The organism is Nonomuraea solani, assembly GCF_900108335.1.
In the GTDB taxonomy this organism is placed as follows: domain Bacteria; phylum Actinomycetota; class Actinomycetes; order Streptosporangiales; family Streptosporangiaceae; genus Nonomuraea; species Nonomuraea solani.
In genome coordinates this window covers 1-57,671 of record NZ_FNVT01000038.1, presented here as the reverse complement: position 1 = coordinate 57,671, position 57,671 = coordinate 1, and the positions used below count along the sequence as shown (strand labels likewise).

Here is a 57,671-nt window from a genome sequence, read left to right as displayed (position 1 = left end):
AAGGCGTACACCTCGAAACCGCACCGTTCGACCAGGAACCTCAGGATGCGGTGGCGTACCTGATAGAACTCCCGGATGTGGTGGGAGCTCTCACCAAGCGCCACGACCCGCGCGCCGCCGACGATATCGCGCAGCGGTTCGAGATCGTCTATAGGGAACCGGAAGTCCAGGGTTTCCAGAGCCAGAGCACGATCGCCGACCCAGCCGGCGAAACTCGTTTTCACGTCCATGCCCGACAGCGTTTCGTGGCGGGCCTGCCATGGTCGTCATGCCTGAGGAGGGACCTGGACTACGGCAGGCGGAGCAGTCGCGTTCCTGGCTACCACAGGGGAAGTTGGTGGGGCCGTAAGGCGCTGGCTGCCGACGGGAGCGCGATGGCGTCGACGACGTCCACCGCCATGTCTTCCGGCAGGGGCTCAGTACCCGCTGCGGCGGGGGGCGGCGGTGGGGCGGCGGGAGAGGTTGGTCCGGCCCGTGGGCTTGAGGTCGCGCGCCGGCTGATCGTGCCGGAGCGGCGATCGGGCCTGGTGCTCGGTCCTGGCCTGGGTGATCGTGGCGGGGAGTTTGATATGCATGCTTCCTCCTTGGGTGTTAGGCCCTGGTGAGCCAGGTGACCTGGGTGCCGTTGTCGAAGGACCTGCGCTGGGTGGGGGTGAACAGGGTGGGGCGAAATTGTCCGGAGAACACGGGGATGCCCGCGCCCGCCACCACGGGGTAGCTCTTGAGGATGATCTCGTCGATCTCCGGGAGCAGGGCGGCGGCGAGCCTGCCGCCGCCGCAGAGGTAGATGTCCATGCCGGTGTCCTCGGCCTTCAGCCGCCGGATGAGCTCGATCGGGTCGCCGGCCTCCACCCGCACCGTGGGGTCGTCGATCGTCAGCGTGCTGGAGACGACGTACTGGCGCAGGTGGGCGTAAGGGCTGGTGGTGGGGACGTCCAGGGCCGGCTCGTAGGTGCCGCGGCCCATCACCAGGGTGTCGAAGACCTTGTTGGGCGCGTCCTGGAGGCCGACGAGCTTGCGGATGTGGGTGGGGAGCGTCTCGGGGTAACGCTCATTGATCCAGGCGGCCATCTGGTCCGACACGGGGTAGAAGTCGAACTCGGCGTTGGGGCCCGCGATGTAGCCGTCGAGGGAGGCGGCGATGTAGTAGACGAGCCTTCGCATGTCGATCAACTCCCGATGTAGTACTCTGTTTGGAGTGGTCAAAACGTAGTACTACAAACGGAGTGGTGTCAAGTGCGGACTAATCCCGAGCGGCGGCAGGCCCTGATCGACGCGGCCATCGAGGTGCTGGCCAGGGAGGGAGCGCGAGGGCTGACCTTCCGGGCCGTCGATACCGAGGCGGCTGTGCCCCCGGGCACGGCCTCCAACTACTTCGCCAACCGCGATGACCTGTTCACCCAGGTAGGCGGACGCATCTACGAGCGGTTGCTGCCCGACGAGGCCACGATCGCCCGCGGCCGGGAGGGCGTGCAGGACGCGACCCGCTACGCCGAGCTCATGCACGAACTGGTGGATCGGGTCTCCGCCTTCAACTCCGGATACCTGGCCCTGCTCGAGCTCCGGCTGGAGTCCACCCGGCGCCCTGAGCTGCGCGCGGTGCTGACCAAGCGCATCCGCGAGGACATCGACGCCAACATCGGCTACCACGCCACGTCGGGCCTGCCCGGCGACTCGACCTCGGTGGTGCTCCTCTATCTCACTCTGAACTGGCTCATCGTGGAGCGGCTGACGCTGCCTGACATCTTCACCGAGCAGGAGATTCACGAGCTGGTGGACGCCGCCGTGCAAAGATCGCTGAAGGCCTGACCTGTGAGGCGACCCAAGGGCTCGGGGAGCGGGTGGTGGCCGCGTCTGCCACCAACTCCAGTAGATCACGCTTGATCCAGATTTGCCGCGAGCCCGAGCATTCCAGGAGGTGGGAGGGCAGGGGGAGGAGAGTACCGACCAGCAGGCCGGGCACACCTCGGCCTCAATTCGCCGAGGGGGGATCGGTGTGGAGCACGTAGCACCGCAGAAAGCTGATCTGGCGAATGCCGGGAGACGGCGCAAAGTCCTTGCCATCGTCATGGGCCTCGGCCTGCTGGTGAACGTGGGCCTGTTCGGCTGGATCGGGGCGGCGGACCTCAGCGGCGCGATGTCCTTCACGGGGCGGGTGACCGGAGTGGCGCTCGTCGTGGTCGCCTTGGTCATGTTTATCGCAGCGTTGGCCGCGTACAACTACCAAGGCACGCGGCGGCTCGAATACTCAGGCGCCCTGGCGATGTTCGGCTATGCTCTCGTGTTCATCGCGAACGCCTTGATGCTCATCCTGCAGTATCAGGGCCGCGACATCACCCTTTCCCTAGGGGCATGGTTTGCCCTTCTCGTGTGGAGTGGCTGGGCGCTCTGGAAACTCTATCGTCAGGGCGCCTGGCACGGCCTGCTGCACCCACGGAGATTCGCGGCCGGCGTCACCGCGACCGCGGTGCTGGCGGCCGGCAACTTCGCATACACTCAAATGTACCTGCCTCACATGAGCCCGACGAAAATAAATTTCAGCACACGCCTCGACAAGCCGGTGGCACATCCAAATGGCGATTCGGTCTATCTGCCCCTGACCATCAGCATCAGAAACGACGGCACCAGCGAAATTTACGCTGTGGGCGTGGTGTATTGGATATGGGGAGCCATCCAAGAATACACTCCGCAAGCGCGCACCGTCATGCACTGGGCCAAGGACCTGAGAAGACTCGGCGATCAACACCTTTACAGATTCGCCGACTTGCGGAAATTGGAACTTCTCGCCACAGGCATAAATCACGTGCCCCCAGGAAGTCCGCTGAGTCCGGGCGCCGTCACGGCCATAGAGAAAATAGTAATGCTGCCCAAAGACCGACAATACGACATAGTGGAGGCCAAGGCGCAACTCATCGTCGCCCGCAAAGACAGACTGGGAGTCGACGCGCCCTCAAAACCCTCATATGTCACGTCCAGTGCCGACAGCGGACGAGAGAGGCCTCCTTCCTGGGTGCTCAAAGGCTGGCAGAAGAACACCCAGTTCATCAAATACAACATGCGCATCAAGCAGCCCAGCAAGTTGCTCGAACTGACGCGTGCCGAAAAACGGATCACGGTATGGGTGTTGATCGGATCCATAAAAGCGGATCCCGCCTCCCCTTATGTCGTGTTCAACTGGATGATCGTGACAAATGGCGAGGAATCACACAAGCCAACCGACAAAGACAAGTCCCTGGAAGTCGCTCAATACGGCCTTACAGACATCGGCGCCACATCATCCGCGACGTCCCTCGTGACGGAGACCACCCAGCACGATTGAAGCCGCTCCCACTTGACCTTGACGCTGCGGTAGTGGTCGGTGGCGGCGGCGAGGTTGGTCCAGCCGATCGCAGATGAGCTGATCGCCGGGCGTGGAGCCCGAGTCGTCCGCGTATCGGGCGGAGAACTCGGGGTAGGGCACGCGACGTGGACAACGCGAGCAACGACACAGGCGACGCCCTCCGAAACCGCCTCCTGACCACTGGCCGGCGCGGAGAAACGATGGTGGCCTCCAGTGAGCTCATCAACGATCTTCCCTACCTCCGAGTGGTCGACGACGACGATGACGACCCGATTCTGGTGGACCGTCATGGCCGCCCAGTTGAAACCTGGCGGGAGCACTACCCGTACACGAGCAAGATGGATCGGCAGGAGTACGACCGTACCAAGCGATTGCTCCAGATCGAGTTGGTGAAGCTGCAGTATTGGATCAAGGAAACCGGAGCCAGGTTAGTGATCCTCTTCGAGGGGCGCGATGCGGCGGGCAAGGGCGGCACGATCAAGCGCTTCCGCGAGCATCTCAATCCTCGCGGTGCTGCTGTCGTGGCCCTGGGCAAGCCCGGTGAGCGGGAGAGCGCCCAGTGGTACTTCCAGCGCTACATCGCCCATCTACCCGCGGCCGGCGAGATGGTCTTCTTCGACCGCTCCTGGTACAACCGGGCCGGCGTCGAGCGGGTGATGGAGTTCTGCACCGCACCGGAATACCTGCAGTTCCTGCGGCAGGCGCCGATGCTCGAACAGATGCTGGTCGAGGACGGCATCCATCTGATCAAGTTCTGGTTCTCGGTGTCCCGCAGCGAGCAGCTCACCCGCTTCATCATCCGCACCGTCGATCCGGTACGGCGCTGGAAGCTGTCTCCGATGGATCTGGCCTCCCGCCAGAGGTGGGACGAGTACACCGACGCCAAAGAGGACATGTTCGAGCATACCGACACCGACCGCGCACCCTGGACGGTCGTCAAGAGCAATGACAAGAAGCGCGCCCGCATCGAAGCCATTCGCCACGTACTAATCCAATTCGACTACGACAACAAGAACCGCGAGGTGGTCGGTGTGCCCGATCCGCTCATCATTCGCACGGCCGCCGACGTCCTGGACGAAGACCGCGACCCCTACCCCAACCCGCGGCCGGCAGAGGCCGAGGCTGCCTTGGAAGTTCCCCACGCCCGGCCTTCTTGATTCGGTGCGGCGCCACGTCGCCGGCCTCGCCATTCGGTCGTCCGGCGTACAAACCAAAAGAGCCCGCACCATGACGCGAGAATCTTCTCGCACGCCACAGCACAGGCTGAGTTTTCTCGCCGCAGAGCTAGGGGATTAGCTCTTGTCGCGGATCACGTCGTAGTCGGAGAACTCGATCGGGCCGTCACACAGCTTGGCCATATGCGCGTTGAACTGGTCGGTTTCCGGCAGTTTGCTGCTGCGCTGTGCTTCCTCGAACGAGGCGAACTCGACGATCGCCACGTAGTGGTCGGGGCGAGTGTGGTGCTTCGCCACGACCTCGCGCTTCACGGTGCGGGTGCTCTTCGTCTGTGTACGCCACTCGTTCATGAGCGTCTCGACGTCGCCGGCCCGCTTGGTGTTGAATTCCAGAATCTGTACGAAGCTCATATGAGCCTCCCTTTTTTCTTTCTCGGGTTATATTGCCTATTAAACTCCCTGTAAAAAGAAATAGCAAGAAAATCTCGAACAAATCATCGAATTCCGCTCTCGGCATAAAAGCGGAGAGGGTTGCATCCAGTGGAAATTAGAAATCAGGGCGCTGAAAAGAGGCTCGAATGGCCAGGTCAAAGGGATTTGGCGACTTCGTGTGAGGGACCCGGGAGCAGCCGGGAGCGGAAGCGCACCTACAGCAGGGCGGGCTCGGACGAAGCATCGCTGGATCCGCCGGTGGCGCACCCCGTCAGGTGGTCGAGGATCAGCTTGTCGCAGTCGTACAGGGATGAGGAACATCAGACTCACGCGGACCGTGCCTGGCCCGGGCTGCGGGACGTACATGACCGCACTGCCGGTCCACGGCGCCAGGCCGACGCGGACGGTGATTCGCCCTGGCCGATCACAACGCACACCGGGCGGACCTTGGTGGGAGACTTTCTGGAATGAGCTCCCCGCAGGTGACCTATGACGCTGTCGTCGCCGCGCGAGAACTTCTCGCCGATGTGGCGGTCCACACACCGGTGCTGGCCTCGCGGGTGCTTTCCGAAGCGATCGGCGGACCGGTGCACCTCAAGTGCGAGAACCTGCAACGGGCCGGGTCGTTCAAGGTGCGCGGGGCCTACGTCAGGATCGCCCGGCTCAGCGACGGGCAACGGGCCAGGGGTGTGGTGGCGGCCAGCGCCGGCAACCACGCCCAAGGGGTGGCGCTGAGTGCACGACTCCTCGGGACCAAGGCGACGGTCTTCATGCCCGAGGGGGCGGCATTGCCGAAGGTGGAGGCGACCCTGGGCTATGACGCGGAGGTCATCTTCGCCGGCCGTACCCTAGATGAGGCCCTGACCCGGGCAAGGGAGCATGCGGAGCAGACCGGAGCGGTGATCATCCATCCGTTCGACCATCCGGACGTGGTCGCCGGGCAGGGCACGATCGGGCTGGAGATCCTCGAACAGCTCCCGGACACTGCGACGATCGTTGTTCCCATCGGCGGGGGAGGCCTGGCGGCCGGGCTCGCCCTGGCAGCCAAATCCTTGCGGCCCGGCGTCAAGATCGTCGGTGTGCAGGCCGACCGGGCTGCGGCCTACCCAGACTCGCTGTCGGCAGGACATCCGGTGCTGGTCGAGCCGGCCTCGACGATGGCCGACGGCATCGCGGTCGGATGTCCGGGCGAGCTGCCTTTCGAGTTGATCCGCCATCTCGTCGACAAGGTGATCACGGTGACCGAGGAGGAGATCTCCCAGGCACTCGTCTTGTGCCTTGAACGCGCCAAACAGGTCGTCGAACCGGCCGGAGCCGTGGGCGTGGCCGCGCTCCTGGCCCATCCGCAGGCCTTTGAACCCCCGGTGGTCACGGTGCTGTCCGGCGGCAACATCGATCCCATGCTGCTGGCGCGGGTGCTCCGTCACGGCCTGGCCGCCGCGGGACGCTACCTGGCCGTCCGGGTACTGCTCCCGGACCGTCCCGGAGTGCTGGCGAAGTTGCTTGCCGATCTCGCCGCCCTTCGGGTAAACGTGCTGGACATCGTGCACGAACGGTTCGGATCAAGCCTGCGCGTGGACGAGGTGGAGGTCCTGCTCCAGTTGGAGACGAGGGGCCCTGAGCACTGCGACGAAGCACTGAGCGCACTGCGCAGAGACGGCCACCAGCTCATGCTCGACTGAGCACCGACCCGTTCCCCCGGCCGTGGGGTAGCGAACGCTGGAGCGCCGTCCCACGGCCGCAATCCTTCCGCCCACGAGGCAGCCCCAAACGAAGGGCACCCCGTGGATTCGTCGGCGTGTATCTTCCTGGGCGATGAGGTTCGCCTCGACCATCTCGACAGCCACTCCCGCTTGCACGTGCACATGCGCTATGACCGTGTTAATGGGTGTGGTCGGTTCTGGTCTGGAGGCCGAGATGACGTAGCGCCCGCAGGAAGAGCGTTACCGAGCAGGTGAAGGCGAGCACGCTGATGAGCGCGACGGTGATGGGGCGGATGAGCAGGTAGGTTCCGAGGGTCGCGGACAGCAGCAGCCAGATGCTCAAGGTGGCGTTCGCCAGGAGGACCAACGCCCACAGCAGGGTGAGCTGGACGAAGCAGCGGCGGATGTGCTCATGTGCCATGACCGCCTGAGGTAGCCGGACGTACTCGCCGATCAGCTTGCCAACCAGTGGGCGGTGTAGCCGTACCGAGGCCAGGAACACCATGCTGAAGCAGATGGTGCCCAGTTCGGGTTGCAGGAAGTAGATGATGGTGTTGCCGCTCCAGGCTGTCAGGGCGACGCGGATGGTGATCGCGATCGTGGCCAGGATCATGCTCGCGGACAGGGGCCGACCGAGGAGCCGCCGCCAGGCCAGGCTGCCGTAGGCCCACGCGAGCACTGTGGCCAGTGCGCCGTTCAGGCCGAAGGCGGCCAGCGCGGTGTAGAACAGGGCGAGCGGGATGACGACCGCCTCCAGCAGGCGGGGTATGGCTTGCCTGGCCAGTGATTTCAGGCTGGGAAGGGCCACTGGCATTGGGCCAGCGCGCGGGTCGTCGGCAGTGGCTGCGGGCGAGGACGAGTTGGTGCCGGTGCCGGCCTGGACGGTGGCCACGACATCCCCCAAAGACCCGAAGGCGCCTTGGCCGAGTGTGCTGCGAGCAGCCAGGCGCCCGAGCATCCATCGCGACTCACCGCCTCGGGCCGGCGGCCGGACACTTCTCAGTCAACGCCCGTCGCTGCCGTGCGGATACGGGCGAAGTCAGTAAGGCTCATCGCCACTGCCGATCACCAACACCCATCTGGCTGCGGCCAAGGAATTGAGCGTCGGTCATCGCAACGGAGGGCGTGCCGGGTACGAAGCTGCCTGGCGCACATTGCTTTGGCTCGATCGGTGACGTGCTCTTCCCGCATCGGGGCGCCGATCTGGGCCATGCTCGCCGTAGACGATGGCGACCCCGCTCTTCACCGTCATCACAGCCTCCAGATGCGGTCAGTCGGTCAGGGCTTTTCGTAGTTGGCTGAGGACGTTGCGCAGGATCCGGGAGATGTGCATCTGGGAGAGTCCGAGCTCGGCGGCGATTTCTGCCTGGGTGTGGTTGCCGTGGAAGCGCAGCAGCAGGATGTGCCTCTCGCGCGTGGGCAGGGCGTCGATGAGAGGCTTGACGGACTGCGTACCGATGATGGTGTCCAGTGCTTCGTCGGTGCAGGGCAGGACGTCGGCCAGGCTGACGGAGGCGCTGTCGGTGTTGTCGATGGGGGCGTCCAGCGACAGGGTGCTGTAGGCGGTCGAGGCGTCCATCGTCAGCAGGATGTCCTCCTGCGACAGGCCCATGTGGGCCGCCAGCTCGGCGACGGCCGGTGAGCGGCCCAGGGCCTGGCTGAGGTCGTCGGACAGTTTGGTCAGCTGTGAGCGGCGTTCCTGGTGGACGCGGGGAACCCGGATAGCCCACGCGCGGTCCCGGAAATGCCGTTTGACCTCGCCCGCCATGGTGACGGCCGCATAGCGGCGAAAGTCGTGTCCGAGGCCGGCGTCGAACCTGTTGATGGCCTTGACCATACCGACGTAGGCGGCCTGCAGGAGATCTTCCATGGGTTCGCCCCGGTTGCGGTACCGGCGCGCGAGGGAGTTGGCCATCCAGGCGTGGGTCTCCACCAGCCGCTCGCGGAGCACGGCCCTGTGCGCTTGCGAGGTCTGCGACCGGGCCATTTCGATGAGAAGCTCTTCGGCGGTCATCTGTTCCAGGGGAATGTCCAGGACGGCCATCTGTTCTCTCCTTTGCTTCCGGTGCCATGCAGCCGCCCACCGGTCGGCCGGCGGACGAGGGCGGCCAAGCCGGCGGGACGTGAAGGACCCGCCGGCCTCAGCGGCCCCCCGTACCGGCTAGTGGGTCGTCTGCTCGTCAGCGAGCGGCAGCAGCCGGTGCATGACGTCCCGGTAGGAGCGCAGGGCCAGTCTCAGCTGCTCGGTGTCGTGCTGGCTGGTGTTCTTCCAGAGGTCCTGCAGCTCACGGATGCGGCTTTCCAGCGACTGGTGGATCGAGGCCGTCATCTCCTCCATCAGAGAGTCGGCGCGTTGCACCGCATCGCGAGGGTCGTCGACGAAGCACGACTGAAGATCGCGCCATCGGTCCCGGACATCGGCCGGGTCGCTGCCGAGCAGAGAGACCGCCGGTGCGGCCGATGCGGGTGCGGGTGCGGGTGGCGGTGGGGTCTTCTGGTCGAAGACGACCTGGTCAGACGGTGCCGTCGGCCGGCCGTCATCATTGCTCTGGTCGTCATTGGCGTGTTCGACGATGGGTACGGGCCGGAGCGGCGTCTCGGCGAATTCGTCGAGGCGCTCATCAAAGCGTTCGGGATCGTTGCGGACTTCCATGTCGCGTCACCTCTGCTGAGAGTCGTCCTGGAGCGTTGGTTCCTTCTCACGAGCTTCGACCGGTTGAGGGTGATGCTCGTCGCCGTCGTCGAGGAGTTCCTCGAACAGGGCGCGGTAGTGCACCATGGCCTGCCGCAGGTCCTCGGTGGAGGCCTCGCCGGAGGTGGCGCGCATGCTGATCTCGTGTGCCTGGCGGTAGTGGTGCAGGGTACGGCCATGTACCACCGACAGATCCGCCAGCTGCTGCTGGAAGTCTTCGGTGGGATATCCGCGCTCGGCCATCGCGGCCGTGACCAGTTCGTCGGCCTCGGTCACGGCAGGACCCGGCGCGTCCACGAACCGCTCCTGCAGCTTGGCCCACCGCTGGGCGTAGGTCTGCCGGGAGGCGGGGGTGAGCGGCCTGATGTCGAGGGTGGCGAAGCGTTTCTCCCGGGCGCGCAGGTCCTGCTCGGCCTGGCCGCGACTGTCCTGTTCGTTCAGGGCGTGTTCGTATTCGGGGCCGAAGCGCTGGCGAAGGCCTTGCCGGCGCTGGCGCAGCATGACGTAGCCGACGGCCAGGGCCAGGATCAGCGCCACAGCGACGGCTATCCACACGATTGTGGACATGTCTGCCTCCTTCAGATGTCGATGCCTTCGCGCGGGACTGATGAGGACGGGGGCGAAGGCAGCGGGTCGGGACGTAGGTCGACGGTCGGCCGCCGCACGCCGATACCGGCGCGCCGACCGATCCTGACCGCCCATCCAGGGCGGCCACGGGCGGACCGGGCACCCGCCAGAACGGTCGGGCCGTACCGCACGGCTTCAGATCGGATGCGCTCTGCGGTACGGCCTTGGCGCCTTCCCTCTTTCAGAGACGACGATCGTTCGGGGCCCGGCGGATATCACCGTGCCTGCCGTCGCCGCCGGCTGGATCGACCAGGGTGGGCGGCGGCTGGGGTGTGTTGCCGGGCATGCTGCGAGGGCTCATCGGCGGCCGGCCCAGCGCCCGGTTCGGCGGCCAGTGCGCCGGCCTGTGCGCCGGCCGGTGACCAGGTTGTAGGCGAGCAGCAGGACTGCCGCGCCGACGATGGCACAGACCCAGGTGGACAGGTTGAAGAAGCCCTGGATGCCCGAGACATGGAACACCTCGGTGGCCACGAAGCCGCCGAGCAGCGCGCCGGCGACGCCGAGCAGGAGGGTGATGATCAAGCCTTGCTGGTCTTTGCCGGGGACCAGCATTCTGGCCACCAGTCCGGCGACCAGTCCGAGGATGATCCAAGCGATGATGCCCATGGCCGCACTCCTTTGGCGGTGCATCGAGGTCTGCGCGGGATCGGTCTTCCGGACCGGTCGAAGCAGGATGCCGGGCCACCGACCTATTGCCGGCGCCGACGGTCACACTCGTTCACCTCGAACCAACACCCTCGCGTGCCGAAGCGGAAACAGGCGATCCGGGAAGCATTAATCTCCAGAACCGATCACCGGAGCGAAAGGAGTTGTGTAGCGCGACCAGCGTTGGGCTGGGCGCGTCACAAGGGGTCATCGCCGCGGCGGCTGTTGGTTGCTGGTGCACCTTCGTCGGCTGGTGGTGGAGTGGGCAGGATGGGTTCCAGCCAGCGGTGCCCGAGGACGAGGTCGGCGGCGGCCCGGCTGCTCTCCACGGTCCCCTTGTAGACCGTCGGCGCGAATCCGGCAGCGCGGCACAGCTCGATGACGAACCGGTTGAGCTCCGGCGTCTGCTCCTCCTCGCTGAGCAGCAGGAGTTCGTCGGCGAGGGCGGCGACGGGTACGCCTGTCAGGGTGGCGAAGCGGTGGTCGTCGGGGACGAGTACGCCGAGGGGATCGAGCCTGATCCGCTTGGAGGTCACCTCGTGCGGAGCCTGGGAGGCATGCCCGATGCCGATGTCCAGGCGCCCGTCGCCCAGTTGTCGGCACTGCTCGGGAGCGCTCGCCTCGACCTGATGGATGGTGATGTCCGGATGGGCGCGCTGGAGTTCGCGCAGGATTTGCGGCATCGAGTCGTAGCCGGCGTCGACGATGCCGACACGTAGCGTCGGCGCTGAGGTGACGGCGTTGCGCGCGACCTGCCCCGCCCGGCTCACGTGGTCGAGGATCTGGCGCGCCTCGATGAGGAAGGCGGCGCCCGCCGGGGTCAGATCGACGTGGTGGGCGCTGCGATCCAGCAGGCGCACTCCCAGCTCGCGTTCCAGCCCCTGGATCTGCTGGCTCAGGGCGGACTGCACGATGTGCTCGCGGGCGGCTGCCCGGCCGAAACGCAGTTCTTCGGCCAGCGTCACAAAATAGCGCTCCATTGCCCGCCACCCCTCCCTGAAACCCGGGCGGCGCTGTAGCCCTTTGCGCGGTTTCGGCAGGCCTGCCGCTACTTGCTGTCTGGCAGGTGATCTTCGGGTTCATGCCGAGGTAGTTGAGCGGGCCCGCCAGGACTGTCCCCGCGATGGTGGCGACCTGATTGCTCGGGGCGGGGTCCTGTCACCCTCACTCACGCCGGCTGTGGCCGGTGATCGCCGGTGATGATAAGCCTGGCGGAAATCGGTGATTTCCGTTCCGGCTGGTCTGCTGGATGATCAGAGCACTGCACGTACGACACCGTTCACGCTGGCACCCTCGCAACGTGTTCATGCCGCGTCAAGCCCGCGGCCCTCTTGTCTTCCGTACTCCCCCGAGGAGCCCGGCATGAACACCACCCCAGCCCCAGCACCCGTGATCGCAGCTGCGGTCGAACCACCAGAGATCGCGCCCAGCCCGATCACGGCCGCCGACCGGCTCCTGCGTATCACCCCGCTCGCCGACCGCGCGGGCCTGCGGATCGAGGGCGAGCTCGACTGCTCCACCCTGCCCACCCTCCGGCGGGCGCTGGCCTCGATGACGGGTGGTGCAGCCGCCGGCCGCTATTGCGTCGATCTAAGCGGCCTGGCCTTCATCGACACCGGCTGCCTGCGCGTCCTGGTCAGCGCCGCTGCCGCTGTCCACGAGGGCGGTGGCGATCAGGTCCTGACCCTGCGGTCGGCAATCCCACAGGTGCGACGCCTACTCGAGCTCACCGGCTGGCACCGGACACCTGGTCTCCACCTGCAGGCGTCGGCGCGCCCCGGCTGACCCACGCCGGGCCCAGCTCACTCATGAGCCTGCCGCGCCCGGCCGCGGCCGCCGATGTCGTCAAGGTGCCGGCGGTGATCTGCTCGCGGCGGCCGCGCAAGGATCTGCCGCTGGACCGGCTGCACCGCCGGGGCGCTGTTCCGCGCCACCATCAACGGCCGCGGCGGTCCGCTGTCCTAGGACGCCGCCCACCACCGCTGGCAGAGCTCCTGCGCGCAGGCCGGCGTCGAGATCGGCATCCACCAGCTGCGCCACGCCCACGCCACCGGACTCATCAATGCCAGCGTCTCCATCGAGGCCGCCCGTCGCCGCCTCCACCGGAACCACGCAGCCATTGTTGTTCGACGACAAGGTCGCCGACGCCGAGATCCGCGCCGCACGCCGACGCCGGGACCAGGCAATACGCTAGGGAAGCTTCGCAACCAAGAACAGCCTCAGCTCCCTGCAGTCAAGATCGCTCTCAGCGCCAACGGCTGTCCGCCGGTCTGGCAGGCCAACGAGAGATCAACTTCTTTGGGTGCAGGCGTCACCGGTCCACAAGATCGAGTACATATGCCTCGCCGGCGATGACCACGCACAGCCCCGTACCGTCGGGCGACCAGACACACGAACCCGGCCAGGCCTGCGTCGGAAACTTCGAGCCGGTCCACAACTGCGCGACGACTGTGGCGTCGTGCGGATCCCAGACGGTCACAGCACCCCGCCGTTCAAGGCTGGCCAGCCATCGGCCGTTGGGTGCGATCGCGAGCCTCTGGACGTAGAAATCGTTGGTCAGCTTCGCCCGGACCCGGCCGGTCGCGGCATCCCAGATGATGATCTCGGCATCGGCCGCGGAGGCCAGCCATGAGCCGTCCGGCGCGACCGCGAGCGAGGTGGGGCTGTTCTTGTGGCCGCGCAGGACCCGCCGGTTCTGGCCGGTCGCGAGGTCCCTGATGCGCACCCGGGAGTCCCAGTTGGCGGTGGCGAGCCACGTGCCGTCGGGTGCGACCGCCGTGTCGTGGACGGCGTAGCCGGCCTTGCTCACGGGCATGGTGGCCAGGCGTGCGCCGGTGCCGGCGTCCCACACGATGATCTGACGGTCATAGCCCCAGCTCACCAGACGGGTGCTGTCGGGTGCCGCGGTGATGCCCCGCACCTGCTGGCGGTGACCGGTCAGCAGGTGGCGCCCGGTGCCATCCGGTTCCAGCAGGTGGATGCGCTCGGCGGTGGCAACGGCCAGCCAGCTGCCGTCGGGCGCCATGACGCACGCGTCGAGACCGCCCAGGTCCCGCACGGCGCCCACCGGTTGCATGGTGCTCCCGGCCTCACCGGTCTCGGCGTCACGCAGCCGAATCGGTTGTCGCCCACCACCGGTCCACAGCCAGACCCGGCCGCCACCAGCGGTTGCCGCGAGCACCCGCTCCTTATCCACCGGCGCGAAGGCAGGTGCTGAAGGTAGCGGTCGCGTCGAGGTCCGCCAGATCCGTACCCGTTCCCCGGCGCAGTCGGCGAACCACTGGCCACCCGGCGCGAGCGCCGTTGGCCCATGCGCGGCGCCGGCCGTACCGGGCAGGTCGACGCTCTCATCGTCGCCGCTGTCGCCGCTGTCGCGGCCGTGCAACGCCCGTAGCCGGAGCCCGCCTTCCGGCAACCTGGTCAACAGGCACGATCCGTCCGCCGCGACCGAAACGAACCGCTCCGGGATTTCCCGCAGCAGGTCGAGCGTTTCGGCGTCCCAGATCGAGACGGTGTCCCGGCCCGTCACCAACCATGAGCCGTCGCCGTTGAACGCGGCCTGGTGCCAACTTCTGTCAGCGGGCAGCACCGCGTGGACCTTTCCGCTCGGCAGGTCCCGCACCTCGTTGGACTGATCACTCAACACGATCAGCCGATCACCGCCCGGCGCGATCGCCAACCTCCGCACCTGGTTCTCGACACCGATGTCGAACCTGTCAAGCAACGCGAACGTGCCGGCGTCGCGAAGCTGCACACTGCCCTGGAGGCCGAGCACGAGCCGCTCGCTGTCCGGAGCGATCGCGACCTGTGGCCCACTGACGACGTCGTCGATTCGATGGGCACGACTCTCGCCGGTCGTCACGTCGCCGACCCAGACGATGCCGTCCGCCCAGTGGCCGGCCACCCGGCGCCCGTCCCGGCCGGCAACAAGGCTGCCGTAGCCACCGAAGTCGACGGTGGGGGCGCTCAGCGTCTGGCGGTGCGTGCCGCTGCCCATGTCCCAGAGTCGCACCGTCCGGTCCCGACAGGCGATCGCCAGCCAACCGCCGTCGGGCGCGGCGACGACGTCCACAGCTCCGAAATCGTGGTCGATGACTTGCCGTGGTGCCTGGTATCCGGTCCAGAGGCGTCGATCGATCAGCACCCGGGAAATGATCGCAGGTGTGTGCTCGCAAGAGTAGGTCGTACCCACCGAGCTTGCCGTTTGATCTGCCGGGTCTGTCGATGTGACCGCGGGACGGCGAGTGAGGTTTTCTCGCTGAATTTCGGCTGATCCGTCGGTGCTTGAAATGGATGAGAACGAGGGCGGCATCCGGCGATCGCACAACGTGATCCATGTCTGCGACGGGCGGAGGATACAGGTCACTCGATCAACGGTTCCTGCCGGTATGGCAGGCCATAATGCGCCTCGACCTTCTTGTACGGGGCCGCGACCTGCAGGTTCAGGATGGTCAGGACGGTGATCAGGGCGCGGACGAAGGCGGCGATGACCACCGCGGGCCGGCCCAGGTGCCGCTCGCGCGGGGCGGCCAGTGAGTGCTCACCTGTCAGCAGCCACCATCCACCCAGGAGTCTGCCGGATGGCTTACTCCCAGAACTCATTAGGACCCGCCCGGCTGGTACGGGTCCGCCGTGCGGGAACCGTCCGGGAAGTCCTGCCGTGAGCACGTCACGACAGGGCTCCCGGCCTCTCACATGATCTTCAGAGGGAGCGCCCGCACCGCACCGCTGATGGGCGCGGTGCGGGCGAGGGGTTCAGCCGGTGCAGTTGGGCACTGCGGGGGCGCTGCCCACGCAGTTGTTCGGGGTGTTGGCGCTGATCGGTGAGTTGGTGGTCGTCATGGTGCCGCCCACTCGGTAGACGCCGCCGGCGGTCAGTAGCGCGTGGTTGGAGGTGACGGCGGTCTGGGTGAGGGTGGTGGCGGTGGAGTCGATCGCCGCGATGCCGGCGCCCTGCGATCCGGTGTTTCCCTGGACGAACATCGGGCTGCCGGAGACACCTGTGGTGGTAAGTGTTCCCCTGAGGCCGTTGTAGATGCCGCCGCCGCGCAGCAGCGAGGTGTTGCCGGACACCGGACTGTTGGTGAACGTGGCGGCGGGCGCGGTGCCGGACGGGGTGTCGACGTTGGCCAGGCCGCCACCGTGACGGGTGGCGAAGTTGCCGCTGAGACTGCTCGTGGTGAGGGTCACCGCGCCGCGGTTGAGGATGGCGCCGCCGTCTCCCACGGCGCTGCCATTGGTGAGCGCGACGCCGGTGGTAAGGGTGAGGCTGCCGGCGGAGGCTACCTCGATGAGGCGGAACAGGGCCGGCGAGGAGCGGGTGATGATGGCCGGGCCGAGCATTTCGATGGGGGTGGTGATGACCGGAAGCCCGTTGCGGGGGCCGCCGTGGGGGGAGGTGATGCGGTAGGTGCAGCCTGAGGCCAGTACGAGGGTGTCGGCGGCCGCGGTGGAGTTGGCCAGGTTGACGGCTGTGACGAGTGCGTTCTCGCTGCACGCGACGGGAATGCTGATCGCGTGTGCGGTGGGGCCGAGAGCGACCACGGCTGCGGTCATCGTGGTGGCGGCGATGAGCGTTTGGACGAGGGTTCGGGCAGGGGACATGACGGCTTCTTTCCTGAAGCGGGAAGGCGGGACCGGGCGGCGGCGCGTCCGCAGGGGAATACGGGGCAGCCGGGCGAGTGCGTCGCACCGGGCGGGACCGCCATGTCTGATCCCTGGAAGGTCAGAGTCCCGGCTGGTCCGCGACCATGGACACCATGGTCGTCTTACACCTCCATAACTGACTGTAGTTCAATGAATGCGATATGTATTCATCTGCGGTCCGACCAATCGCTCACTTATAGTGACAGTTTGATTACTTTCGAACGCGACGGCGCTGCGCCGGAAGATCCGCCTCACTGCCGCGCCGGCAAGGCAGGCGCCCCGCCGTGGACAAGACGGCGCCGTCACGATGGCGCCGTCTTGTCCACCACGCGACCAGGCGACGCGATCACCCGCCCAGGGCAGCAGGCTGCCAACCGTCACGGGATGGTTGGTGGTCTGGTTTCGGCTGTGATGGGGACAGCCGTCCGATGCCGCGGTGAGGTCGGCCCGTGTTGTAGGGCGCCAGGTAGCGGGTGAGGGTCCGGTGGAGAGGGTGCTCGTTGAGGATGAGCATGCTGTCCAGGAGTTCGCGGCGCAGGGTGCCGATGATTCTTTCGCAGTGTGCGTTCGCTTTCGGGGCAGACCGTGTCCACGTGCAGGAAGTCGATGGCAGCGATGTGCTCGGCCTGGCCGGTCAGGAACTGCTTCCACGTCGGCCCGCTGCGGGGTACTAGGTGCGAGAGCGCCATCAACCACAGGCGGTCAGCTGGTTCGTAGCGCACCCGTGGGACGCGTTCTGGATCTGGCCGACCAACGAGTCCACCGCAAAGCCATCCTCGGCGGCCTCATCAACGAGTACCAGATCGCCAGCTGATCAAATGGCTAGCTGACAACCGAGAACCGGCAGGTCAGAACCCACATCCTATTTTTGAGCCCCACAGGAGCCGAGTGCGAACGCATCTCTCCTCCTGTGACATTTCACGATAGCCGACCGTCCAGACGGTTTTTAACCGACCGTCTAGACGGTATCTTGGATGCGCAGGCGAGGAAAGGAGCCGACATGGGCGCTGTTCTCCAGCGTGATGCGGACCGCACCCGTCGGGCGCTGCTCGACGCGGCGGCGGCGGCGATCAGGGCACACGGGCCCGGAGTGAGCCTGGATGCCGTCGCACGCGAGGCGGGCGTGTCGAAGGGGGGCCTTCTCCATCATTTCCGCACCAAGGACGCGCTGCTGGTCGGCATCGTCGAGGAGTGGACGGCCCGGTTCGACGCGGCTGTGCAACGTCACATCGACCCCGATGACGACAGACCCGGCCGGCTGTGCCGGGCACACATCCGCGCCGCGTTCGACGACCTCGGGGTGGACCACCAACTGTGGGGCCACCCCTCGGTACTCGCCGCGCTGCTGGCCCTCCCGGAGGTGCTCCACCGCGCCCGGGCCTCCGAAGATCGCTGGCGAAGCGACCTTGGCGCAGATGGGCTGCACCCGCAGCGGTCCCTGCTGATCGCCCGCACACTCGACGGGATGTGGATGAGCGAATTGCTCGAAGGCCGCGTCGATCACATCGAGCGACAGCAGACCCGCGACCTGCTGCTCGAACTGACCGAGCAGAGCGGACCGCTCATCCCCGGCGCCACCGATGCGAGAAGGGACAGCTCGTGAGGCCCGAGGCATACCGCGCCATACCGGCGATGCCGGGCGCCCTGCCCGTGCTCGGTCACCTGCACCATTTCGCTCGCGACCCACTGGGATTCTTCACCCAGATGCGCGAGCAGGGTGATGTCGTGCGCTGGCGGCTCGGCCCGCAGCGCAATGTCTTCATCAGCAACCCAGCCGACATCGCCGCCACCCTTCTCAACGTGGAGAAGACGTTCTCCAGGGGCGACGACCACGGCTACGCCTTCGAGCTGTTCGCGGGCAACGGAATCATCGTCACCCACGGCGATTTCTGGCGCCGGCAACGCAAGATGATGCAACCCGCCATGAGACCTCAGCGGGTCGCCGGCTACGCCGACACCATGGTCGAGTTGACCGACCATATGCTGGACGGCTGGCGAGACGGCCAGCGGCGCGACATCCGCGCCGACATGCTGGGCCTGACCCAGAAGATCGCCGCCAGAACGCTGTTCGGGGCCGACGTCACCGGTGACGCCGCGGCGGTCGGCCAAGCCCTCGACATCGCCTCCCGCGAAATCGGAGCAGAGTTCCGCGGCATCACGATGTTCCTGCCGCCCTGGCTCGCCACCCCCGGCCGCCGTCGTCTCAAGGCGGCGATCGCCGAGGTCGAGTCGGTCCTGTACCGCATCATCGACGAGCGTCGCACCACGCACCCCGACGGACGACCCGACGACCTACTCGCGCTGCTCATGGACGCCCGCGACGACGAGGGCCGCCCGATGTCCGACACTCAGTTGCGCGACGAGACCATGAGTCTCTACATCGCCGGACATGAGACCACGGGAAACACGCTCGTCTGGGCCTATCTCCTGCTCTCCCGCCATCCCGAGGCCCGCGAACGCATGGCGGCCGAGATCACCGATGTCGTCGGCGACCGACTGCCGGTAATGGACGACCATCGATCACTGCCCTACACCGAGGCCGTGGTGAAGGAGACCCTGCGCCTCTACCCGCCGGCCTGGCTGCTGCCAGTCCGCGCCACCATCGACGTCGAGATCGCCGGTCACCAGATCCACACAGGCACCGACGTGTGGATGAGCCAATGGGCCACCCACCGCGACCCACGCTGGTTCACGCACCCCGAGGAGTTCCGCCCCGAACGGTTCCTGGGGGAGGCCGCCCGTACCATCCCGAAGTTCGCGTGGTTCCCGTTCGGCGGCGGCCCCCACGTCTGCCTCGGCAGCCGCTTCGCCCTGGTCGAGGCCGTACTCATCCTCGCCACCATCGCCCAGCGCTTCCACCTGCACATCGATCCCGCGCTGGACCTGCCCCCACGCCCCCTGCTCACCCTTCATCCCGGCCGAGACGTCCCCGCCCGCGTGGTCCATACCCCCGCCCATCTGACACCCACCCGAGCAAGCCGATGAGGATGACCAACGACCCGGAATGGCGAGCGGAACTGGGCGGCTGCGCTGGAGGAGGGCGTACCGGCGGTGGACCCGCCCTGAGTCGTTGAGGGCTGAGAGCACGAAGCCACGGAAGCCGAGGCCCTGCCATCCGGAGTCGAGCTCGGCGACGACGCCTCGGCGTACCTTGAGCATTTGCTTTCCTGCCCGGACGAGGATTGGGCTGAGGATCTTGTTCGCGCACCGGGCCGGAGCCTGGCGTGGACGCGTTTCGACGTCGCCTCGCAGCGTAGGAACCGCGCCTTCGCGGACGCCTCGGGGATACCCCTGGGAGCTCCCGACGCGGTGAGCTCGGGCGTCGCCGACGCGTCGGTCACCGCACCTGGGACGGTCCCGTACAAGGTGAGGGAAATCCCTGAGGCACCACCCGAGGCCGGTACGGCTCCGTTTTTCTAACCTCTGGATGGAGCGTCCTCACCAGGGGCGGCGGACGGAGGGCGTCAGGCGCGTTGGCAGAGACGAGTCGGGAACACGGAGAAGACCAGGCCCGCCGGATGAGGGACGGCATCCGTCGGCGCGTCGCCAGGGACGCGCGCCGCGCGGGCTGGACGCTGCTGCGCCTGTCCCCGGCGGCCTTCACCGCTCTGTTGTGCGCCTCCGCCCTGGCGCCCGTCGCCGCCGCGATAGGAACGACCTCGCTGGCGGGAAACGCCGTCAATGTGCTCGGCTCCGTGGGGGCCAACGTGCTGACCGAGGTCGTCATGAGAGCCGTCGCCAGGCTCCGCGGCGATAGCGAGGGCGCCGTTCCCGCCGATCAGCTGGAGAGCGAGCTGGCCGGGCGGCTGGAGGAGATTCTCGCCGGTGGGCAGGCGCAGGCGGCGGCGTTGCGCGCCGAGATGGCCGGCCTGCTGCGGGAGATCGGCGCAGTGCGCGCGGCGGTCGAGGCGGCGGTCGAGGCGGGCGACGAGGAGCTCCAGGACCGGCTGGCCGAGCAGCTCACGGCGCTGGGGCTGGAGTTCGGCGAGTTCGCGTTCGTCATCCACGCCGTCCGCGAGGCCACCTCGGACATCCAGCGGACGTTGGCACGGCAGGACGCCGAGCACCGGGCCGACCGGGAACGGCTGCGCGGCCAGGCGCTGAGCCTGCGGCTGATCGACGAGAAGGTCTCGGTCATCGAGCGGCGCACGCGGACCGCCCGCGACGGCGGGACGAGGGCGGCACGCTGGACGGATGACTGCCCTTACCGGGGGTTGTGGCCGTTCGAGCAGGAGCACGCCGAGGTCTTCTACGGGCGGGAACGGCTCACCGCCGAACTGGCCGGCAAGGTCGCCGAGGCGCTGGACGGGGCCGGCATGGTGGTGGTCACGGGCGCCTCCGGCACGGGCAAGTCGTCGCTGCTGCGGGCGGGGCTGCTGCCCGCGCTGGCGCGGGGGGCGCTACTGCCGGGGTCGGAACGCTGGCCGCGCGTGCTGCTCACGCCCACCGCGAGCCCACTGGACGAGCTGGCCGCGCATCTCGCGGCGGTGAGCGGCATGGAGGCGATGGCGGTGCGGAAGGGGCTGGCCGGAGGCCCCGAGGAGGCGCATCTGGCCGCCCGGCAGGCGCTGCTGATGGCGGGCGCACCTGGTGGCGGGCGGCTGGTCCTCGTCGTCGACCAGTTCGAGGAGCTGTTCGCGCTGGGGGACGGGAGGTGGGCGGAGCCGTTCGTGACGGCGCTGGCCTCGATGGCCGCCCGCCCGCCGGCAGGCGGCGAGCCCGCGGCGCTCGTGGTGCTCGGCGTGCGAGGCGACTACTGGGACCGCTGCGCCGCCCATCCGGGGCTGGCGCGCGGGCTGCAGGAGGGGCAGTTCCTGGTCGGGCCCATGACGGAGTCCGAGCTGCGGCGCGCCGTCTGCGGCCCGGCCGAGTCCGCTGGGCTGGAGCTGGAGGCGGGGCTCGTGGACACCGTCATCAGCGACCTGCGCCCGTCCGGCGCGGGCGGCGCGCACGAGGCGGGGGCGCTGCCGCTGCTGTCGCAGGCAATGCTGATGACCTGGCAGAGCCGGGAGGGCAACCGTTTGACGACGCGGGCGTACGGCATGTGCGGCGGCGTCGGCCAGGCGGTGCAGAACAGCGGCGACGCCGCCTACCGCGCCCTCGGCGAGCGGGAACGCGTGCTGGCCCGCGATCTGCTCGTCCGGCTCACGTCCGTCAACCGGCAGGGGCAGGTCGTGCGCCGGCGGGCCCGGCTGTCCGAGCTGTGCCAGGCGGACGGGGTTCACAGGGTGGACGCGGTGAACGCTGTGCTCGGCACGCTCGCTGCCCGGCGGCTGGTCATCCTGCACGACGACAGCGCGGAACTCGCCCACGACGTGCTGCTGCGGGCGTGGCCGCTACTGCGGGGCTGGTTGCGCGAGGAGGAGGGCGACCGCGTCCTGTACGGCCAGCTCCTGGACGACGCGGCGCAATGGCGGTCCCGGGAGCGCGATCCGTCGTTCCTGTATCGGGGTACCCAGCTCGCCGCGGTGCTGTCCGCGTCGTCCCGCTGGGGCGTACATTCCGGACGTTATCCCGCGCTGTCGGAGCTTCCCGCGGTGTTCCTGGCCGCGTCGGAGGGCGCGGAGCGGCGCCGCCGGCGCAGCCGCCAGCGCACGCGCGGCTCCCTGGCCGTCCTGCTGGCCATCACCCTGGTGGCGGGCGGGTTCGCCGCGGAGAGAAGCTCCTCTGCCGCGTACCAGAACCAGCTGCGGCTCTCTCGCCAGGCGGCGGCCCGCGCCGAGCTGCTGCGCGCAACCGACCCGATACGGGCGCTGCTCTTGAGCGTGGCGGCCTGGCGCCGCGCCCCCGGGGACCTGGAGGCCCTCAGCGCGCTCTACGGCTCCCTGGCGCAGCGGGAGGCGCACGTGCTGCCGCCCCGCGCCGCCGGCTCAGACGAGGTGTACGCCCTCAGCCAGGACGGATCGGTCCTGGCCGTGGTGAGCGGGGGCAGGCTGTCGCGGTGGGACGTGGCCGGTGAGCACCCGATCCAGGGTGCCGAGCCCGAGGTGGGTCCCGGGGTGACGGCGATCGCGCTGAGCCCCGACGGGAACATGGCGGCGGTTGGCTCGGCCCGTTCTGTCCAGCTCTGGGACCTGCGCACGGGCAAGCCCGCCCACGACGCGTTCGGGCCGGGCGGCGCGGAGCGGATCGACTTCCAGGCGGGAGGGGGCGTCCTCGTCGTCGAACGGTCCGACCGCGGGCAGGTGTGGCAGGTGTCGGGACGGCCCAGGCGGATGTGGAAGAGCGGGAAGGACCTGGCGCTGCTGGAGACCTCCGGCGACGGCCGCCTGCGGGTGAGCGCCCAGGACCTGGGCTCGTACCTGCTGACGGATCGCCGCGGCGCCGCGCCGCGCGACCTGGGGTCGCTCCCCGACGGCGGCGGGGCCGCCGCCTTCTCCGCCGACGGCTCGGCCCTGGCGGTCGGCGCGGACCGTAAAGTGCGGTTCTGGGACCTGGTACGGCGACGCTGGGAGGAGCCGGTGCTCGCCGTGGAGGCTGCCGAAGCCGTCACGTTCAGCGACGACGGCCGTTTCGTGGCCACCTACGACGGCAGGGCCGTGCGGCTGTGGCGCCGCGACGGGGACCAGGTGCTGGTACGCCAGGTCTTCGACCTGGCCGGCCGGCCACGGCTCGGCGAGGGCACGCTGACCTACCTCAGGGAGAGCGGCGAGGTCGTCCGGCTCGACATCGGCGGGCTCACCAAACCGGCTCCGCTGGTCCCCGGGGTGCGGCTGGCGGCGATCGACCGGCAGGCCGGCACGGTCCTGTTGCAGGGCGCCTCGGCGGTGCTCGCCTGGCCTCGCCGCCGGCTTAACGTTCCCGGATCGGCTGGGCAGGCGGCGTTCGCCCCGGACGGCCGCACAGTGGCGGTCGCCCTGACCGGCAGGCCGAAGGTGATCATCTATGACGTCGCCACCGGGTTGCCGAGGCACGCGCTGCGCATCAGGAACGCCGTCTCGGCAGGCGGTCTGGCGTTCAACACCGCCGGCACACACCTGGCCGTGACCCCCTACGACGGCGCCGACCACGGGAATGTGCAGCTCTTCGACGTCGGCCACGGGCGGCTCGTGCGCACGCTCGACCAGGCCGGCGGTCTGCAGCTGGCCTTCAGCCGGGACGACCGCCTGCTCGTCGTCAACGACCCCGTGCACAACGGTGTACTGGAGCTGGCCACGGGCACCTCGCACCGCCTGCTGTTCGGCAGGGGCGGCGAAGGAGGGCGGGCCCTGGCCGTCAGCCCTGACGGCCGGACCATCGTCGCCGGCGGCCCTGGCTCCGACCTGGGCCTGTGGAATACGCGCACGCTGACGCGGACGGGCACGCTGCGCCCGCCGGGCGACGAGATCGAGCAGTTCCACGCCGCCGTCTACAGCCCCGACGGACAGCTCCTGGCAGCGGGCGGCGCCAGTGGCCGCGTCTGGTTGTGGAACGTGTCCGACGGCCGCCTGCTCGGAGCGCCCATCCCGCAGCACACCGGCGACCTGCTGGCGATGGCGTTCGCGCCGGACGGCGGCACGCTGCACAGCGCGGGAACGGACGGCGTGGTGCGCGTCCTGCCCGTCGCGCCCGCCCGCGCCGCGGCCGAGCTGTGCCGCCGGATCCGCGGCAAGCTCAACGAGGACGCATGGAAACGGCTCATCGTCGAGGCGGACTACTCGGATGTCTGCTGAATCCCCCAAGGAGGAACACATCATGGCCATCGACAAGATCACCGTCACACCGGAGAGCGTCGAGGTGGACGACACCGCTAAGCAGGTCGCCTTCGTCGTCGAGGGCACGGGACTCGTCAACCTTCACGCCGAGCTGATCTCGCCGGACGACGATCAGCCGCCGCAGTCGCTCGCCTTCCAGCCGGACGGCGCGCCGGACCGGTGGAAGGCGGTTCGCCCGTTCTCGTTCGCGGACACCACCGGGGTGTGGCTCCTGCTGGTGCAGGCGGACGGCACGGAAGGTGATCAGGAATTCGAGGTGCTGTGGAGCCGGGCGCGGTACCCCGTCCGCATCACCGGCTTCAAGGCCACGACGACCACCACGATCCAGCGCGGCGACCCGGTGACGCTGGAAGGAGAGGTCCAGTTCCAGGAGGGCGGCCAGTGGAAGCCGTTCGGCCATCAGACGGTCTCGATCTTCTGCGACGAGACGGGAGGGACGGAGGAGTTCGAGCTCGACCGCGTGGTCGCCGACGGGAAGGGCCGGTTCGAGGCGGAGGTCTACCCGGACTTCGGGGGCGACCTGCGTGCCACGCTGCGCATCACGCGCCGGCCCGGCCCCAACGCGCCGAACGTCATACACGTGCAGGTCGCGGTCGTCAGCGGCTCTGGCAACACGTTCACCGATTACGATGTCGACAAGGCGGCGGGCAATCTCTACCGGCACCGCATCTTCGTCACAACGGCCGCCGGACCAGCCAAGGGGAAGATTCAGGTACGCGCATCCTCGAGCGAGCCCAAGCCCGGACCGAAGGTCCGCGGCAACCTCGGCCGCATCCGCGCGGGCACGAAGTGGAGGACGTCGGCGTCACCCGGGCAGACCGCGGGCTCCTATGACTTCAAGGCGCTGGCGAACGGCCGCTGGTGGCGCATCAAGTATCTCGGCAAGCGAAACGGCTACGGCCCCTGGTGCGAGAGCCCGTAGCGAAGCGGCCCCCGTCCGGCCAGGTGCGGCGTTCACCTGGCCGGACACTGGAGCTACCGGATCGCTACGGCCTTGACGGTCCACGCCACGCCGTACCAGGTGGCCGCCCGGCCGGAGAAGCGCCTGATCCGGAGGTCGTACACCTGCCCCGGCGTACCCAGGAACTCCACGAGCTCGTAGCTGTTGTCCCAGGAGCAGCTGGCGCACACCAGCTCGCCGTCCTGGTCGAAGACCAGCAGGTCCAGGTCCACCGCCAGGTGCGTGGTCAGCCTGCCGGCGACGACCTGCGGCCTGCCGTCCCAGGCCAGGGCCGCCCGCACCCGGGGCGCGAGCAGGCCGGCCGGCACCCGCACGCGGTAGGCGAGGCTGGCCATGCCATTCGCCCCGAAGTCCTGGGTGCGCAGGGTGCCCACGTCCCAGCCGCGCGCCGAGGCGCCGGCGCCGGAGGAGCGCCGATCCCGCGCGATCTCCAAGCTGTTGTAGCCGTTGAGCGCGCCCACGCCGTCGGAGCCGTCCACGTGCGCGGCCAGGTCGTCCTGCCAGGCGGCCCCGGACGGGTTGCGGTCGGCGCCTGCCAGGAGGATCGCCCTGCAGCCTTCCGGCCAGGACCGCAGCACGCTGTCCTCGTCCTGCAGCAGCGCCGCGCAGCCGGCCGCCGCCGGAGCGGCGAAGCTGGTGCCGGTGAAAGTGAGGCCCGCCGCGGTGACGCCGACGCCGTTGGCCGAGAGTTCTGGCAGCTCCCGGTCCGCGTGGGGCGACAGGGGGTTGCTGAAGACCGAGTTGCCCGCCATCGCCATGGCCGTGTCGTCGTGGTTGCCGATGGTCAAGCCGTTGTACCCCTTGTGGTTGACGTACTCGTCCTCGATGGAGTCGGCTTCGGCCTCGGACTCCTCGTAGTTGCCCGCCGCCTGCACGATCGTCGGGTACGGCCCGAGCAGCGCCAGGTAGTCCTTGTAGAGATCCTCGTGGCCCGGTTGACCGTGGTCGGTCGCGGCGGGCAGGTGGAAACTCTGGTTCACGACCGTGCATCCCTTCCTGCGTACCGCCCAGCACAGCGCGCTGAGGCTGTAGTCGTTGGCGGAATACAGGCTGCAGTCGGGCGCGTGGCCGTGGGGCCTGTCGGGCTCGGTGTTCTTGATGATGGCGTGGGTCAGCCTGGCGTGGTCGGTCAGGTCCGGAGGGGGGTGCAAGTAGGCGCCCGCGATGTCCAGGTACTTGTCCTCGTCGGGCCCGGCTTCCCACACCGCGACCCGGACGCCGCCCCCGGTGCGGTGCAGCTGGGTGTGCGCCATGTCGGTGCCGGCCAGCTGCATGGAGATGTCCAGGTCGGGCACGCCCTTGGTCTCGTACAGGTACGCGGCGGTGACCACGTCGCGCCGTACCAGCTTGCGGATGGCGGCCGGGTCCAGGACGGCGTAGACGACGGGGGCGTGCTCGTCCGGTGTCGCTTCGCGGTCGTACCTTCTGACGACCCGGAGGAGGCGCTCGGTGAGGCGCCGCACCTCATCCTCCAGGCGTCGCTCGTGGAGGTGCGACATGTCCGCGGCTGTGCGGTCGTCCCCGTCCGGCTTGACGTATTCGGCGAGCCCGGCGGGCACCTGGGTCCAGAACGCGACCGGGATGCGGCCTTTCTCCTGCATCCGCCGGTCCAGCGCCTCGTGGATCTTCCCGTAACGGCGGGCCCTGCGCCGGGCCACCTTGGCGAGTTCCCTGTCCGCCCGCACCTTCCTGCCGCACCTGTCGAAGGCCAGCTCCACCGGCGTGTCCGTCGTGGTGTCGAGGGCCTTGAACACGTCGATGTACCGTCCGCGCCGGCGCAGGGAGAGCGGCAGCCTCCCGGTCTCCAGTCTCCTCAGCCAGATCCTGGCGAACGCTTCCACCTTGAGATGATCGGGGATCCGCGCCCTCGTGCCCGCCACGATGAACGGCACCTCGAACGGCTCCCCCATGCGGTTGGAGGTGGCGTCGAGGATCTCGCCGACCACCAGCTGGTGCCGCCCCTGGGGAAGGTCCCCGAGAGGAACCACCACCGCCGTACGGCCCTCGCCGGCCAGCTCGACCCGGACCCGATGGCCGCGTATCCCGATCGACGCCTGCGCCGCCGGCCCATCCATCGGCTCCGCCGCGGTGACGGTGAGAGGAGTGCCGGGCTGGAGCAGCTGCTCCGCCCTGATGTTGACGCTCACCTGGTTCGGCATTCCGGCTCCCTGGGGTGAGTCCGATGGCCCCGGATAGAGGATGAGCCGTCCGGGGCTGACGATCCAGTCACAACCTCCTCCCCATGCCGGCCGTGGCGTACGCGGCGCGTCAGGGAGGACTGCGCCTGCCGACAATTCCGTCCGGCCAGGTCATGGCCTTGCGGAGCTCATGGTGCGGGGGCGGTCTCCAACGCCAGGGGGACGGCATTGACGTGCGGCATGATGATCGGTCGTGCTCCTCCGCCTGGCCTATCTCGCTGTCACGAACGCTTTCGCCGCGCTACGGCTGCTACCGATGAGTGATCGGGACAAGGACGCCTGGCCGGGAGTGTTCCGTGCTCGGCCTGCTATCTCCAGTGCACGATGTGGGAGTGGCACAGCCGTTCCTTGCGGAGCAGGGCGCCCCGCTCCGGACCGCCTTCGGGCAGCGCGTCGAAGGATCCGACATCACCGGCCCGACCACCAACTCAATAATCGGCCCAGAAGCCAAACGAAGGCAGACGTGTTCACGGCGTGTGTCACGGGTTGCTCCTCTCCTACCCGTACCGAGTGGGATCGGAGAGGAGGACCGACCCGGGACCGCGGACAATACGCGCCGTCGCTTTTCCGACAGAGTTTCCGTTGGGGGCAGAAGATCAGCAGGTGGTGCAGAGCTCGCGCCGGACGCGCCAGGTGAAGGTGGTGCTTGCCTGGCCGCCGCCGACGGCTGTGACCGTGACGTTGTAACTTCCTACCGTGTGGGGCTGGCCGGTGATCCAGCCGGTGGCGCCGATGGTCAGTCCGGGCGGCAGACCGGTCGCCGACCAGGTGTAGGACCCGCTCCCGCCGGTGGCCTGCATCTGCAGCATCACGCTGTCCGGGAGGAGCGTGATCTGGGTGCCCGGGTTGACGACCGTCATCGCCGGCGGGGGCGTGGGGATATCCGGCGGCGGGCAGTCGAGCAATACCGGATCAGACCACGTCGATCCGGTGATGAACTCCGGAGACCCCGACAGGTATTGGACCGTGGCGGTCGCCCGGCCCGAGTAATAGCCGGACTCGCAGAACGCGCCCGGGCTGGGGGCGCCGATGCCGAACAGGGGGGTCAGGGTGGTGTTCTGCCAAACCTCGGTGCGGCCGCTCACGGTTACGCCGGGGCCGCCGTTCAGCCCGTGGTAGAGCAGCTCCACGGTGAGGTCGATGCGGCGCACGGGACCGTCGCACTGGACCGTCGCGCTGTAGTTGACGGTCTTGGCGTCGGTCTTGCTCGGTGGGCTGCCCGGCGCGACCCACCAGCAGTTGTGGCCGTCGGGATCGGCGGCGGATGCCGGGGTGGCGTCGATGCGGCGCGCTGGACCGTCGCACTGGACCGTCGCGCTGTAGTTAACGGTCTTGCTCGGTGGGCTGCCCGGCGCGACCCACCAGCAGTTGCGGCCGTCGGGAACGGCGGCGGATGCCGGGGTGGCCAGGCCCAAGAATGCGATGGAGAGGGCAGCTGCGACCAGGGTCAAGAGGAGGCTGGATAAATTGCGATGCCACAGATTCACACGCATCGATGGATGATCTCACGAGACATCGGCGCCGACAATGGGTGAGCCCGGACCGGGAGGTGGGCCGGGGCGTGCACTCGAAGACAACCTGCTCACGCACAACTGCGGCGGGGTGTGTGTCCGGGCCGGCCGGGAGCGGTGGCTGCCGACCCTTGTGACGCTCCCTGGTCAGAACGCCGAAGCCGAACGTGAGGAGCAGCCGCCCAGTACCGACCAGATCCGCGAGCACGTCCACGCGGGCCGGCACGGCGCCATCGTTACCCCGTCCTCCGGGAACCACATCCCGGAGCAGGGGGTGTGGGCCGCCGACTCCGGCATCTTCGGCAACTTGTACGTCGGTGACGAGGCCTACATGGACTGATTGGAGGAGCGCGAGCTCCGGCCTTCAGCAGGGGGAGACGCGTGCGGAATGATGATCGACCGTGCTTCGCCTGGTCTGTCTCGCCGTCACGAACGCCTTTGCCGCGCTGCGGTTACCGCCGATGGGCGATCGGGACTAGGACGTGGAGATACGCGCCCTGCGCCATCGGATCACCGTGCTTGAAGGGCAACTCGGTGCCGATGCCAGGGTGAGATTCGCGCCAGAGGACCGGGCCTTCCTCGCCGCGCTGCTGACATCGCTGCCGCGTGCGGTCCTGCGCTGGGTGCGGCTGCTCGTCCGGCCAGCTACCGTCTTGTGCCGGCACCGCGATCTGCTGAAACGGTGTCACGCCCGTAGCCGCCGGCCGAAGCGTCGTGGGCGTCCACCCACGGTCCGCTCCATCCGAGTCATCATCCTGCGCCTGGTTCGCGAGAATCGGGTATGGGGATATCGGCGGGTGCACGGCGAGTTCACCACACTCGGCATCAAGATCGCACCGTCCACGGTCTGGGAGATCCTCAAGCAGGCAGGGCATGAACCGGCACCCGAGCGGGTGTCCACCACGTGGGCCGACTTCCTGCGCTCGCCAGCCGACGCCCTGCCGGCCTGTGATTTCATCGAGACCATCACCGTGAACGGGCGGCGCCAGTACACCCTGGCGATCATCGAGCACACCGGCAGGCGGATCCGTGTGCTGGGCATCACCGCGCACCCGACCGCGAGCTGGGTCGTCCAGGCGGTCAAGAATCTGGTGATGGATGTGGAGCAGGCGGGCTGCCGGGCGCGTTACCTGATCCGAGACCGGGACGCGAAGTTCCCGGCCCTCATAGACGAGATCTTGTCCGAGGCCGGCATCCAGACCGTGCTCACCGGTATCCGGATGCCGCGCATGAACGCGATCATGGAGCGATGGGTGCAGTCCTGCCGCCGAGAACTCCTCGACCGCTGCCTGATCTGGAACGAACGCCACCTGCGGCACGCCCTGCGCGAGTACGAACGCTTCTACAACCGCCATCGAGCCCACCAAGCCCTGGGCCAAGCGGCTCCGCTACGCACTGTCCCCGATCCGATCACGGATCCCGAGCAAATCATCGACCTGAACATACGTCGGCGAGACCGGCTCGGCGGCATCCTCCACGAGTACTCACATCCGGCTTGACCTGCACGGATGAAATTATCAGCAAGCGCAAAGATGATCGCTTCGATGCTGCGTCACAGTTCCACGTCGCTGGCGGAGAACACGTACACGTCGGTGCTTCCGGAGCTTGCTCACGAGGCCGCGGAGGCGAGCGCGGCGTTGGTGCGGAGGGGAGCGTCCGGAACTGGCGGTCTCCCTTCGGTCTCCCAAGGGAGGTCTGGCGACCCTGCGGATTCTGAGGGAGAGGTGAAATTCCTGGTCAAAGGGGTTAAGGGTGGTAGGGTGCCCGGGGCTCGAACCCGGAACCTACGGATTAAAAGTCGACAGTCCTCGTGCCCGGCTCTGTCGTTTTATGATCGGATGTGCCGCTTTGGTCATTGGTGCCATCATCTGAGATGTCCGAGAATGGCGGCCAGTGGTGCACCGTACTACATGCTGAAGAGCATCCGACGAGCAACGTCAGGGCGGGCGCGGTTCCTAAACCGTTCTCATTTTGCCCTTCCTTCATCTCCGCGCGACAGCTGGTACTTGGTCCACGATCGAAGACGGGGGCGTGAAGCTCGAGGACGAACCTAGGCGTGCCCCAAACCGTCGTCACACGAAGTCCTACAGGCACCGCGACGCCGACAGCAAACGTCCCTTGGGATCTCCTCCTCGGTCTGCGCTGCGGTCACGCATCGTCCTTGGGGTTGGGAAGCACATACTCCACGGCCTTCTTCGCTAGGTGAAGAGGGAAGGGAAAGGCCAGGGGTGCGTCGATATCGGGTGCGTGGCGCAACTGGTGGACGCAGGCGGCCCACTCGCCGGGTTCTTCGCCGTGTTGGCAGGCGAGGACCGCGATCTCCAGCAGATTGGGGTTGAAGGCGTTCTTGTCGGTGTCCCGGACTTCCTTGCCCGTCCGGTCAGTCCGCACACCCTCCTTCCGTGCCTTGATGGATGCCTTCTTCGCGGTGCCGGGTCTATCTGTGGAGCTGTAGAAGACCCGTTCGCCCTGCGCCTCGGTGAGGGGCCAGAGGCCGGCCGGGATCCCGTGGTTGCCGTCCGTGGCGTACCACTGAGGGGTTTCGTCGCGGCTGCTGTCCCTCACCCGCAGGAGACGCAGCCGGTTCCCCCAAAGGGCGACGGGTACGGGGTCACCGTCGTCGACCCAGATGTGATCCCGCATGACCATGCCGTTGTTCAGCCATGGCCAACCCCCACGGAGATTCTGCCCATGCACCATGAAGAGCGTCGGCCGATCGCGCAGCTGCGCCAGTAGCGGCCGGAGAAAGGCTGCCGTCCTCCTCTGCAAGTTCTTCTGCTCTTTGTCCCACTGAGAGAAGGAGCTCTGGGTACCGTCTTCGGCAGCTTCGTCGTCGGCCGCGATCTCGTCTGCAGAGGCGTGGGAGTCGACGCCTTTGGCCAGCCATAGCAGATACTCGGGATAGGGTGCCCAGCGGCGTTCGTCCGCGATCCAACCCGACACTCCGCGTACGCCATCCGCCGGACGCACCCTGATGGCGAGCAGTTGCCGGATGGCCTGGCGGGTGGGGCCGTCCTTCCTGCGTTTCGCCATCCATACGGCGACGTACTGCAGATCCCCTGGGAATGTGTCCACGAAAGTGTGCCGCGGAACGCGTGAGGCTCCGAGCTGTCGAAACGCGTCGATCCACGCCATCTTCGCGCGGTGGGGACGGTTCTTTATCAGAGCCTTATCGACGGCGGTTTGGAGAAACTGCGTAATCACTTCGGCGTCGGCATAGCCCAGCCGGACGGCGAACTTCGAGTCAGAACGCTTGATCTTGAAGTCCTTCTCGATCTCTACCAGCGCGACTAGCGGCCTGGGTCCTTTCTCGTCGTTTATGGCGTCCGCGATCTCGCTCCGCCGCTTGGCGATAGCCTCGCCCAACTGTTTATTGCTGGGTGTCTTGGTGGCGCTGACCTCCAGCGCGGCGCCGATGTCCCCGGTGGACCGTACTTGCAGGATCACGTCGAGCTCAGGCGTTCGCCAAGTGTGGGTCTCGTCCGCGCTGTCTGGAGTGGGCAGGTCGAGCAAGCTGCTTAGAGACGTGATCAGGGCGTCGCGAGTCGCTTCTTCCTGCCAATGGACGCGGGCGACCAGTGGCGCACCCCCGAGTGCATCCCGGAGCAGTCGACGTCGTTCGACGGACTCCCTGGCCGCCTGCTCTGCCTTCTTGTGTTCCAGGATCCGCACGCGATCGGCCTCGGCTGCCTTCCTGGGCGCGAGGATTTTCTTTGGGGCGTTGGATGGCTTGGTGGGCCAAGGAGCGCGACGGCAAGCGGGCGTACGGGTGAACTCAGGGGAGATTGCCTCATCGATCCACGCCATGAGCGGCACTCTGTCCGCGGACATGAGCCCGGCGCCCACCCCGTGGGTTCCCATGGTTGTATGGTGCGGAATACCTGCCCTGATTCCCGCGAGTCCGTCCAGGTATTTCCTGGGGTTCCTGCCGAGATCCGCTGCGTCCACCGCGGAGCGCACCAAGCTGGCTGCTGGGAGCAGGTCGGGCCTGTCGATGGCCCGCCACGTGTGCTCGGCTCTCCTGGAGTCGTAGCGAAGCCGGTGGATCGCGATCCGGGTGCTGTCTCCCGATACTCCGGGCCACTGCGTGTCGGTGATCACATGCACGGACGCCGACCGGCCTGCTGTGTAGACAGTTCCCTGGGCGTTCACTTCGGTCACCCAGCGCCGGACGCCCGTTCGCACGTGTAGCCGGAACTGTGAGGTGAACGGCACGGTCTGCACCGTGATGGTAATGACGTAGGAGAACAGCGCCCCTGGAGTTTCCGACAGATCGCCACGCGGGGGCCAGGAAACGAGTTCCGCTCGCCGGTCGGTGGTCGGGGTCTCGAGAAATGACCAGGGACGTCCGCCTGCTCCCCTGAACTCGCCACGTCGCCGGATGAGGCGGGCCACGTAGTCGGGAAGCAGGTGATACAAGGGTGGCTCGGGCTGGGCGGTCTCCCCATCACTCAAAGTGCGCCCGGCCAGATCGGTGAACTTGGTCCGCCATGGCAGAGCGGTCCTCATGAGTAGGCCGTAGGCGTGTTCACGGAGGTCCTCCTCCCCGCGCATGCCCAGGAGCCAGACTCCCAGCAGCCCGCGGACGATCCGGTCGTCCACGGGGTGATGCGCGTAGAGCCAAGGGACATCGTCTTCCATGGAGACCCGCCGGCCCACCGAGATCACATCCGGTGCGGCCAGAGGAAGGAGCGCATTGAGCGACCTTATGGGAAAGGTCTTGACCTGATCTTCAGGAGTGTCGGCGAGCCCTGACCGGTGGGCCTTCGCGAACGCCCCCCGTAGCTCTTTCGGGACATGCAGGACCTGGAAGGGCTTGAGTAGTGAGTTCTCTGAGGGCTGGTAGGCGGTCAGGGTGATCGATTCGTACGTCATCGCCACCTCCTCTCGTCGCCATGGAGGGGGACGGCCTCAGGAGACCGCAGCAGAAGCTTTTTCAGTCCGTCGTAGAGCGGCCGGTAGAGGGCGTCCGCGAGATAGATGTTCGCTTCGGTGGCGGGAAGCCGGTGCGGAGGAGCGGGACGGCGTTGCCACTCCGGCGCGTCCCCGAAGTATGGGGCTAGGACGTCCCGCATGCTTACCAGAAGACTGGAGCGCGGGTTATCCCTGCGAAGTCCGGCGGCGCGCTGTGGAGCGAAGGCCGCGTCCACGAAGTGGACACGAGCACCCACGCCGCCCCGGGTCAACCGGCCGATCACCTGCCACATCACTACGAGCAGGTCCCACGTGAGGTACTCGCGGTCGGCGTCGCTCAGTCGCTTCCACATCAGCTCCCGGTTGGCAAGCCAGTGCAGCTCCCTGCGCGCCTGCTTCCGCCATTCCAGGCCGGCGGCGTCCAGCGACATTGCGCTCTGGACGACTTGGTCGAAGGTGCTGCCGGGACGGGTACGGCGGACGGTCAGGTCGTTGAGCGCGTGGATGAGCACGCTGACGTCGCTAGGCGTAGGGAGGGGACGGGCCAGGAAGTAAACCGACCCGAAGAGCGCCTTCTCCTGATCATTTAGAATGTTGTGTCCGCGTTCGACCGACTGGAGCGGTGCGACAAGGATGGTGTACTTGGTCGCGCCGAAGGTGGCGAGGTCGCCGCGACGGAGCGTGGGAGCGTCTCGGCTGCTGTCCTGGTCGTGGCGCAAGACGTCGGAGGCTTCTTCGTCATCTGAAATGAGGACGCAGATTTTATCCCTCCACTCTCGGCAGCTTTGGAGAGCCCGGCCCGCTTCTTTGGCGTCTTTGTAGCTGCCGGTGAGTATGAGCAGATGCTGACGGCTGGGCGGTAGCTTTCCAAGTTCTTGCGTGAACCTGGAACGCCCGCCTTGGTCCGCCGGATCTGGATCGGCGAGGCCGCGAAGCATCTTCCACAACACGTCGTTCCGATTGAATGACGTGCCGGAGAGTTGCAGAGGTCTCATGGGGTCCCGTGGTGAGGCGTTCTCGACGGCGTCATAGACGAAGGACGTGAACATGGAGATCTTCGGGATGGAGAGCTTCCCCGGCTCCTCTACGCGTGCCTTGGCATGCAGCACCGCTTTCACCGGCTCGGAGAGGTGATAGCGGGTGGATGCGCCTGCCCAGCTCGTTCCGGACATCAGCACTACGTTGGGCCCATGGCTGCCGTCCACGTCGTGCAGAGTAGGAAGGACGGACAGAAGTTCGCGGCCCACCCCTGTACACCGGATGAACCTCAGCTCGCCCGTCTTGGCATAGACGTCCCTGGCGTCGGGGACGAACTGGAACGCCAGGATGTTGCCCATAGGGGACTCGGGGATCACCGGAGCGTAGTCGGTCGGGGAGCTGTGGTAGAGCGCGTTGGCGGAGGGATCGAGATTGAGCGCGATCTCCACTCTCGGCCAGAGCGTCGTCAGTAGGTTCAGCCGGTCATGCAGGATCGCCACGAGTAGCGTGAACTCGAACCTGCGGCGTTCCCGACGGAGCTCCTCCTTGACGTTTTCCCTCACCTCAGCGTTCAGATCCATACCGGAGAGCTCATCAGGGTCACGCAAGCCTGCGAGTTGGGCCAGAAGGGTTTTAAGCTCCTCGGCCACTCTCGGGCTGCCCGGCCTGCTGGTGATCAGACGTCGAGCGAGCTCCGCGAGCTGGAGCGTTTCCCTGGCCGGCGCGTCGTCGGAGAGTTCGGCCTCGTCGTTGTCGCCAACGGGATCATCACGGAAGCCATCGAGCACCTTCAGGATTGCTTCGCGTCGCTTGTCGCGGGACTCCTGAGCGACGCCAGGGTCCTGGCTCAGGTAGGCCAGCAGCTTCGCGCTCGCCTCCTGCCTCGTCTCGTGCTTAGGGTTCGCCCACTCGGCTGCTGACGGAATCCGGTCGGGCAGCCGGGTCGCGGGCCACTGGCCCACGAGCTCAAGCTGGAGCGACCAGACGGTGAAGAGATCCGACCCCAGCCACTCGCGAAGTTCGTCGTCACTCACGATCATGGCGTAGATGCGATTGGCCGCGGTCGATACAGTGTCCAGCGCGGCGGTCCATTGCTGGACCATCTCGTTGGAGAGTTGTATGCGGCCTTCGCGTGCCAACTCGGCGACATTGTGCCGGTTGATCTCGTCCAGCCAGGAATCGTCGCCCCGCTTATACAACGTCGCGGTCGGGGCAAACAGGTGATCCAATCTGATCTGGACCTGGTCGGCTTCATCGACGATCAGGAGATCCGCGGTCCTGCAGGCCAGCTCCAGGTAACGGATGCGTTCAGGGTTCTGCTGAACGGGCACTGACGAGACCGTGAGTGCCTCCGGAGTAGCGACCCAGATGGTCGCCTCACGGAGCCCTCGTGCGGCATCATGCCTCGGACAGTGACTCCAGATCGGACATCCTCGCCGGGACTTCCGCTTTTCCTCACCGAGATCGGCGGCGACTTCGCCCGCCAGGGAGGTTTGGTCCAGCGGGATCAGCCTCTGGCATGGAGCCTCCAGGTACGGCAGCGGCCCGTCCGCCTCCGCGCCCCGCAACGCGCTGAGCGGGCAGGCGGTGCTCAGGTAGGCGAACGCGGCATCCTGATGCAGGAGGGGCAGCGGAGAGACCTGCCGGAGCCGCCGGTGCAGCCGTCTGGTGTGCTGGTCGCGGGTAGATGCTCCAATAAGGGGGATCGCGTGCAGTCTGTCCCAGCCGGTGTACGCCTTGTCGCCTTCCTTGATTTTTCGGTCGGCGGCCTCACGCAATTTGTTGAAGCCCTGTGCCACACGGAGCGCCTCGGCGACGTCACCGACGACGAGGACGACGCGCTGTCCCAATTCGGCCACGGCGTGTGTGGCGAGGATGTCGCGCAGCGTGCTTTTGCCCACTCCTGGAATCCCGATGAGGTTGAGCAGGCCGTTGACGATCAGGCGATCCGCTTTGGCAAAGCGCCCGCTTACCTCGTCCAACGTGGAGAGCTCCATCCCGAGATACCGTGATTCCCAGTCGGTGAGCGCCTTGGACTGGCCCTGATTCGGCTGGTCGAGGTTCGCCATCTTCTTGGCGGTCTGCCGCAGCGATTCCACGGGTTGGTTGAAGGGCTTTCGGGGGTGCTGGGCCTCCAAAGCGAGACGGGAGTTCACCGGAGGTGGAAGGTTTTCAGGGATGTCGATGTGCTGAGCGCCAATGGTGCGCCCATGGAAGAGATGCGGACCCGGTTCCGCGATAATGATCCGGCTCGTGCTGAAGGGTGGCGCAGAACTCAGAAGGGCGTCGTACACCTCCAGGCGATGCGCTGCGAGCGATGGTTGTCTCTGAACCGCCGGCCAGGCCAGGCTTTCTGCGAAATCGTACGCGCGGTGCCGCTCGGGCAGGTGCCGGTACCGCAGCAGGGCGGAACGCCAGACCTCCCGCCGGTGCATGGACTCCAAGTGGTATCGGGCCGCGCGCAGGATTTGGCGAAGCCTGTCGTCCGGGCGGCTCGCGACAAGACCCCGGGCCCGGGAGAAGGGATACCCGCCGAACAAGGGCCATCCGTCGATGGGAGCGAGTTGCGGGCTGACCAGTTCGATGACACGGAGCCCGAGCTCGACGGTGTAGTCGAGCCTCTTGCTGAGGTCGTCGTATTCGGCGGCTTCCGCAGCAGGTATGGCCGACAACGCCTCACGGAGGTGGTCGCGAAGGTTACGCATGCGAGTCTTTCAACATTCGACGTCCCTGAGCGGACTTGAGGCTTGGCGGTTGGAGCCTTCCGAGGCACGGAGCCGGGGGCCTGCGATGACGAACTCGCGGATCGGCCGGGCGGCGTGGTGGAGGTTCTCGGCAACGTGACGCACGTCGCCGATCAGTACGTTGCGTCGGCCACGACACTTCGTGGTCTCGCACTGCCAGCGCTCTCCGGAGCCGCCATTGATGGGCACCAGGACCAGGCCGCAGTGGCCACAGACAGCTATCTCGTCTGCGGAGCTGAAGTACCGCTCGTGAACACGGAGGTAGAGAATGTCGATCAGCTCGTCGGTCACCTGGAAGCCGCCGATTCGCTCTAGCTTCAGGAACGCGATCTCCTGGCTGGACAGGACGGGATGGGCGATCAGCCACTCGCGCAACTTCGGGAAGCCACCAGGGTGGCCAGCCTCTTCGTAGAGTGCACGAGCGTCCAGCAGGGCGAGCCGCTCTAGGCTTCTGTCGGCTGCGTCCGGGTGAGTGAACTCCAGGGAGAGCCTGAGGCAGAGCTCCGACGGCCGGATCGGATCGAGCTCGACGAGTAGCCCGGTCAAATCTTCGTCGTCGGGGAGGTTGAGGAACGGCCATGCGTCTATGGGGCTGCTCCAGCAGAGGGCCATGAGATCGGCCAGTGTTCGGGGACAGCTCAGGCGGTCGCGGTAGGGCGTCAGGTGATATCCACCTGGATGCCTCAGCACGCCGATGAGGGCGATACGGTCGAGCACGTACTGGGCCAACGGCGGATAAGGAACGCTGAAAGCCTTCTCCTTCGGCCAGTCCGCCAGCTGCGCCACCGTCGCGGCCACCATGCCGATGATGCGCCGAGACTCGGCCTCGTTGTAGGCCTCGCCTATGGCATGGTCGAAGGCGGTGGGCGCGGACGAGGGGTATGGGAGGTCCGTCATGGAGCGCTCCGGTCCGGTCTGTGCCTCGGTGAGACCGGGCACCATCGCTGGTAGGAGCAACGGCTGCAGGCCTTCTCACTGGGCGTCGGGAGACATTCCTCGTCCGAATGCCAGCTCCGAGTGAGGCCGTGAATTATATCTTTGGCCCGTTCCTGAACCGATGTCGAGTTGGGGTCGACCACCCGGATATCGGGTCCAAGCGGTGTGAGTAGTTCCAGCTCGACGGCGGAGCCCGGGCCCGCGGGAATCGCCCCGGCCTTGAACAGGAGTACAGCCAGCGCGAGCTGCGGGTACCAGGTCAGTAGGTTGGCACCATCGGTCACGAAATCGCCTACCGTGGTTTTCAGCTCGCGATACACCCACGAACCGTCGCGCCGGTAGAGGAGGTCTGCGTCCGCCACGATGAGAACATCCGCGTGCCGGTCATCGGCGGCTACCGTCTGCTCGGGGTACGCAGCGCTGTCGGGTGCCGTGTCCAGAAAGGGGCACACCTCCAGGTGTGCCGCGAGCATCGCAGCTCCATGCCGCGCGTGCTCTCCTTCCAACGTCCACTGGCCCGCTGACCAGACATCAGGGTTCTCTGGGAGGTCGCCTGGAGCGCATGGCCTTGTGGGTTTCCTGCCATGGAGCAGCTTCAGCCACGCGTGGACGGCATCGCCCCGGCGTACGAACGCAGTCTTCTCGGACTCCTCATCGGGTGGGAGACCCAGTGCGCGGAAATGTGCCTTGGCGGGACAGTCGCTGAAGTATCTCCCGGTCGTTACCGACCAGATCCGTCTTGGGCGAGACGAGTCACGGATGTCCAAGAACCCAGGAGCGCTGTGCAGCCGACGACACTCCGACCGGACTTTGCAATCAAGGCAGTCTCGTCCCGCGATCTCCGTGCTCGGACGGCGGAGTGCACTCAGGGTTTCGGCGGCCTCCGAGACGAAGAAGGCTTCGGCGGCTTCGGCCGTATCGTCGTAGAGCACCCGCGCTAGCCCGTCTATGCATCCGATCTCCACGAGGCGGACCCGGTTCGGGAGCGCGGCGGCAGAGGACGAAGAAGTAAGGGGAAGGAGCGGAAACGGCTTGCCACCATGGTACGGGCCGGGTTCCCTGTCCACGACATCCCGGTCGACGCACGATCCAGTCGCCAGCACATGGGCGGCGGTGGCCAACTCCGCGTCGGCGCGTCGCTTGGCGCCCGCCCTGCCCATGGCCGGGACGCGGAGCTCGCGAATGGTGTCGCCTCCGTGGCGATAGACGTAGCCGCGTCCCCACGTGCAGAGCTCCCAGGTACGGGAGTTGACGACGGCGTCGCTGGATGGATACTGCCGTACCCAGGGCCCGGCTGGCCGGAGGCCGGTCGCGGTCTGGAGGTGATGGTCCTCCTCGAACGCGCGAAGGTAGTTGAGCACCGCGTTATGTGTCCACGTCAGCAGCCCCTCGTGTAGTGGGGGGATCAGTTCGCCAGCGATGTCACGCGCCGAGTCGCTGCGGAGGGGAAGGCGTGAGAAGGCTTCGTCCAGCGATACTTGGTGGTTTTCGAAAAGTTCGAGAACGGCATTGAAAGGTGAGAAAGCCATACTGGCGAGACGCGAAAATTTTTTTCTTGTCACCCGCTTCACCGAGTAGTCGGTTTTGGCCGCCAGGTAGGTCGGACAACTCTTCTGAGAAGTCGTGGCCGAGCTGCTGTAGACACGGATGACGGCATTGTCGTGCTCGTGGTTCGACGGGCTCATCTGACCTCCGGGGGCGACAGGTTAGCATAGCTTTTGCTGTACATAAGAGCCGATTAAGTTACCGGTCACAGGCTTTTGTGCTGCTTGGGCAGCCGCGCAGGAGGTGTGGTGGACGTCGGGGACAGAATCCAGGATCGTTTCGAACTCAAGCGCAGGCTGGGGCGCGGAGGGATGGGCGACGTCTGGCTCGCGTGGGATGAGGACTTCGAGCGGAAGGTCGCGATCAAATTCATGATCGAGAAGTCCGTCATTGGTGAGACTGATGTGATTTCAACGGAGGACTACCACGACCTGCGCCGACGATTCGAACGGGAGGGCCTGGCGACGGCTGCGCTCGATCACCCGGCGATTCCGGCCGTTCACCACCGGGGCGTCTGGAGCGGCTCCTCGGGAGGGGAAATGCCCTACCTTGTGATGCAGTACATCGAGGGCAAGACCGTCGAGGAACTGCAGGAGGAACGGGGCGGCTTCCTTGAACCGGAGGAGGCAGCATGTCTGGCTGTGCAGTTGTGTTCGGCGCTCACAGTGGCGCATGACGCGAACGTCGTGCACCGTGATCTCAAACCGGCGAACCTCATGGTCGGCCCCTCGGGAATGATCAAGATCATCGACTTCGGCGTGGCGTTCATCGTCGACTCCGAGAAGTCGAGGATCACAAGGAGCAGGTACTCCAGCCCGGGAACGAGTGGATACGTGGCGCCGGAGGTTCTGAAGGGAGCCAGCCCGGGAGGTGCGGCGGCCGATCTTTACGCGCTGGGAATCGTCGTATACGAGCTGCTGGGGGGACCTGTGTTTCATGCGGCCACAGCTACGGACCTCGACGCCGCGCATCTGTACAAGGACCCGCAGCCCTTGTGTGAACGGAGGCCGGCGGTTCCGCGAGACCTGGGTGAAGTGGTCGATCGGTTGCTGGCCAAGGACCCGGCGGAGCGCCTCGTCGGCGCCCGCGAGGTATCGGCCCTGATGAGGAGGCATGTCCCCGTGACCGGTTCTCCGGGTATCGGTCATCACGTGGAGTTCGACGTCACGCTGCCGTTCAGAACGCCGTTCGCTCCGCTCGCGCGACCGGACGACAGTCTCCGGCCAGCGATGGTCGCCGTGGCGGGGGTCGCCATGTCGATGGGAGACGCGCAGCTGGGACATGCACGCGAGCTCTGGGACTCGGGCGACCGTGACGCGGCATTCCGTCTTATCAAGTATGTGATGGAGGAGGCGAAGCGGGAGCAGGGCGATGTGGGGAAAGGGGCTGAGCGGGCCTGGCGGCTCTACGCGGAGTGGCTCCGCGCCGCGGGGCGCAAGGGCGAGGCGGTCGGCGAGCTTGGCGACATGCTCCGGATTTTAGAGTCCAAATTGGGCAGACGGGACAGGAGGGCAATGGAAGTGCGTGAGCTGCTAAGGAAATACGAGTCGGAGAAAGAATGACGGGCGAGGAAGTCTGCCCGCCCGTCTTCGTGCTATCGCTTCGGCCGCTTCGGATTCGTGGGCCGCTTTTTCTTCGCCATAGCGTCTCCCGGTTCTGAGAGTTTCCGCGGCGAGCCGCGGAGCATTCGGCCAGCTGAACTTACTGGGCCAGTATATCGCCTCTACTTGTCCAGCAATGGCTACTTCTGGAACAATGCCGCCGCCTCCTTAGCACGTATCTCGCGGACCTGGTCGGTGTCCCCGTGACCGATGTCCTCAAGAACGGCGATGGCGAGGAGCCAGTGCTCGACGGCGCTGTTCGGGTCGCCTGACGCCAGCGCGCTGTCGCCCATGCTGTCCAGCGTACGGATCTCGTTGGCGCGGTAGCCGATCTCCCTGTACAGGCGAAGGCATTGCTCGAAATAGCCGAGCGCGGCCTTGTGATCACCGAGCAACTGGTAGATGCAAGCGACGCTGTCAAGATCGGCTGCCTGGCTGTTGGGGGCGTTCAGCTCGCCGTGTAGGTCGGCGGCTCGCGTGCAGTACATCAGGGCCTCCTGGTGTTCTCCCCGCATGGCCAGGCTCCAGCCGATGCCGTTCAGGGCATCTGCAAGCCCGCTTTCGGTGCCAATTTTGCGGAATCCGTCGGCGGCGAGGTGGTATTGCTCCAGGGCCGCCTCGTGATCCTCCGCGTAGGCAAGACTGACCGCCAGGACGTAGCGGCAGTCGGCTTCCGCGCGTGCCAATCGTCCCGGCCCCAGCGTGGCCAAGGCTTGCCGACCGTACTCGACGCTCTCGGCGTGTGCTCCCAGCCGGCGCAGGGTGATGGCCAGCTGGCGGAGAAAGTAGGACCGGATCTCCGGATCTTCAGGCTTCGATGGGTCGTCCGTGATCGAGCGCAACATCGTCGCGCAGTCGTTCCATCGCCCGTGGTACCACATGTTCTCGATGAGAGAGTCCACGATAGTCCTGGCCTTGCTCTCCATGGCGTGTTCCTCGGCGTATCGCACGGCGGCGAGGAAGCGCGGCGAGTCCTGGCTAGCGAGACGGGTATCGGGGTCCGTGGCGGCGGCCAGATCGGCGTAGTGCTCGATGAGCTTTTCGCAGGCACGGTCGTGGACGTCCTGGAGACGTCGATCCCCACGACAGAGGGAGAGGGCGTAGTCACGGAGGAGTTCGTGCATCTGGAAGCCGTTGTGCGCATTTTCCTGTAGCAGGTGGAAATGGCGTAACCGACGTAGCAGGGCCAACCCTGCTCGGGTGTCCTCTAGGCTGGCGAGCGCGGCAGCTCCTGAGGCGTCGATGTCAGGGCCCGGGGCCGAGCCGACCAGGACGAAGAAGTCTCGCAGCTCGGCAGGAAGCGCGAGATACGTCCAGGAAAAGACGGTGCGGAGCGCGGAGTTCGGCTCGTGCAGGTCGAGGAAGTCCAGTCGGCTGTCGGCGTCGGTCAAAACAGACACGATTTGGTCCAGTGACAGCTCAGGCAGGTGCCGGGTGTGGGATCCGGCGATTGCCAGGGCTAGAGGATTACCGCCGCAGGCGGCCAGAACGGTGGCAATCGCGGCTGGCTCGGCGGCTGCTCGGTCGGCTCCTATGTGCCGGATCAGCAGATCCCGGGATTCGTGGGTTGGTAGTGGAGTCAGGTGGAGATGCGTGACATCGCTTCTTCGCAGGAGGGTCCCCAACCTGGTGCGGCTGGTGGCGATGATGGCGGAGGACCCATGATGCGGGAGCAGGTGGAGGACGCTCTCGCTGTCCCGGACGTTGTCCATGACGATGACGAACCGCCTCGCCGCGACCGCGTCCAGGTAGTGCAGTCGGCGGCCCTCCGGGTTCTTGCCTGCGGCCGCGTCAGCCTCGCCCATTTGTTCCAGGAGCGCCTCGACCGCCTCGGCACACGACATGGGAGCGGTCGGACCGAAGCCTCGGAAGTCGACGAATAGCTGCCCGTCGGGGAAATCCTGGGCAGCCTCGTTGGCCATGTCGATGGCGAGAGTGGTCTTTCCCAAGCCGGGGCCACCTGTGACAGCGATGCAGAGAAGCTCCGCCGTCGGTCCAGGGTCGAGGAGGCCATGGTCACCTCGGCGCACGTAGGGCTGAGGGAGGGCAGGAAGGCGGTTGCGTCGCGGGCCGGCCGCAGGCTGCATCGCCCCCTCCTTGCGGAGTACGGCCTGAACCAACTCCTCCCGCCGCCACCACTGCTGGGCCGCCGTTGCTTCGTTGCCGTGCCAGGCGAGTTTGTTGAAGGGGTCGTCGATGAGCGAATCACCCAGAGCCGCGTGCAGGGCCTGCTCGCTGCGGAAGAGGTCGATCCCGTCGGGCTGCTTGAGATCCAGCCGGATGACCTCGGCACACCGGAGGAACGCTCGCAAGTCGGAATCGGAGGGCTTGCGTCCGACGATGGCCGTCCAACGCGTTACGACGACCTCGACGAAGGTTTCGAGCGCCCTGCGCTGGGAAACCGTCGGCGCAGCCGCCAAGAGAGGGAGGTCGGCCGGGTGTGTACGGAGGCGCAGGAGCACAATGCCGAGCTGGTCGAAGGCGCGACTCCCGTCATGGTTCGTGGCGATCACGAGCCGGTCTCGTGAGAGGTCGACGGGGCGGACGTCCGAACTCGTGTGGATACCTTCGACGAAGGCGCGCACTATCTGGTCAATGGCCTTCACCAGATCTTCGGCCTGTGCGTCCAACCGTCTCATTCCGGCCTTCGCCTGTATGAGGATGAACCCGCCGCCGGACACGGTGACGCCCACATCGTCGACGGGAAGCCCGGTCTCACACCCCACCGTTTCAATCCGGACGGCGGCGCCGAGCCCGAGGTCGGTCAGCGGCATCTCCACGATGGCGCGCACAGCACACCAGGCGAAAACCTGAGCCTGGAAGGTGAGGCCACGCGCAGCTCTCGCCCCACCGGCTGATGATCTGGCCCCCGCCTGATGATGGGACTCGTCCATGGCCTCCTCACCGTCTCGCAGATCCGCTGACGGGAGCATCTCACAATCGGTCCCAGCCGGATCGTCGCCTTCATTGGGCAGGGGCGTTCCCCCCCTGGGGCGGCAGGGAGTCTCGCCGCGAAGACTATGTCGCCGGGGGAATTTGTCACCTCGACGCGCCCCCGTGCGCTCGGTGATCATCGCGACGATGGCCAGTCGCATGCCTGTGCCGACGGCTGGGGGAACGGCAGGCGTTGCCGCGTGAGCAGTCGAAGCCCGAGGACATCGCTGATGGAACCTGTCGTCAAGACCTGGGAGGACGAGCCCGCGTCCTGACTGAGCCTTGATCAACACCGACGGTAGGGGTAACACCCAGAGGTCCTTCTCCGCCGGCCTCCATCCGTGGCTGACGAACAACGCTTTGAACAGCGCCATCCTTCTCCTCGGATGAGGGCGATGACAAGTCGGCATACGGCAAGCCATCCTGCGGCCGATCGAGGGGTATGAAGAAGCCCCGGCAGGACCCCACGGTACTGCGCTCGCCCGAGGGCGTGGTTAGCGACAAAAGTACCTCGCCGTTTCTCCTCACAGCTCTGCGATCTCGGCCAACGCTGCATTCAGTGGCGTCAACTGCACCCGTAGTTCAACCGAGTCGCCCCATTCGGCTCATTGGTTTACGCACCTGTGTGATTCTAATGGAGTCAAGCAGGCGCTTCACACGGCAGCGCTTGGCGGGTGCTCGTACAAGGGGGCGTGGACGAATCACCTGAGACTTTGATCTGCGGCGAAAAGGAGTTCCGTCATTCAAGCTCGATTCTTGGAATGCCGGACGTCTGTCAGGGCTGTGCGGAAGTGATGTCGGTGTGTGGGAAGTCCTCGCCTTTGAAGAGCAGGGGCTGGTCGAGGTCTTTGGCAAGGGCATAGGCGAAGCAGTCGCCCATGTTGAGCTTGGCCTTGGAATTGTTGCCCTTGCCGTAAATCTGGTACGCCCGGCGGGCGATCCTGGCCTGATGGGGTGTTACCGGCTCGATGATGAGGCCCATCTCATCAACCAGTGTGTCGAAGGCGTTGCGCATGGCCTCACCACGGTTGTCCGCAACAATGGCCGCCTCGAGGTAGTTGACGGCCGAGATGCGACACACGTTTGCGGCGATGGTGTGGGCGAATTGGGTGGCCTCTGGCTCACCGTTGATGACGGCAATGATGGCACTGGAGTCGATGATCATGCGGGGAGACCCGTGTCCGGGTCGTACAGATCTTCAACGGACAGTCGGTCCCCACCGAGGTGGGTTCGCATGCCGGCGGCGATGCTCAGGATGCGTTCGGCTCTGCTGCCGGCTTCGGAGCGGCGTTCCAGCGCTTCCAGACGGCGTTCGAGCACTTGAGCGGCGTGCTGGGTTTCCTCGGCCAGCCGGATGACCCGGCGGGCGAGGTCATGGATGGGCTCGTGTTCGAGGTCCACGCTCACCGTTGCTCGGCTCCCTCCGTCGCGGTGCCTGTGTTGCACCTCCAGCGTAACTGGTGGCCGAGCTCTACTCTTGCCGATGGGCAGCATCCGTCCGCGTCAAGGTTCTCTTCGAGTCAGGGGTTTCCTCGCGGATGGTGCCGGTGGCGGCATGCCAGGCTTTCCAGCACCTCGGGGCGGAGTCTGCCGCGGTCGGCGACCGGGAGCCCTTGTTTACGAGCCCACGCGCGCACCTGCGATGCGGTCGGCTGCTGGTCACTTGGCCGCGGGATCTCTGCTGGCGTCTTTGGCGGGGAAGAGCGCGGGCGAGTGTCGGTGGTCGGTTGGCGCTTGTCTGAGTCGGATGTTGTGGTGGTAAAGCCGAGGCGGGTGAGGGTGCGGCGTCTCTTGCCGTACATGCGTTCCAACTGCGGGACTTGTGCGTCCAGATAGTCATGTACTTCGACGTCGCGCTTGGTGGCGGCTTCTCTCATGATCCGGCCGACGTGCTGGATCACCTTGCCTTGAACGAGATCGGCATCGCGAGGAACAGGGCTCACCTCAGCCACCGACTACCCGACCGAGCCGCGTCCGCGATCATCCCGGAGCCGAGTCCCCGCCGGAGGCTGCTCTTGATCGACGAGACCCGTTCATGGGACGTTATGTTCTGTGGATCAATTCCGGGGGTCTCGCTGGCACAAAGTTGGTTCGGCATTAGCGCTCTTCAATCTCGGATGGCTGCTCGCGGGGTTGGGGTTTGTGTGGTCGGACATCACCACGCCATGGCCGCTGTGGCACCAGTTGCCCTTTTGGGGCCTCGTCTTTGCGAACATGATGATTAACATCGTTGGACGTGTTCGATACAACGCGTCGTCCAAGCCTGCTCCCGGACCGGGTGAACTTCACTCGCGCTGTGGCGCTGGCTGATCATCTCAATGCCGTGCGGGAAGCCTTGCCCGCGCGGCTCCCGCGCGAGAACGGCCCCCAGGCCGCACGCGCAGCGCGGGGAGGGCCGCGCGGGCGCGGCGGCGCTTGCGCCGCCGCCTTGATCCCCGCACGGGTGAGGTGCTCCCGACCTGGGACGAAGCACTCGACGCCATCGAGGCTGATGACGAGCCGATGCACGTGCTCTCCTTCGGTGACCAGGTGGATCCCAAGGGCGTGCTCGGCGGTACCGACCGTGCCGATCACCTGATCAGGCACTACCTGACCAAGTACCTGACGAAGTCGATCGCGGAGACCTGCGAGGCCGGCAACCAGCGCCAAAAGGATCACGCGGACCGGATGCTCGAAGCGCTGCGCTATGAACCGTGCTCGCCTACCTGCCCGAACTGGCTGCGCTACGGCGTGCAACCGAAGAACGCCCATCCGGGGCAGGCTCCAGGCCGCTGCCGGGGCAAGGCGCACAAGGCCGAACACCTCGGCTACCCCGGCCGGCGGGTCCTGGTCTCCCGCAAGTGGTCGAACAAGACCCTGACCGATCACCGTGCCGACCGTCGCGCTTGGGCACTGGAAGCGCTCGGACTTTCGGCAACCGAGAACGTCGATCCCAACCGCTACACCTGGAAGCCCGTTCGACCCGGTGACCCCGATCTTCCGCCTCTCGGGCAACGGCTCCTGGCTGCCATCGCTGACCGTCAACGGTGGCGCGAACTCCTGGCCGAACACCAGGCCAGACAAGAGGCTCCGGATCTTTCGGCAACCACGGAAGGGAGGGCGGCATGAACAGCAAGGACAAGCTTCTTGTGACTGCAGCGGAAGCGTCCGAAATGCTCGGGCTCGGACGGACCAAGGTCTATGAGCTGATCGCGGCGGGGGAACTGCGCTCGGTGAAGATCGGCCGGTCTCGCCGTGTTCCTGTCGAAGCTCTGACCGCGTTCGTCTCGGCGATGGAGGAGGCTGCGGTATGACCGAGGAACCGCGCAGGAGGCAACGGAGCAGGCGTCGTTCCCAGGGGGAGGGCTCCGTCCACCTTCGTAGCGATGGCCGTTGGGCCGGTGTAGTCGATCTCGGTTATATCGACGGGAAGCGGCGGCGGAAGACCGTCTACGGGAGAACCGAGCGGGAAGCCTTGGCCAAGCTCGCGGAGGTCCGAGACGCACAGCGCAAAGGGCTGAACCTCGCTGCTAAGCCGCGTACGGTCGCCGAATGGTTGGACGAGTGGATCGAGATGAAGCGCCGGCAGGGCACTCGTCCGCTCACTCTCCGGGGGTATCGGCAACTGATCGCCGATCACGTTAAGCCATCCCTTGGCCGCAAGAAGCTCGACAAGCTTTCGGCAACGGATGTGCGGCGGCTGGTCGAGGCCAAGGCAGAGTCTGGGCTGTCGGCTGCGACCGTCAAGCAGATCCACGGGCTGATTCGCAATGCTCTGGCTGACGCTGAGCGGGAAGAGCTGATACACCGCAACGTCGCGAAGCTCGTCAAGCCGCCGTCCATCCGCAGAGAAGAGGCGCGTGTCCTCACGATCGAAGAGGCCAAGAAGCTGGTTGAGGTCATCAGGGATGATCGCCTCGAAGCGTTCTGGATCTGCGCTCTGACCCTTGGCTTGCGACGGGGCGAACTCCTCGGGCTGTGCTGGGGCAACGTAGACTTCGGCAACGGGCTGCTTGCCGTACGGCAGAGCCTCCAACGAGCGGGCGGGTCCCTTCAGTTCGTCGATCCCAAGACCGACCGATCACGGCGCATCGTTCCCGTGCCAGACGAGACCTTGGCAGCACTCCGGAAGCACAAGCGGGCTCAGGCTGCTGAGCGACTGGCGGCAGGGGAGAGGTGGAAGGATCACGGGCTCGTCTTCGCCTCGACCATCGGCACGCCGATCGAACCGGGGAATCTATCGGCTCGCTGGCGCTCGACTAGGGCGAGGGCGAGGCTCGGCTGGCTTCGGCTTCATGATCTCCGGCACGCTTGTGCGTCCTTCCTCCTGGCCTGTGGGGCTTCCCCTCGGACGGTAATGAAGACGCTCGGTCACAGTCAGATCGGGCTGACCATGAACACCTACACGCACGTGCTCCCGGACATCGAACGAGCCGCCGTCGATGCGGTCGCGAAGAAGCTGTTCGGATGATCGAAAAGCTGAAGGCCGGACTCCTCGCCAGTGAGGATGCCGGCCTTCTTGGCTGTCAAAGTTGGCTGTCACCGCTACGAAAAGAAGATCCGCAATCGGTGGTTTCGCTGGTAGGGCGCCCGGGGCTCGAACCCGGAACCTACGGATTAAAAGTCGCCAGCTATTGTGTTTACCCGCATCCTGCCGTATGTCAATGTATCACTCTGTCCGTAAAGGCCGTTACCAAAAATGTCCAAGAATGCCACCCGGTGCTATGCCGTATCAGGTGCCGACGAGCATCCAACGAGCAACCATGGGGCGGGTGGCATCCCTTAACCGTTCTAGATTTACGTTTCATTTGCGAGCCGACGTCCTGGGTGGCCGCAGTCTGCAGGAGGGTTTGATCAGACGCTCGACCCATAGTGATCGTCCTGAAACGGATTCTCTCTGTGACGGGCCCAGCCGCCGTACCCGTACCTCCGCGAGCACGCCACTTGCCTCTGACCGGAGATCGGCCGGGTGTGGCTGATGGCAGCCGTGCAAGCAGGATGACCTGTGCGGATGGCGTTATCGGCAGGCGCAGTAGCCAAGCAAGTTCGCCGACAAAGCTGAATACGACTGCGCGAGAAGTCAACGCCGGGGGGCTCAAGGTGGCGGCCAGGGTGATCGACAACGCCATGCGGGAGCCGCCCACCTTGTGTACGACACTCGCAACGCCGTCGCCTCCGGGCGAGTGGTGCTGGAGGTACTACAGGCCGCACCGCACCGGGAATTGGCGCCTGGGTGCCACCTGTTCGGACTCCACCGCCCCGACACGCTCACCACGACTCGGCTGCTCGCCCGATAACCCTCGGTTGCTCGAACGTGCGGCGCGCTCAGCCGTTCGCCATGGCATTTGTTGTCGGCCATCTTCGGAGCAACTGGATAGCCGTGGCCGCGGACATGCGTTCTGCCGGCTCGTCTCTCATCAGGCCGTCGATGATCGGACACAGCAGGGTTGATTCCGTCCCTGCGGCGGCCAGCAGGAGGGCTCCCACCGACCACAGATCGCCACGTTCGGTAGCGGCACCTCGTCGCAGGCGCTCCGGCGGAACGAACTCCAGGCCAGGGTTCTGATTTCCGCTGAAGTCCGTCAAGACCGCGTGATCCCTATGCAGAAGAATATTGTGCGGTTTCAAGTTTCCGTGAATGATCCGTTTCTCGTGGGCGTGTGCAAGGGCGCCGAGAATGTCAACGCCGATCTTGGCGACGAACTCGGTCGGCAGGCGGCCCGACGAGGCGAAGACATGCGCCAGCGACGGCCCGCCGAGGAGGTCCATGACAATCCAGAGCGAACCTCTGTCCTCAACGATGGTGTAGATCTTGACGATCCCGGGATGGGTCAGCCCGGCCGCCATCCGCGCACCACGCAGCGCGAAGGGGATCAGTGCTCCTTGCACGTGCTTCACCGCGACGGCGCGGTGCAGCAGCTGATCACGAGCGCTGTACACGTGCCCGGTCGTGCCGGCACCCAACCACGCCGTGAGAATGTACCGTTCCCCCACCATTCGAGCAGACATCTGTTGTTCTCCTCACATGGCCAATGTCCTCGAATTAAGGTTTGAGCACCTACCGGGTTTTCTCCACAGCAATGGCGTCCGGCTTCAGTCCCGGACATCCCGGACAGCGAGGCGAGTGTGGCCGGTCTGAGCGATGTCACCACGGTCGAGGAGTTCATCGGCCTGCTTGATGAGTTGCGCCTGTCGGCCGGCCTGTCCTTCCGGGATCTGGAAGCCCGTGCGAAGGAGCGTGGAGATTGGCTGCCCCGAACGACCGCGAATGACGCGGTGAAGCGGCGTTGCCTTCCTCACCAGCAGAACCCCATGACCTTCATCGCAGCGTGGGCCGGCGCCTGTGGCACGGACGCCGATGAATGGTGTGCCACATGGTCACACCTCGCCACGGCGACATCGGACGCACCACGTAAGCTTCACATCCCGCACCAACTGCCGGCGAGCATCGCCGGCTTCAGTGGGCGCGAGCCGGAAATGGAAGCACTGGACGAGATCCTCGTTCAGTCGCTCCGCCATCCGTCCGCACCCGTGATCGTGGTGATCAGCGGGACTCCAGGAGTCGGCAAGACGGCTCTGGCGGTTGAGTGGGCGCACCGCCGGGCCGACCGGTTTCCTGATGGCCAGCTCTATCTGGATCTGCGCGGCTTCTCGCAAGATCCACCGCTGGAGCCCAAGCAGTCGCTGAGCGCACTGCTGCACGCGTTCGGGGTCTCCGACGCCGAGATACCGCTCGCAGTTACGGCACAAACCGGGCTCTACCGATCGCTGCTGTCCGGGCGTCGCCTTCTGATCGTTCTCGACAACGCCTCCGACGTACAGCAGATCCGTCCCCTGCTTCCCGGCACACCGACGTGCGTGGTGCTCGTGACCAGCCGCCACGGCTTGCCGGGCTTGGTGGCCAGAGAAGGCGCATGCACAGTCAAGGTCGGCAGAATGGGCGATGAGGCCGCACGCGACCTCGTCATCCAGGCCATCGGCGCGCCGAGAGGGCTCGCAGAGCCCGCCGCGCTTGACGAGCTCGTACGGCTCTGCGCGCATCTCCCGCTGGCCCTGCGGATCAGCGGCGCGAACCTCGCCACCAGTCCGTTTCTCAGCCTGGCCGACTACATCGCGCTGATGAGCGAGGGTGATGACCTAGCGGCGTTCCAGGCGGAAGGCGACCCGGAGACCGGCGTCCGAACAGCCTTCGACATGTCCTACGCCAGGCTCTCTGCTCCGGCGCAGAAGATGTTCCGTCGGCTCGGCCTGGTGCCGGTGACTGACATCTGCGTGTCGGCAGCGGCAGCCCTGGCTGGTACGACGAACCAGGCTGCCCGTCAGGTGCTGGACACCCTGGCCTGCGCTCATCTGCTCGATCCGCTGCCTGGCGGACGCTTCGCGGCCCATGATCTGATGCATGCCTACGCTAAACAGTTGGCGTTGGCAGAGGACACCGAGACCGAGCGCGTTGATGCAGTCGATCGCCTCTTGAATTGGTATCTAGCCCACGCACAGGGCGCCAGCAAGACAATCATGCCTTCGATCATGCATGGATCTAGCCCCCGCCCAGATGTCGCTTCAGTGAGATACGGCAGCAACGACACGGCCTTCGCCTGGCTGCAGGACGAGCGCGTCAACCTCGTTGCCCTGGTCAAGCACACAGCCCTACAGGGTCCACGTCCGCTGGCCTGGTACCTGTCCGATCTCTTGCGCTCGGCCTACTACAGCGTCTTTCCGCGGCATGATCTGTTGATCTTGGCGGAGGCGGCCATAGAGGCCGCCAGCCGGGAAGAGAACCTGCTGGCCGAAGCGATCGCACATCACAGCCTAGCCTCGGCAGTCTGGCCAACCGCGCAGTACGGTCTCTGCCTCGAACACTCGCAGCAGGCCTGCTCCCTGGCCCGTCAAGGAGGTTTCCCACTGCCCGAGGCGGCCGCCCTGATCACGATGTCGACCGCGAAATACGAGATGGGTGACCTGTCCGAGGCTGAAGCTCTCCTCCGGCAAGGTTTAGCCGTCATCGGACCCGATGGCCCTCGTCGAGCCCGCGTCAATCCTCTGATCAAACTCAGCCAAATTCTCTGCGATACCGGAAATCACAAGGAAGCCATGGTGTGCGCCACGTCGGCAAACAAAATGGCTGAACAGGTTGGCGACCCTCGATGGCAGGCGATGGCGGCCAGCGCGTTAGGCACGGTCTACGAACACCTCAAGGATACGGCTACCGCGCACCGCCACTACAGTCGCGCAGTTGAAATCGCCTCCACCTCCGCCATCCGCATCGGGGAAGGCCTGATCAGCGCACTCTTAGGGATCGCCAAGCTCGAGCCCGACCAGGAGGCCGCGTTCCAAACAGCTTCTCAGGCCCTCGCGACCTCCCGACATTGCAACTACCGCTTCTTGGAGGGGCAGGCGTTGACGACGGTTGCCAGAATCCTGCTGAAAGCTGGACGGCTGGACGAGGCGTGCGTGCACGTCCAAAAGGCCGTGACTTTGCATCACCACCATGGACAACAACTGGCGGAAGATGTGGCGCGAGCCCTTTTAGCGGAGATCGATCAGTCGGTTAGCCAGCCAGACGGCGCCGGGGGTGAAGAGCGTGATGACCGGCGTGCCCAGTAACTCTGGTGAAATCCTATGGGCGATCACGCACGGATCGGGGTGGCCCATGGGTTGATACTCGAATAGGCGCGATCTTCACTATGGCGCGAGCGATCAGTGAGGCTAGTACGGCAGCCGCCATTTGCTCCGTGAGCTGGGAGGATGCGCTGCCGACTGGTGCTCTCTTGTGATGGCGATTTTGCACAACGAGAGCAGCCGCTCGTGATCATGTCTGTGTGAAGAGAACAAGATCGAGAGCGGCTGCAGGCCTCATCGTAGAGGCCGCACGGGTGCAGCGGAACACCGAGGACCTCATGACCGCGCTGGCACCGATGTTCGCCCGGGTCGAGCCGCGGCTGCAGGCTGCCAAGTACGTCCGGGCGGTGATGTCTGACCTGCCCAAACGCAATGGCTGGACGATCGCCGAGTGGGTGGGCGACCGCAGCCCCGATGCCACCCAGCGGCTGTTAAGCCGGGCCAGCTGGGACACCCCTGGTGTGATGAGCGCCGTCCGCCGATTCGCCACCAGCCGTCTGGATGCCGCCGCCCGGCCGGACAGCCTGATCGTGGGAGCGCTGGATGAGTCCGGCCAGGAGAAGAAGGGCACCGCCACCGCCGGGGTCAAGCGGCAGCACATGGGCTGCGCGGGCGGCATCGACAATGGCATCAACACCGTGCACCTGGCCTACGTCCGCGCGGGTGCCGGGCACGCGCTGATCGGTGCGCGGCAGTGGATCCCCGCCGAGCAGATCAGCGATCCGGTCAAAGCGATCACCACCGGCCTGCCCCTGGAGGTGAGGTTCGCGACCAAGGGCGAGCTGGCCATCGACCTGCTCGTTGACGCCTACGCCGACGACGTGCGCCTGGACTTCGTGGCCGGCGATGAGGTCTACGGCGCCTGCCCCGCCTTGCGCGCCTTCCTGGAAGAGCGCGGCCAGGCCTACGTGCTGCGCATCCGCGCCACCTTCACCCTCACGCTCGGCGCAGGCACCTGCCTGACCTGCGAGCAGATCGTGGCCAAGTACTGCAAGCAGAAACGCACCTGGACCATCCGCTCGGCCGGGGACGGCTCCAAGGGAGAGCGCACCTACGCCTGGGCCTGGATCGCCACCGCCGACACGACCCACTACCTGCTGGTCCGCAAGCACCGCACGACCGGCGAACTGGCCTTCCACTACTGCTTCATCCCCGCAGGCCGGCCTGTCACCCTGGCCCTTCTGGTAGCCGTTGCCGGGCTTCGCTGGCCGGTGGAGGAGTGTTTTGAGTTCGGAAAGGACCTGTTCGGCCTGGATGAGTCCCAGGTCCGCCTCTATCAGGCCATCTTGCGCCACACCGTGCTGGTCATGGCCGCCCTGGCCATCTGCGCGACCAGCGCCGCACAAGCCCGGCGCCGCACCGACACCCAAGCCCCGCCACCCACCAGCCCCGACCAGCGACCACCCGCCGAGCCCGGCATGGTCCCGCTGACCGTCGCCGAGATCAAGCGCCTGTTCAACGCCGCCACCACCCGCACACCAACACTGGAACACACCGCCCACTGGTCAGCCTGGCGCCGCCGTCACCAAGCACGCGCCCGCTGGTTCCACCAACGAACCCGCCTGGCCACCGCATATATCCAGCTCACCTAACGAATGGCGGCTGCCGTACTAGCACACGCCCTGTGGTGCCCTCAATGTCCTGACTGAATCGGTCGATCCCGGCTATGACGTGAATGCCATCATATTTGCTTAAATGTAGAACTGTAATCCAAGGTTAGTCATTCTCTCGCCCGGAACGGGACTTGAGGCGCATGGATAAGTGAGTAGAATTCTTCGAGCGGATTGTTGATTTTTTCGCGAAGCGTAGCCTGGGATAAGAGTGCTTCATCACACAAAAGGCCCAGCTCTGTCTCGCCGAGGACGATCGCTGCGATGAGCGCCCGCCGGAGGATCGATCTGACCTGTGTGGCGGCTTCGGTCAGCTTGCGCGGGTGTGGATCGCTGCCATGGGCAATCCTGCTGCGAACGTTGTAGGCGTCCTTCACGCAGCGGAGCGTGCGCAGGCGATCGCCGTCATCCTCGCCGATAAGGACGGCGGCGCGTTGTGCCGTCCTGCGAGCCAGGTCTCCGGGGCTCTCATCGCTAGAGAGCAGGTTCTCTAGTGACGTCATGTAGCTGAGCACAACCTGTGGCTCGTCGTCGGGGAACGTCACATCGGCGTGGTAGCCGACCTTGTCCGAGGTGTCCAGGAATCGCATGGCGCTGCGCCGGATGCGGTCATGGAGCTTCTTGCCGAGTTCCTGCTCGGTGAGTCGGGTATTAACTTTCGTCAAGAAGTGGGTCAGCTGCTCGCTGTGGCTGTCGTTCACGTGAAGCGGCCCAAGTAGCGGGACTTCGTGCTCATCTCCTGGTGATCCGGTGTACGTGTACGGGATCGAGGAGTACAGGCAGTCGACGGTCCGGCCGGGTTCCACCACATACTCGGCCACGACCAGGGCCGGTTCGTCCGACCACAGGTTCACCGCCAGGAGCGGCGCCCACACTGACCTTGTCGACGGCCCGCGGGAGAACAACCGCAAGGGCAAACCTTGCGCGGGTGCCAGCTCCGGGTCAGGGGCGGTCAGGACGACGTGCCATCCCGACTCCAGCAACGGATCCCACACCTGGGTGCCGGCGTGGTCCGCTGCGAGCGGGACCGGCCGCTGGGCTCTCCACTCGTCTGGGCTAGGTCGCGAAAGCCTCCACCCGCCGAGATCGATCGGACTTGACAGTTCCCAGTCGATATTGAGAACGAAATATCGCCATAGGGTTTCGGGCGGTCCGGCCAGGTACGCGGCGAGCTGCCCGGCCAGAGCCTCGGCGTTGAACTCGTGACTGGACCTGAGCAGCGCGGCGACCCCGAGCCGAAATAGCGCATCGCCATGCAACGCTCGGCCCGCCTGTCGATCGCCACGATCTCCGTCCAGATACCTGTTGGCCCGAGCGGCCGCGGCCGCCGCCCGGCGGACGCTGTCACTTGCCGGCGACTCGGCGATTGCGTCGGCGGTTTCCCGGTCGGTCAGATCGGCATGTTCGCCGGCTCGTAGTCGTGCATCGGAGATGAGGTCGATCAGCGCCGCCACTAGCTCCAGATGTTCGGGGGTCATAGCGACGACGCTAGCCCTACTCGGCACGCCGCAAACAGCGAAGCCCTACATCACCGGGCCGTCGTCTATGGCGCCGTCCGTTCTCAGGTGTTCTGCGGCGCTCATCGCAGGCCTCAACAACAGCGTGGTTGGTCGTGATACCTCTGAGTTGGGAACCCGTTGTCATGCAATCTGGTTGCGTACGGTGGCGATTCGGTGTCATCTAGTGATATGCGTTGGTGGGCCAAGGTGAACGAGCGCCAGCTGGCGACCCTGCGCCGCATCGCGGAGGGTGAATCGGTCACCGCCAAGGACAGTGATCTTGCTCGTACCGTGTATGCACTCCGGGACAGGGGACTGGTTTCGACCCCACGGGAAAACGGCATGTGGATCGCTGAGGTAACCGAGGCAGGACGCTTCTACCTCGCCCATGGCTATTACCAGGGCGCCGCGGCTCTGACATCTCCCACCGTGATCTCCAAGAGCGGAAGACGAACTGCCGGCCTTAGGTCGCAATCACCTCACGCCCTGGCGGCTGAACTGATCAAGCGCTTGCAGGACGAAGGGGGGACGCTGTATGTCCATGCCCCGGACGAGGCCACCAGGGCACTTCATCGACGGGCCTTGGACGCGGCCAAGCGCCACGGATTGATCCCTGAAGGCTTCCGCCTGTTGCATACCGGTCGTGACCGCGGAGATCTCATCCTCCGACTGGAGGATGTCGCACACCCTGACGAGACGGACTGGAATCGCATCCGATTGAGCGCCCGCGACCTGATCACCGAGCCTCACCAACTTGCGGACTGGCTTCGAGAGGATCATCATTCCATCGACGTCACCGACGCGACGATCGGCCGCGCCCTGGAAGTGGTACGCGCCTTAGCAGAGGACCTGCGGAAACGTGGCCATAGCATCGGCATTTCCAGGCGAGGCAAACCACGCGGCCTCCACGCGCACGCGCGTGGACAGCACTACGCGCTGAACATCAAGGAGGAGCTCGACCGTGTTCCTCACGTGTTCACCGAAGAGGAACTCCGGAGTCGAAAGCTCTACACCTGGCAGCGGGTCACGCCCGAGTACGACGAGGTCCCGTCGGGCCGGCTAAGGCTCGAGCTGGGGGAAGGGCGCGGTCTGCAGTGCTGGGCGGACGACAAGCGTTCGCGTCTGGAGGACAAGATACGAGCGGCCGTCAAAGAGATTGAGCGGCGCTCTGAGGCTGACCAGCAGGCGCGCCTGGAGCGAGAGAAGGCTGAGCGGGAACGAGCTGAGAGGTGGCGGCGCGAGGAGGAGGAACGGCAACGTCGGGAAGCGTCGCGGCAAGCGGAGCGCGATAAGGAACGTGCGCAGGCCGCTGACCAGGCGAGGGAGGAGCATAGACGGCGAGCCTTCGGGCAAGCCCTGGAGGGGTGGGCTTGCGCTGCGGCGATCCGCGAATTCTGTCTGGATCTGGAAGCAGTTGCGGCGACTCTGCCTGCACAGGAGGCAACGATTACGCAGTGGGTGGCGTGGGCGCGAGCGCAAGCAGATCAGATGGATCCCCTGCACGCGCCGAGCGTGCTGACCGAGGCGAACTTCGACATCGAGCCGACGCCGGAGGCCTTGCACCGCTACCTACGGGAGGAAAGGCGAGGCGAACCCTCTGTGCCAAGCTCAAGTGAGACAAACAGGGACTAAGTTCCTTAACTGATATGAGCAGGGCGAGAACGGGTACGACGCGCAGTGACCATGAG

General features: G+C 66.2%; 44 protein-coding genes (1 of these 44 running past the window's edge). 18 read left to right on the top strand and 26 right to left on the bottom strand.

The features are described from left to right. The 3 genes from C4V41_RS57490 to C4V41_RS57485 form a co-directional block, all read right to left on the bottom strand. Positions 1 to 230 carry the 5' portion of an erythromycin esterase family protein gene (locus tag C4V41_RS57490; RefSeq protein ID WP_103964511.1) on the bottom strand. Its footprint begins 1,048 nt before the window's first position, so 230 of the gene's 1,278 nt are visible here — the first part of the coding sequence; its start codon is at positions 228 to 230; its stop codon lies beyond the left edge, outside the window. 186 nt (positions 231 to 416) lie between these two features. After that, positions 417 to 575 (bottom strand): hypothetical protein, encoded by a 159-nt coding sequence (locus C4V41_RS63720; protein WP_200824985.1) that lies wholly within the window; start codon positions 573 to 575, stop codon positions 417 to 419. A 16-nt stretch (positions 576 to 591) separates the two neighbouring features. Beyond that, positions 592 to 1,164: a dihydrofolate reductase family protein gene (locus C4V41_RS57485; RefSeq protein ID WP_103964510.1), complete on the bottom strand. Its 573-nt coding sequence runs from the start codon at positions 1,162 to 1,164 to the stop codon at positions 592 to 594. 72 nt (positions 1,165 to 1,236) lie between these two features. Here C4V41_RS57485 and C4V41_RS57480 point away from each other — a divergent pair, with 72 nt between their 5' ends. From C4V41_RS57480 to ppk2, 3 genes are all read left to right on the top strand, one after another. Beyond that, complete coding sequence (locus C4V41_RS57480; protein WP_103964509.1) at positions 1,237 to 1,809, top strand: TetR/AcrR family transcriptional regulator; 573 nt, start codon at positions 1,237 to 1,239, stop codon at positions 1,807 to 1,809. Between the two features lie 187 nt (positions 1,810 to 1,996). Continuing rightward, a complete protein-coding gene (locus tag C4V41_RS57475; RefSeq protein ID WP_146104226.1) occupies positions 1,997 to 3,319 on the top strand; it encodes a hypothetical protein in 1,323 nt (440 codons plus the stop codon). Positions 3,320 to 3,465: 146 nt separating this feature from the next. After that, the gene (gene ppk2, locus C4V41_RS57470) at positions 3,466 to 4,497 is read left to right on the top strand and encodes a polyphosphate kinase 2 (RefSeq protein ID WP_235031042.1); all 1,032 of its coding nucleotides are present in this window, start codon (positions 3,466 to 3,468) and stop codon (positions 4,495 to 4,497) included. A gap of 135 nt (positions 4,498 to 4,632) precedes the next feature. Here ppk2 and C4V41_RS57465 read toward each other — a convergent pair whose 3' ends face one another. Further along, entirely contained in the window at positions 4,633 to 4,926 is a 294-nt protein-coding gene (locus C4V41_RS57465) for a hypothetical protein (RefSeq protein WP_103964506.1), read from the bottom strand. A 566-nt stretch (positions 4,927 to 5,492) separates the two neighbouring features. Between C4V41_RS57465 and ilvA the strand changes: the two genes are divergently transcribed. Beyond that, complete coding sequence (ilvA, locus tag C4V41_RS57460; RefSeq protein ID WP_235031041.1) at positions 5,493 to 6,629, top strand: threonine ammonia-lyase; 1,137 nt, start codon at positions 5,493 to 5,495, stop codon at positions 6,627 to 6,629. 199 nt (positions 6,630 to 6,828) lie between these two features. On the opposite strand, the gene C4V41_RS57455 is transcribed toward ilvA, so the two are convergent. From C4V41_RS57455 to C4V41_RS57430, 6 genes are all read right to left on the bottom strand, one after another. Next, positions 6,829 to 7,464: a VC0807 family protein gene (locus tag C4V41_RS57455; protein ID WP_235031040.1), complete on the bottom strand. Its 636-nt coding sequence runs from the start codon at positions 7,462 to 7,464 to the stop codon at positions 6,829 to 6,831. Between the two features lie 456 nt (positions 7,465 to 7,920). Beyond that, a complete protein-coding gene (locus C4V41_RS57450) occupies positions 7,921 to 8,694 on the bottom strand; it encodes a SigB/SigF/SigG family RNA polymerase sigma factor (RefSeq protein WP_103964503.1) in 774 nt (257 codons plus the stop codon). 117 nt (positions 8,695 to 8,811) lie between these two features. Then, a complete protein-coding gene (locus tag C4V41_RS57445) occupies positions 8,812 to 9,303 on the bottom strand; it encodes a hypothetical protein (protein ID WP_103964502.1) in 492 nt (163 codons plus the stop codon). A gap of 6 nt (positions 9,304 to 9,309) precedes the next feature. Further along, positions 9,310 to 9,909: a hypothetical protein gene (locus C4V41_RS57440; RefSeq protein WP_200824984.1), complete on the bottom strand. Its 600-nt coding sequence runs from the start codon at positions 9,907 to 9,909 to the stop codon at positions 9,310 to 9,312. A gap of 357 nt (positions 9,910 to 10,266) precedes the next feature. After that, the gene (locus C4V41_RS57435) at positions 10,267 to 10,575 is read right to left on the bottom strand and encodes a GlsB/YeaQ/YmgE family stress response membrane protein (protein WP_103964501.1); all 309 of its coding nucleotides are present in this window, start codon (positions 10,573 to 10,575) and stop codon (positions 10,267 to 10,269) included. 236 nt (positions 10,576 to 10,811) lie between these two features. Further along, positions 10,812 to 11,594 (bottom strand): LysR family transcriptional regulator, encoded by a 783-nt coding sequence (locus C4V41_RS57430; protein ID WP_103964500.1) that lies wholly within the window; start codon positions 11,592 to 11,594, stop codon positions 10,812 to 10,814. A 382-nt stretch (positions 11,595 to 11,976) separates the two neighbouring features. Here C4V41_RS57430 and C4V41_RS57425 point away from each other — a divergent pair, with 382 nt between their 5' ends. Beyond that, complete coding sequence (locus C4V41_RS57425) at positions 11,977 to 12,399, top strand: STAS domain-containing protein (RefSeq protein WP_103964499.1); 423 nt, start codon at positions 11,977 to 11,979, stop codon at positions 12,397 to 12,399. A 526-nt stretch (positions 12,400 to 12,925) separates the two neighbouring features. Here C4V41_RS57425 and C4V41_RS57415 read toward each other — a convergent pair. The 4 genes from C4V41_RS57415 to C4V41_RS66360 form a co-directional block, all read right to left on the bottom strand. Beyond that, a complete protein-coding gene (locus tag C4V41_RS57415; RefSeq protein ID WP_160150765.1) occupies positions 12,926 to 14,758 on the bottom strand; it encodes a WD40 repeat domain-containing protein in 1,833 nt (610 codons plus the stop codon). Between the two features lie 218 nt (positions 14,759 to 14,976). Further along, positions 14,977 to 15,216: a hypothetical protein gene (locus tag C4V41_RS61445; protein WP_146104225.1), complete on the bottom strand. Its 240-nt coding sequence runs from the start codon at positions 15,214 to 15,216 to the stop codon at positions 14,977 to 14,979. Positions 15,217 to 15,369: 153 nt separating this feature from the next. Beyond that, a complete protein-coding gene (locus C4V41_RS57410; RefSeq protein ID WP_103964497.1) occupies positions 15,370 to 16,218 on the bottom strand; it encodes a hypothetical protein in 849 nt (282 codons plus the stop codon). A 388-nt stretch (positions 16,219 to 16,606) separates the two neighbouring features. Next, positions 16,607 to 16,873 carry an integrase core domain-containing protein gene (locus C4V41_RS66360; RefSeq protein WP_200824986.1) on the bottom strand — a complete coding sequence of 89 codons (267 nt, stop codon included), beginning with the start codon at positions 16,871 to 16,873 and terminating at the stop codon, positions 16,607 to 16,609. Between the two features lie 387 nt (positions 16,874 to 17,260). On the opposite strand from C4V41_RS66360, the gene C4V41_RS57400 reads away from it, so the two are divergent. The 4 genes from C4V41_RS57400 to C4V41_RS57385 all read left to right on the top strand — a co-directional run bounded on the left by C4V41_RS57400 (position 17,261) and on the right by C4V41_RS57385 (position 24,876). After that, positions 17,261 to 17,863 carry a TetR/AcrR family transcriptional regulator gene (locus C4V41_RS57400; RefSeq protein WP_103964496.1) on the top strand — a complete coding sequence of 201 codons (603 nt, stop codon included), beginning with the start codon at positions 17,261 to 17,263 and terminating at the stop codon, positions 17,861 to 17,863. After that, complete coding sequence (locus C4V41_RS57395) at positions 17,860 to 19,245, top strand: cytochrome P450 (RefSeq protein WP_200824983.1); 1,386 nt, start codon at positions 17,860 to 17,862, stop codon at positions 19,243 to 19,245. The genes C4V41_RS57400 and C4V41_RS57395 overlap by 4 nt, the downstream gene beginning before the upstream one ends. A 533-nt stretch (positions 19,246 to 19,778) precedes the next feature. After that, positions 19,779 to 23,912, top strand: a complete 4,134-nt coding sequence (locus C4V41_RS57390) for an nSTAND1 domain-containing NTPase (RefSeq protein ID WP_103964494.1) — start codon at positions 19,779 to 19,781, stop codon at positions 23,910 to 23,912. A gap of 22 nt (positions 23,913 to 23,934) precedes the next feature. Then, positions 23,935 to 24,876, top strand: coding sequence for a hypothetical protein (locus C4V41_RS57385; RefSeq protein ID WP_103964493.1), 942 nt, complete (start codon positions 23,935 to 23,937; stop codon positions 24,874 to 24,876). Positions 24,877 to 24,929: 53 nt separating this feature from the next. Here the strand turns inward: C4V41_RS57385 and C4V41_RS57380 are convergent, their stop codons facing one another. Together C4V41_RS57380 and C4V41_RS57370 are read right to left on the bottom strand one after the other, a co-directional pair. Further along, positions 24,930 to 27,074: a S8 family serine peptidase gene (locus tag C4V41_RS57380; protein ID WP_103964492.1), complete on the bottom strand. Its 2,145-nt coding sequence runs from the start codon at positions 27,072 to 27,074 to the stop codon at positions 24,930 to 24,932. A 635-nt stretch (positions 27,075 to 27,709) separates the two neighbouring features. Beyond that, positions 27,710 to 28,606, bottom strand: coding sequence for an Ig domain-containing protein (locus C4V41_RS57370; RefSeq protein WP_103964491.1), 897 nt, complete (start codon positions 28,604 to 28,606; stop codon positions 27,710 to 27,712). 34 nt (positions 28,607 to 28,640) lie between these two features. Here C4V41_RS57370 and C4V41_RS61440 point away from each other — a divergent pair, with 34 nt between their 5' ends. Together C4V41_RS61440 and C4V41_RS57360 are read left to right on the top strand one after the other, a co-directional pair. Next, positions 28,641 to 28,964 carry a hypothetical protein gene (locus C4V41_RS61440; protein WP_146104224.1) on the top strand — a complete coding sequence of 108 codons (324 nt, stop codon included), beginning with the start codon at positions 28,641 to 28,643 and terminating at the stop codon, positions 28,962 to 28,964. A gap of 142 nt (positions 28,965 to 29,106) precedes the next feature. Next, positions 29,107 to 30,123 carry an integrase core domain-containing protein gene (locus C4V41_RS57360; protein ID WP_200824981.1) on the top strand — a complete coding sequence of 339 codons (1,017 nt, stop codon included), beginning with the start codon at positions 29,107 to 29,109 and terminating at the stop codon, positions 30,121 to 30,123. Between the two features lie 649 nt (positions 30,124 to 30,772). Here the strand turns inward: C4V41_RS57360 and C4V41_RS57355 are convergent. The 4 genes from C4V41_RS57355 to C4V41_RS57340 are packed head-to-tail and all read right to left on the bottom strand — an operon-like array spanning position 30,773 to position 39,881. Beyond that, the gene (locus C4V41_RS57355; RefSeq protein ID WP_103964489.1) at positions 30,773 to 33,499 is read right to left on the bottom strand and encodes a pPIWI_RE module domain-containing protein; all 2,727 of its coding nucleotides are present in this window, start codon (positions 33,497 to 33,499) and stop codon (positions 30,773 to 30,775) included. Further along, positions 33,496 to 37,221, bottom strand: a complete 3,726-nt coding sequence (locus C4V41_RS57350) for a pPIWI_RE_Z domain-containing protein (protein WP_103964488.1) — start codon at positions 37,219 to 37,221, stop codon at positions 33,496 to 33,498. Before C4V41_RS57350 ends, C4V41_RS57355 begins: the two co-directional genes overlap by 4 nt. Before the next feature lie 9 nt (positions 37,222 to 37,230). After that, the gene (locus C4V41_RS57345; protein WP_146104223.1) at positions 37,231 to 38,157 is read right to left on the bottom strand and encodes a pPIWI_RE_Y domain-containing protein; all 927 of its coding nucleotides are present in this window, start codon (positions 38,155 to 38,157) and stop codon (positions 37,231 to 37,233) included. Further along, positions 38,154 to 39,881, bottom strand: a complete 1,728-nt coding sequence (locus C4V41_RS57340; RefSeq protein WP_103964486.1) for a PD-(D/E)XK nuclease family protein — start codon at positions 39,879 to 39,881, stop codon at positions 38,154 to 38,156. The genes C4V41_RS57345 and C4V41_RS57340 overlap by 4 nt, the downstream gene beginning before the upstream one ends. A gap of 108 nt (positions 39,882 to 39,989) precedes the next feature. On the opposite strand from C4V41_RS57340, the gene C4V41_RS57335 reads away from it, so the two are divergent. After that, complete coding sequence (locus tag C4V41_RS57335; RefSeq protein ID WP_103964485.1) at positions 39,990 to 41,303, top strand: serine/threonine-protein kinase; 1,314 nt, start codon at positions 39,990 to 39,992, stop codon at positions 41,301 to 41,303. 179 nt (positions 41,304 to 41,482) lie between these two features. Here C4V41_RS57335 and C4V41_RS57330 read toward each other — a convergent pair whose 3' ends face one another. From C4V41_RS57330 to C4V41_RS57315, 4 genes are all read right to left on the bottom strand, one after another. Continuing rightward, positions 41,483 to 44,134 (bottom strand): tetratricopeptide repeat protein, encoded by a 2,652-nt coding sequence (locus tag C4V41_RS57330; protein WP_160150764.1) that lies wholly within the window; start codon positions 44,132 to 44,134, stop codon positions 41,483 to 41,485. Positions 44,135 to 45,051: 917 nt separating this feature from the next. Next, complete coding sequence (locus tag C4V41_RS57325) at positions 45,052 to 45,441, bottom strand: type II toxin-antitoxin system VapC family toxin (protein ID WP_103964483.1); 390 nt, start codon at positions 45,439 to 45,441, stop codon at positions 45,052 to 45,054. Then, positions 45,438 to 45,683, bottom strand: coding sequence for a hypothetical protein (locus tag C4V41_RS57320; RefSeq protein ID WP_103964482.1), 246 nt, complete (start codon positions 45,681 to 45,683; stop codon positions 45,438 to 45,440). Before C4V41_RS57320 ends, C4V41_RS57325 begins: the two co-directional genes overlap by 4 nt. Positions 45,684 to 45,796: 113 nt before the next feature. Continuing rightward, the gene (locus C4V41_RS57315) at positions 45,797 to 46,219 is read right to left on the bottom strand and encodes an Lsr2 family DNA-binding protein (protein WP_200824980.1); all 423 of its coding nucleotides are present in this window, start codon (positions 46,217 to 46,219) and stop codon (positions 45,797 to 45,799) included. A gap of 472 nt (positions 46,220 to 46,691) precedes the next feature. Between C4V41_RS57315 and C4V41_RS57310 the strand changes: the two genes are divergently transcribed. The 3 genes from C4V41_RS57310 to C4V41_RS57300 are packed head-to-tail and all read left to right on the top strand — an operon-like array spanning position 46,692 to position 48,726. Beyond that, on the top strand, positions 46,692 to 47,384 hold the full coding sequence (locus C4V41_RS57310; RefSeq protein WP_327537523.1) for a replication initiator: 693 nt from the start codon (positions 46,692 to 46,694) through the stop codon (positions 47,382 to 47,384). After that, a complete protein-coding gene (locus C4V41_RS57305; RefSeq protein WP_103964480.1) occupies positions 47,381 to 47,569 on the top strand; it encodes a helix-turn-helix domain-containing protein in 189 nt (62 codons plus the stop codon). Before C4V41_RS57310 ends, C4V41_RS57305 begins: the two co-directional genes overlap by 4 nt. Further along, positions 47,566 to 48,726: a site-specific integrase gene (locus tag C4V41_RS57300; RefSeq protein ID WP_103964479.1), complete on the top strand. Its 1,161-nt coding sequence runs from the start codon at positions 47,566 to 47,568 to the stop codon at positions 48,724 to 48,726. The genes C4V41_RS57305 and C4V41_RS57300 overlap by 4 nt, the downstream gene beginning before the upstream one ends. Before the next feature lie 854 nt (positions 48,727 to 49,580). Here the strand turns inward: C4V41_RS57300 and C4V41_RS57295 are convergent. Beyond that, the gene (locus C4V41_RS57295) at positions 49,581 to 50,264 is read right to left on the bottom strand and encodes a serine/threonine-protein kinase (protein WP_103964478.1); all 684 of its coding nucleotides are present in this window, start codon (positions 50,262 to 50,264) and stop codon (positions 49,581 to 49,583) included. Between the two features lie 117 nt (positions 50,265 to 50,381). Here C4V41_RS57295 and C4V41_RS57290 point away from each other — a divergent pair, with 117 nt between their 5' ends. Together C4V41_RS57290 and C4V41_RS57285 are read left to right on the top strand one after the other, a co-directional pair. Beyond that, the gene (locus C4V41_RS57290; RefSeq protein ID WP_103964477.1) at positions 50,382 to 52,859 is read left to right on the top strand and encodes an ATP-binding protein; all 2,478 of its coding nucleotides are present in this window, start codon (positions 50,382 to 50,384) and stop codon (positions 52,857 to 52,859) included. 269 nt (positions 52,860 to 53,128) lie between these two features. Next, positions 53,129 to 54,466: an IS701 family transposase gene (locus tag C4V41_RS57285; RefSeq protein ID WP_456093870.1), complete on the top strand. Its 1,338-nt coding sequence runs from the start codon at positions 53,129 to 53,131 to the stop codon at positions 54,464 to 54,466. Between the two features lie 128 nt (positions 54,467 to 54,594). Here the strand turns inward: C4V41_RS57285 and C4V41_RS57280 are convergent, their stop codons facing one another. Next, entirely contained in the window at positions 54,595 to 55,962 is a 1,368-nt protein-coding gene (locus tag C4V41_RS57280) for a HEPN domain-containing protein (protein ID WP_146104222.1), read from the bottom strand. A gap of 228 nt (positions 55,963 to 56,190) precedes the next feature. On the opposite strand from C4V41_RS57280, the gene C4V41_RS61435 reads away from it, so the two are divergent. Beyond that, a complete protein-coding gene (locus C4V41_RS61435) occupies positions 56,191 to 57,615 on the top strand; it encodes a hypothetical protein (protein WP_146104221.1) in 1,425 nt (474 codons plus the stop codon). Positions 57,616 to 57,671 lie beyond the last annotated feature (56 nt).

Coding starts and splice junctions, on each gene's coding strand:
- C4V41_RS57280 (WP_146104222.1), bottom strand. CDS start 55,962: ATGACCCCCGAACATCTGGAGCTAGTGGCGGCGCTGATCGACCTCATC.
- C4V41_RS57300 (WP_103964479.1), top strand. CDS start 47,566: ATGACCGAGGAACCGCGCAGGAGGCAACGGAGCAGGCGTCGTTCCCAG.
- C4V41_RS57370 (WP_103964491.1), bottom strand. CDS start 28,606: ATGCGTGTGAATCTGTGGCATCGCAATTTATCCAGCCTCCTCTTGACC.
- C4V41_RS63720 (WP_200824985.1), bottom strand. CDS start 575: ATGCATATCAAACTCCCCGCCACGATCACCCAGGCCAGGACCGAGCAC.
- C4V41_RS57355 (WP_103964489.1), bottom strand. CDS start 33,499: ATGACGTACGAATCGATCACCCTGACCGCCTACCAGCCCTCAGAGAAC.
- C4V41_RS57295 (WP_103964478.1), bottom strand. CDS start 50,264: ATGTCTGCTCGAATGGTGGGGGAACGGTACATTCTCACGGCGTGGTTG.
- C4V41_RS57455 (WP_235031040.1), bottom strand. CDS start 7,464: ATGCCAGTGGCCCTTCCCAGCCTGAAATCACTGGCCAGGCAAGCCATA.
- C4V41_RS61445 (WP_146104225.1), bottom strand. CDS start 15,216: ATGAGTTCTGGGAGTAAGCCATCCGGCAGACTCCTGGGTGGATGGTGG.
- C4V41_RS57390 (WP_103964494.1), top strand. CDS start 19,779: ATGAGGGACGGCATCCGTCGGCGCGTCGCCAGGGACGCGCGCCGCGCG.
- C4V41_RS57435 (WP_103964501.1), bottom strand. CDS start 10,575: ATGGGCATCATCGCTTGGATCATCCTCGGACTGGTCGCCGGACTGGTG.
- C4V41_RS57410 (WP_103964497.1), bottom strand. CDS start 16,218: ATGTCCCCTGCCCGAACCCTCGTCCAAACGCTCATCGCCGCCACCACG.
- C4V41_RS57380 (WP_103964492.1), bottom strand. CDS start 27,074: ATGCCGAACCAGGTGAGCGTCAACATCAGGGCGGAGCAGCTGCTCCAG.
- C4V41_RS57485 (WP_103964510.1), bottom strand. CDS start 1,164: ATGCGAAGGCTCGTCTACTACATCGCCGCCTCCCTCGACGGCTACATC.
- C4V41_RS57425 (WP_103964499.1), top strand. CDS start 11,977: ATGAACACCACCCCAGCCCCAGCACCCGTGATCGCAGCTGCGGTCGAA.
- C4V41_RS57325 (WP_103964483.1), bottom strand. CDS start 45,441: ATGATCATCGACTCCAGTGCCATCATTGCCGTCATCAACGGTGAGCCA.
- C4V41_RS57305 (WP_103964480.1), top strand. CDS start 47,381: ATGAACAGCAAGGACAAGCTTCTTGTGACTGCAGCGGAAGCGTCCGAA.
- C4V41_RS57345 (WP_146104223.1), bottom strand. CDS start 38,157: ATGACGGACCTCCCATACCCCTCGTCCGCGCCCACCGCCTTCGACCAT.
- C4V41_RS57400 (WP_103964496.1), top strand. CDS start 17,261: ATGGGCGCTGTTCTCCAGCGTGATGCGGACCGCACCCGTCGGGCGCTG.
- C4V41_RS57440 (WP_200824984.1), bottom strand. CDS start 9,909: ATGTCCACAATCGTGTGGATAGCCGTCGCTGTGGCGCTGATCCTGGCC.
- C4V41_RS57465 (WP_103964506.1), bottom strand. CDS start 4,926: ATGAGCTTCGTACAGATTCTGGAATTCAACACCAAGCGGGCCGGCGAC.
- C4V41_RS61440 (WP_146104224.1), top strand. CDS start 28,641: ATGGGTGAGCCCGGACCGGGAGGTGGGCCGGGGCGTGCACTCGAAGAC.
- C4V41_RS57340 (WP_103964486.1), bottom strand. CDS start 39,881: ATGAGCCCGTCGAACCACGAGCACGACAATGCCGTCATCCGTGTCTAC.
- C4V41_RS57350 (WP_103964488.1), bottom strand. CDS start 37,221: ATGCGTAACCTTCGCGACCACCTCCGTGAGGCGTTGTCGGCCATACCT.
- C4V41_RS57445 (WP_103964502.1), bottom strand. CDS start 9,303: ATGGAAGTCCGCAACGATCCCGAACGCTTTGATGAGCGCCTCGACGAA.
- C4V41_RS57430 (WP_103964500.1), bottom strand. CDS start 11,594: ATGGAGCGCTATTTTGTGACGCTGGCCGAAGAACTGCGTTTCGGCCGG.
- C4V41_RS57450 (WP_103964503.1), bottom strand. CDS start 8,694: ATGGCCGTCCTGGACATTCCCCTGGAACAGATGACCGCCGAAGAGCTT.
- C4V41_RS57385 (WP_103964493.1), top strand. CDS start 23,935: ATGGCCATCGACAAGATCACCGTCACACCGGAGAGCGTCGAGGTGGAC.